Annotated in this window: 48 protein-coding genes, 6 tRNA genes and 1 riboswitch (1 of these 55 running past the window's edge); of the genes, 17 read left to right on the forward strand and 37 right to left on the reverse strand. The window is 59.4% G+C overall.

Annotated features, from left to right (window positions below):
- Positions 1-61: 61 nt before the first annotated feature.
- The 9 genes from CRD13_RS05710 to CRD13_RS05750 form a co-directional block, all read right to left on the reverse strand.
- Positions 62-147, reverse strand: a tRNA-Ser gene (locus tag CRD13_RS05710).
- Between the two features lie 167 nt (positions 148-314).
- A complete protein-coding gene (locus tag CRD13_RS05715; RefSeq protein WP_065421667.1) occupies positions 315-662 on the reverse strand; it encodes a metal-sensitive transcriptional regulator in 348 nt (115 codons plus the stop codon).
- Positions 655-2,865 (reverse strand): cation-translocating P-type ATPase, encoded by a 2,211-nt coding sequence (locus CRD13_RS05720; protein WP_187401403.1) that lies wholly within the window; start codon positions 2,863-2,865, stop codon positions 655-657. Before CRD13_RS05720 ends, CRD13_RS05715 begins: the two co-directional genes overlap by 8 nt.
- 24 nt (positions 2,866-2,889) lie before the next feature.
- Complete coding sequence (locus CRD13_RS05725; RefSeq protein ID WP_049172422.1) at positions 2,890-3,099, reverse strand: heavy-metal-associated domain-containing protein; 210 nt, start codon at positions 3,097-3,099, stop codon at positions 2,890-2,892.
- A 37-nt stretch (positions 3,100-3,136) separates the two neighbouring features.
- Complete coding sequence (locus tag CRD13_RS05730; RefSeq protein ID WP_147719245.1) at positions 3,137-4,315, reverse strand: HNH endonuclease signature motif containing protein; 1,179 nt, start codon at positions 4,313-4,315, stop codon at positions 3,137-3,139.
- A 120-nt stretch (positions 4,316-4,435) separates the two neighbouring features.
- A complete protein-coding gene (locus CRD13_RS05735) occupies positions 4,436-5,956 on the reverse strand; it encodes an AMP nucleosidase (protein WP_069359018.1) in 1,521 nt (506 codons plus the stop codon).
- A gap of 77 nt (positions 5,957-6,033) precedes the next feature.
- Positions 6,034-6,387, reverse strand: coding sequence for a hypothetical protein (locus CRD13_RS05740; protein ID WP_016421862.1), 354 nt, complete (start codon positions 6,385-6,387; stop codon positions 6,034-6,036).
- 10 nt (positions 6,388-6,397) lie between these two features.
- A riboswitch (SAM riboswitch) is annotated at positions 6,398-6,518 on the reverse strand.
- 90 nt (positions 6,519-6,608) lie between these two features.
- Positions 6,609-7,847: an Nramp family divalent metal transporter gene (locus tag CRD13_RS05745; RefSeq protein WP_187401404.1), complete on the reverse strand. Its 1,239-nt coding sequence runs from the start codon at positions 7,845-7,847 to the stop codon at positions 6,609-6,611.
- Positions 7,848-7,915: 68 nt separating this feature from the next.
- Positions 7,916-8,368 (reverse strand): flavodoxin family protein, encoded by a 453-nt coding sequence (locus CRD13_RS05750; protein WP_147766041.1) that lies wholly within the window; start codon positions 8,366-8,368, stop codon positions 7,916-7,918.
- 142 nt (positions 8,369-8,510) lie between these two features.
- Here CRD13_RS05750 and CRD13_RS05755 point away from each other — a divergent pair, with 142 nt between their 5' ends.
- Positions 8,511-8,858: a DUF4288 domain-containing protein gene (locus tag CRD13_RS05755; RefSeq protein ID WP_070851250.1), complete on the forward strand. Its 348-nt coding sequence runs from the start codon at positions 8,511-8,513 to the stop codon at positions 8,856-8,858.
- 264 nt (positions 8,859-9,122) lie between these two features.
- Here the strand turns inward: CRD13_RS05755 and gluQRS are convergent, their stop codons facing one another.
- Positions 9,123-10,082, reverse strand: a complete 960-nt coding sequence (gluQRS, locus tag CRD13_RS05760) for a tRNA glutamyl-Q(34) synthetase GluQRS (protein WP_370549641.1) — start codon at positions 10,080-10,082, stop codon at positions 9,123-9,125.
- A 1,182-nt stretch (positions 10,083-11,264) separates the two neighbouring features.
- Between gluQRS and CRD13_RS05765 the strand changes: the two genes are divergently transcribed.
- Positions 11,265-12,041 (forward strand): queuosine precursor transporter, encoded by a 777-nt coding sequence (locus CRD13_RS05765; protein ID WP_016421852.1) that lies wholly within the window; start codon positions 11,265-11,267, stop codon positions 12,039-12,041.
- Between the two features lie 59 nt (positions 12,042-12,100).
- Here the strand turns inward: CRD13_RS05765 and CRD13_RS05770 are convergent, their stop codons facing one another.
- The 5 genes from CRD13_RS05770 to CRD13_RS05790 all read right to left on the reverse strand — a co-directional run bounded on the left by CRD13_RS05770 (position 12,101) and on the right by CRD13_RS05790 (position 19,041).
- Positions 12,101-12,880 carry an ABc transport system integral membrane protein gene (locus CRD13_RS05770; RefSeq protein ID WP_049190211.1) on the reverse strand — a complete coding sequence of 260 codons (780 nt, stop codon included), beginning with the start codon at positions 12,878-12,880 and terminating at the stop codon, positions 12,101-12,103.
- A gap of 13 nt (positions 12,881-12,893) precedes the next feature.
- Complete coding sequence (locus CRD13_RS05775; RefSeq protein WP_049190213.1) at positions 12,894-13,847, reverse strand: ABC transporter ATP-binding protein; 954 nt, start codon at positions 13,845-13,847, stop codon at positions 12,894-12,896.
- A gap of 276 nt (positions 13,848-14,123) precedes the next feature.
- The gene (gene tgt, locus CRD13_RS05780; RefSeq protein ID WP_070604706.1) at positions 14,124-15,425 is read right to left on the reverse strand and encodes a tRNA guanosine(34) transglycosylase Tgt; all 1,302 of its coding nucleotides are present in this window, start codon (positions 15,423-15,425) and stop codon (positions 14,124-14,126) included.
- Between the two features lie 61 nt (positions 15,426-15,486).
- On the reverse strand, positions 15,487-18,525 hold the full coding sequence (locus tag CRD13_RS05785; protein WP_187401406.1) for an MMPL family transporter: 3,039 nt from the start codon (positions 18,523-18,525) through the stop codon (positions 15,487-15,489).
- A 425-nt stretch (positions 18,526-18,950) separates the two neighbouring features.
- A tRNA-Ser gene (locus tag CRD13_RS05790) sits at positions 18,951-19,041 on the reverse strand.
- 276 nt (positions 19,042-19,317) lie between these two features.
- On the opposite strand from CRD13_RS05790, the gene CRD13_RS05795 reads away from it, so the two are divergent.
- Entirely contained in the window at positions 19,318-20,298 is a 981-nt protein-coding gene (locus tag CRD13_RS05795; RefSeq protein WP_049193862.1) for a diaminopimelate dehydrogenase, read from the forward strand.
- Between the two features lie 108 nt (positions 20,299-20,406).
- Here the strand turns inward: CRD13_RS05795 and CRD13_RS05800 are convergent, their stop codons facing one another.
- From CRD13_RS05800 to CRD13_RS05810, 3 genes are all read right to left on the reverse strand, one after another.
- Positions 20,407-20,595 (reverse strand): CsbD family protein, encoded by a 189-nt coding sequence (locus CRD13_RS05800; protein ID WP_049193864.1) that lies wholly within the window; start codon positions 20,593-20,595, stop codon positions 20,407-20,409.
- A 137-nt stretch (positions 20,596-20,732) separates the two neighbouring features.
- Complete coding sequence (locus CRD13_RS05805; protein WP_049193866.1) at positions 20,733-21,176, reverse strand: nucleoside deaminase; 444 nt, start codon at positions 21,174-21,176, stop codon at positions 20,733-20,735.
- Between the two features lie 76 nt (positions 21,177-21,252).
- Positions 21,253-21,810: a tRNA adenosine deaminase-associated protein gene (locus CRD13_RS05810; RefSeq protein ID WP_005510946.1), complete on the reverse strand. Its 558-nt coding sequence runs from the start codon at positions 21,808-21,810 to the stop codon at positions 21,253-21,255.
- 38 nt (positions 21,811-21,848) lie between these two features.
- On the opposite strand from CRD13_RS05810, the gene CRD13_RS05815 reads away from it, so the two are divergent.
- The gene (locus CRD13_RS05815) at positions 21,849-22,874 is read left to right on the forward strand and encodes a prephenate dehydrogenase (RefSeq protein WP_049193868.1); all 1,026 of its coding nucleotides are present in this window, start codon (positions 21,849-21,851) and stop codon (positions 22,872-22,874) included.
- Positions 22,875-22,883: 9 nt separating this feature from the next.
- A complete protein-coding gene (locus tag CRD13_RS05820; protein WP_049172453.1) occupies positions 22,884-23,732 on the forward strand; it encodes a CoA transferase in 849 nt (282 codons plus the stop codon).
- A 49-nt stretch (positions 23,733-23,781) separates the two neighbouring features.
- Here the strand turns inward: CRD13_RS05820 and CRD13_RS05825 are convergent, their stop codons facing one another.
- The 5 genes from CRD13_RS05825 to CRD13_RS05845 all read right to left on the reverse strand — a co-directional run bounded on the left by CRD13_RS05825 (position 23,782) and on the right by CRD13_RS05845 (position 29,784).
- Complete coding sequence (locus CRD13_RS05825) at positions 23,782-24,771, reverse strand: LLM class flavin-dependent oxidoreductase (protein ID WP_049172455.1); 990 nt, start codon at positions 24,769-24,771, stop codon at positions 23,782-23,784.
- A 306-nt stretch (positions 24,772-25,077) separates the two neighbouring features.
- Positions 25,078-25,150, reverse strand: a tRNA-Arg gene (locus tag CRD13_RS05830).
- Positions 25,151-25,374: 224 nt separating this feature from the next.
- Positions 25,375-29,046, reverse strand: a complete 3,672-nt coding sequence (locus CRD13_RS05835) for a phosphoribosylformylglycinamidine synthase (protein ID WP_187401407.1) — start codon at positions 29,044-29,046, stop codon at positions 25,375-25,377.
- A gap of 567 nt (positions 29,047-29,613) precedes the next feature.
- Positions 29,614-29,689: transfer RNA gene (locus CRD13_RS05840), tRNA-Arg, on the reverse strand.
- A gap of 3 nt (positions 29,690-29,692) precedes the next feature.
- A tRNA-Ser gene (locus CRD13_RS05845) sits at positions 29,693-29,784 on the reverse strand.
- 211 nt (positions 29,785-29,995) lie between these two features.
- Between CRD13_RS05845 and CRD13_RS05850 the strand changes: the two genes are divergently transcribed.
- Positions 29,996-31,135 carry a histidinol-phosphate transaminase gene (locus CRD13_RS05850; RefSeq protein WP_088611833.1) on the forward strand — a complete coding sequence of 380 codons (1,140 nt, stop codon included), beginning with the start codon at positions 29,996-29,998 and terminating at the stop codon, positions 31,133-31,135.
- Positions 31,136-31,149: 14 nt separating this feature from the next.
- On the opposite strand, the gene CRD13_RS05855 is transcribed toward CRD13_RS05850, so the two are convergent.
- From CRD13_RS05855 to CRD13_RS05865, 3 genes are all read right to left on the reverse strand, one after another.
- Positions 31,150-32,043, reverse strand: coding sequence for a hypothetical protein (locus CRD13_RS05855; RefSeq protein ID WP_240593275.1), 894 nt, complete (start codon positions 32,041-32,043; stop codon positions 31,150-31,152).
- Positions 32,036-32,776 (reverse strand): hypothetical protein, encoded by a 741-nt coding sequence (locus CRD13_RS05860; RefSeq protein WP_088611831.1) that lies wholly within the window; start codon positions 32,774-32,776, stop codon positions 32,036-32,038. The genes CRD13_RS05855 and CRD13_RS05860 overlap by 8 nt, the downstream gene beginning before the upstream one ends.
- A gap of 437 nt (positions 32,777-33,213) precedes the next feature.
- Positions 33,214-33,298, reverse strand: a tRNA-Ser gene (locus tag CRD13_RS05865).
- Between the two features lie 197 nt (positions 33,299-33,495).
- Here CRD13_RS05865 and CRD13_RS05870 point away from each other — a divergent pair.
- Complete coding sequence (locus CRD13_RS05870) at positions 33,496-34,464, forward strand: NAD(P)H-quinone oxidoreductase (protein WP_048732059.1); 969 nt, start codon at positions 33,496-33,498, stop codon at positions 34,462-34,464.
- Between the two features lie 16 nt (positions 34,465-34,480).
- Here CRD13_RS05870 and CRD13_RS05875 read toward each other — a convergent pair whose 3' ends face one another.
- Positions 34,481-35,749, reverse strand: a complete 1,269-nt coding sequence (locus tag CRD13_RS05875; protein WP_126107804.1) for an aminotransferase class V-fold PLP-dependent enzyme — start codon at positions 35,747-35,749, stop codon at positions 34,481-34,483.
- Positions 35,750-36,220: 471 nt separating this feature from the next.
- Here CRD13_RS05875 and CRD13_RS05880 point away from each other — a divergent pair, with 471 nt between their 5' ends.
- The 3 genes from CRD13_RS05880 to CRD13_RS05890 all read left to right on the forward strand — a co-directional run bounded on the left by CRD13_RS05880 (position 36,221) and on the right by CRD13_RS05890 (position 39,291).
- Entirely contained in the window at positions 36,221-37,189 is a 969-nt protein-coding gene (locus CRD13_RS05880; RefSeq protein WP_370549646.1) for an ABC transporter permease, read from the forward strand.
- 46 nt (positions 37,190-37,235) lie between these two features.
- Positions 37,236-38,018, forward strand: a complete 783-nt coding sequence (locus CRD13_RS05885) for an ABC transporter ATP-binding protein (RefSeq protein WP_005510871.1) — start codon at positions 37,236-37,238, stop codon at positions 38,016-38,018.
- A gap of 166 nt (positions 38,019-38,184) precedes the next feature.
- Positions 38,185-39,291, forward strand: a complete 1,107-nt coding sequence (locus CRD13_RS05890) for a glycosyltransferase (RefSeq protein WP_049189777.1) — start codon at positions 38,185-38,187, stop codon at positions 39,289-39,291.
- A gap of 365 nt (positions 39,292-39,656) precedes the next feature.
- Here the strand turns inward: CRD13_RS05890 and CRD13_RS05895 are convergent, their stop codons facing one another.
- The 6 genes from CRD13_RS05895 to CRD13_RS05920 all read right to left on the reverse strand — a co-directional run bounded on the left by CRD13_RS05895 (position 39,657) and on the right by CRD13_RS05920 (position 46,384).
- Positions 39,657-40,787, reverse strand: a complete 1,131-nt coding sequence (locus tag CRD13_RS05895; RefSeq protein WP_187401408.1) for a hypothetical protein — start codon at positions 40,785-40,787, stop codon at positions 39,657-39,659.
- 166 nt (positions 40,788-40,953) lie between these two features.
- Entirely contained in the window at positions 40,954-42,165 is a 1,212-nt protein-coding gene (locus CRD13_RS05900; RefSeq protein ID WP_187401409.1) for a hypothetical protein, read from the reverse strand.
- 10 nt (positions 42,166-42,175) lie between these two features.
- Positions 42,176-44,098: a glycosyltransferase gene (locus CRD13_RS05905; protein ID WP_016421829.1), complete on the reverse strand. Its 1,923-nt coding sequence runs from the start codon at positions 44,096-44,098 to the stop codon at positions 42,176-42,178.
- 18 nt (positions 44,099-44,116) lie between these two features.
- On the reverse strand, positions 44,117-44,650 hold the full coding sequence (locus tag CRD13_RS05910; protein ID WP_053087276.1) for a GtrA family protein: 534 nt from the start codon (positions 44,648-44,650) through the stop codon (positions 44,117-44,119).
- A gap of 78 nt (positions 44,651-44,728) precedes the next feature.
- Positions 44,729-45,712 carry a hypothetical protein gene (locus CRD13_RS05915; protein WP_187401410.1) on the reverse strand — a complete coding sequence of 328 codons (984 nt, stop codon included), beginning with the start codon at positions 45,710-45,712 and terminating at the stop codon, positions 44,729-44,731.
- Positions 45,713-45,763: 51 nt separating this feature from the next.
- Entirely contained in the window at positions 45,764-46,384 is a 621-nt protein-coding gene (locus CRD13_RS05920; RefSeq protein WP_070566525.1) for a hypothetical protein, read from the reverse strand.
- Between the two features lie 52 nt (positions 46,385-46,436).
- Between CRD13_RS05920 and CRD13_RS05925 the strand changes: the two genes are divergently transcribed.
- The 3 genes from CRD13_RS05925 to CRD13_RS05935 all read left to right on the forward strand — a co-directional run bounded on the left by CRD13_RS05925 (position 46,437) and on the right by CRD13_RS05935 (position 49,034).
- Positions 46,437-46,664, forward strand: a complete 228-nt coding sequence (locus CRD13_RS05925; protein WP_070607249.1) for a hypothetical protein — start codon at positions 46,437-46,439, stop codon at positions 46,662-46,664.
- A 113-nt stretch (positions 46,665-46,777) separates the two neighbouring features.
- On the forward strand, positions 46,778-48,247 hold the full coding sequence (locus CRD13_RS05930; RefSeq protein WP_005510894.1) for an FAD-binding oxidoreductase: 1,470 nt from the start codon (positions 46,778-46,780) through the stop codon (positions 48,245-48,247).
- Between the two features lie 25 nt (positions 48,248-48,272).
- Positions 48,273-49,034 carry a decaprenylphospho-beta-D-erythro-pentofuranosid-2-ulose 2-reductase gene (locus tag CRD13_RS05935; protein ID WP_069359684.1) on the forward strand — a complete coding sequence of 254 codons (762 nt, stop codon included), beginning with the start codon at positions 48,273-48,275 and terminating at the stop codon, positions 49,032-49,034.
- A gap of 200 nt (positions 49,035-49,234) precedes the next feature.
- Here the strand turns inward: CRD13_RS05935 and CRD13_RS05940 are convergent, their stop codons facing one another.
- From CRD13_RS05940 to CRD13_RS05955, 4 genes are read right to left on the reverse strand one after another with little or no spacing between them, the layout of a single operon-like run.
- The gene (locus CRD13_RS05940) at positions 49,235-50,701 is read right to left on the reverse strand and encodes an ABC transporter ATP-binding protein (RefSeq protein ID WP_367158288.1); all 1,467 of its coding nucleotides are present in this window, start codon (positions 50,699-50,701) and stop codon (positions 49,235-49,237) included.
- On the reverse strand, positions 50,698-51,489 hold the full coding sequence (locus CRD13_RS05945; RefSeq protein ID WP_070429118.1) for an ABC transporter permease subunit: 792 nt from the start codon (positions 51,487-51,489) through the stop codon (positions 50,698-50,700). The genes CRD13_RS05940 and CRD13_RS05945 overlap by 4 nt, the downstream gene beginning before the upstream one ends.
- Positions 51,486-52,433: an ABC transporter permease gene (locus CRD13_RS05950; protein ID WP_069359686.1), complete on the reverse strand. Its 948-nt coding sequence runs from the start codon at positions 52,431-52,433 to the stop codon at positions 51,486-51,488. The genes CRD13_RS05945 and CRD13_RS05950 overlap by 4 nt, the downstream gene beginning before the upstream one ends.
- 1 nt (position 52,434) lies before the next feature.
- Complete coding sequence (locus CRD13_RS05955; RefSeq protein WP_187401411.1) at positions 52,435-53,967, reverse strand: ABC transporter substrate-binding protein; 1,533 nt, start codon at positions 53,965-53,967, stop codon at positions 52,435-52,437.
- A gap of 164 nt (positions 53,968-54,131) precedes the next feature.
- On the opposite strand from CRD13_RS05955, the gene CRD13_RS05960 reads away from it, so the two are divergent.
- The 4 genes in view from CRD13_RS05960 to CRD13_RS05975 are tightly spaced (at most 18 nt apart) and all read left to right on the forward strand, a layout consistent with a single transcriptional unit that may run on beyond the window.
- On the forward strand, positions 54,132-55,100 hold the full coding sequence (locus tag CRD13_RS05960; protein ID WP_070851609.1) for a TauD/TfdA family dioxygenase: 969 nt from the start codon (positions 54,132-54,134) through the stop codon (positions 55,098-55,100).
- Complete coding sequence (locus CRD13_RS05965; RefSeq protein WP_070429116.1) at positions 55,097-56,089, forward strand: ornithine cyclodeaminase; 993 nt, start codon at positions 55,097-55,099, stop codon at positions 56,087-56,089. Before CRD13_RS05960 ends, CRD13_RS05965 begins: the two co-directional genes overlap by 4 nt.
- Positions 56,083-57,471, forward strand: a complete 1,389-nt coding sequence (locus tag CRD13_RS05970) for an alanine racemase (RefSeq protein WP_076772194.1) — start codon at positions 56,083-56,085, stop codon at positions 57,469-57,471. The genes CRD13_RS05965 and CRD13_RS05970 overlap by 7 nt, the downstream gene beginning before the upstream one ends.
- A gap of 18 nt (positions 57,472-57,489) precedes the next feature.
- On the forward strand, positions 57,490-57,671 hold the start of the coding sequence (locus CRD13_RS05975) for a PLP-dependent cysteine synthase family protein (protein WP_076772192.1). Its footprint extends 880 nt past the window's final position; the window shows 182 of its 1,062 coding nt (coding positions 1-182); the start codon lies at positions 57,490-57,492; the stop codon falls past the right edge of the window.

Raw genomic sequence — 57,671 nt, forward strand, 5'->3', positions numbered from 1 at the left:
AATCCACTCACCTGCATAAATACAAGAAAACCCCCGGCGTAAACCGGGGGTCTTCACTCTGCGGAGGATGTGGGATTTGAACCCACGAGGGATGTGACTCCCGCACGCGTTCCAGGCGTGTGACATAGGCCGCTAGTCGAATCCTCCAACGTCGTTAAAGACTACCCAACAAACCCCATTTTCCCAAAACGCGCCCCCTACCTGGGAAAACGAGGCATTTAAGCGACACTCCCGCGCAACCGGTGCAACCAACAGCAACCAACTCCGGTTGCCGAATGCTGTTTCGCCCCCCACTCCCGGAATTTTTCCGGGAGTTACTTAGCCAGCCGAGCAATCGCCGCCGAGGCCTCCTCCAGCTTGGCGTCCAACTCCTCCGGGCCGCCCTCAGCCGCATGCACCACACAGTGATGAAGGTGAGCATCCAGAAGAGTTAACGCCAACGACTTCAACGCCGAATTCACCGCCGAAATCTGGGTCAAAACATCGATACAGTACTCTTCGTTCTCAATCATCCGACCAATGCCACGAACCTGCCCCTCAATGCGACGGATACGGGATTCATAACGCCGCTTCTCCACGAGATAACCGGGATCAGTGGTGTCATGGCAGCAAGAATCGTCGTCAAGCGAATGCGATTGCGACGAACAACAAGACTCACTCATGAGTTACTCCTTTTTGAATAGCTGGTTGACTCGGAGAAAAACCGCGCAGACGCAGACTGTTGCCGACCACAAAAACCGACGAAAACGCCATCGCAGCGCCAGCCAACATCGGATTCAACAACCCCAGCGCGGCGACAGGAATTGCCAAAACGTTGTAGAAAAACGCCCAAAAAAGATTCGAACGAATCGTGCGGAGCGTCCGGCGTGACAACCGCAGCGCATCCGCAGCCGCCAACAGATCACCACGCACCAGCGTGATATCCGCAGCCTCCATCGCCACATCGGTGCCCGTGCCCATCGCCATGCCCAAATCCGCCTGCGCAAGAGCCGCAGCATCATTGATGCCATCGCCGACCATCGCCACACACGCGCCGCCAGCCTGCAACTTCTCAATCGTCGCGACCTTATCCTCCGGCATCACTCCCGAAATCACATCCTCGCGAGCAATACCGACCTCATCTGCGACCCGAAACGCCGGGCCGGCGGCGTCGCCGGTCAGCAGAATCGGCCGCACCCCCCACTCCCGGAATTTCGCGACCGCAGCCGCCGACGTCGGCTTCACCGAATCCGACACCTCCAACGTGCCCAGGAGCTCGCCGTCGCGGCGCACCGCAACCACCGTCCCCCCACTCCCGGAATTTTCCCCGGAGCGGCCGACCTCGATGCGGTGGCCATCCACGGTGCCTTCAACCCCCACTCCCGGAATATCCCGGAAATCCGAAACCGGGAGTAGAGAATCCGGATCCGCCGCACGCACAATAGCCTGCGCAATCGGGTGGTGCGACGCCGCCTCCACCGAAGCGGCAAGCGGCAGCAGATTTTCGGGAGTGGGAGGGACCTCCGTCAACTCCATCACACCCGTAGTCACCGTGCCGGTCTTATCCAGCACAACCGTGGCGACCTTCCGCGCCGACTCCAGCACCTCCGGGCCACGCAGCAGCACACCAGCCTTGGCGCCTTCACTCGTGCCGACCAGGAGCGCTGTGGGCGTCGCTAAGCCAAGCGCACACGGGCACGCGATGATGAGCACGGCGACCGCGGCCGTGACCGCCTCACTCGCGCCGTGCCCCGTAAACAACCACGCGCCCAGCGTGACCGCGGCGATCACGATGACGGCGGGCACGAACACTCCCGAAACCCGATCCGCCAGCCGCTGCACCGGCGCCTTACCCGTCTGCGCCGCCTCGACCATCGCCGCCATCTGCGCCAACTGCGTCTCCGAGCCCACGCGCGTCGCCCGCACGAGCAGCCGCCCTGACGTATTGATTGTCGCTCCCGTCACCTCATCGCCAGGGCCGACCTCGACAGGCATCGGTTCGCCGGTCAGCATCGACGCATCCACCGCCGACGCGCCCTCCACGACAACGCCGTCCGTCGCGATCTTCTCACCAGGCCTAACGACGAACACCACTCCCGGACGGAGCTGTTCCACGGGCAGCCGCTTCTCCACTCCCGAACTTTCGAGAACGGAGACATCCTTGGCGCCAAGCTTCATCAACTCCCGGAGTGCCTGACCGGCGTTGCGCTTGGAGCGCTTCTCGAAGTAACGACCAATCAGCACAAACATGATGATGCCGGCCATCGCCTCGAGGTAGATGTTCATATCGGCATCACCAGGAGTGACCGTGAAGTGGAACTCGTGCTTGAGCCCCGGCAGCCCGGCACGCCCGAAGAACAACGCCCACACACTCCAGAGGAACGAAGCGGTCGTCCCCATAGTGATCAGCGTGTCCATGGTGACCTCGCCATGACGCAGATTCTTCAGTGTCGCGCGATGGAACGGCCAGCCGGCCCACACAAAGACCGGCGCCGAGAGCGTGAGGCACAGCCACTGCCAATTAGTGAATTGGAGGGCAGGAATCATCGACATCGCGATGACGGGAACCGTGAGGATGACAGCGCCGACGACGCGATTGCGCAGGTCCTGCAGCTCCCGGTCTTTTTCTTCGGGAGCAGCTCCCGGTTCCTCTGCGGTCTCTTCCCTCGGAAGCTCAGCGGTGTAACCCGCCGCCACGATCGTGTCGATGAGTTGCTGCGGGTTGATGTCCGCCGGCGCCTCCACATGCGCCTTCTCGGTCGCATAGTTCACGCTCGCGTTAACTCCATCAAGTTTGTTCAGCTTGCGTTGAATACGGTTTGCGCACGACGCACACGTCATCCCGCCGACGGGGATATTAAGAGTGAGAAGTTGCTGCTCGGACATCTACTTTCCTCTTTTTTTTGGGGGTTAGTTTGCGACCGCCTTGTAGCCAGCTTCATCCACTGCTGCGATTACGGCAGCAGTGTCAATGTCTGCATCCGAGGTCACGGAAAGGAAATTCCGGGAGCGGTCAACCTGGACATCGGTGATTCCCGGGAGTTCAGAGACTTCCTCCCGCACCGATGCCTCGCAGTGTCCGCATGTCATGCCAGTAACAGTAAAAGTTTGATTAGCCATACCCCAACATATACCCCCTACGGGTATATCTGTAAAGCTATTCGCGCTGACGGTAGCCCGAGTAGGCCCGCCCAGCGAGAGCCGTCGGGAAGGCAAGGTTGAATTCAGGCGGCGCGTGCGGAGACGGCGGGTGACGGTATACCGCACCGGAACCGTCGTCACGCTCGAGGTGCCCGTTGAGGCCTTGTCTGTCGTCGTCGTTGGCGGCGTTGTGTTCTTTGCAGGTCATGACCATGTTTTCCATGGTCGTGGCGCCGCCGTTTTTCCTGGCGACCAGGTGATGGGCCTGCCCGGCGTGGGCGGGGCGCGGGCACCCGGGCCACGCGCAGATGGGATTGTCGAGGATCATCGCGATGCGCTGTTCCTCCGTCGCCAGGCGCGGGTTGTGCATCGGGAGTAGGTCGGTCGGCGTGTTGTGCTCGTCGTAGACCAGCACCCAGCCGGTTTCCGCGAGCAATGCCTCGACGAATTGCCCGGGAGTGAGGACGGAGCCGTTGGAGGTCGCCGCAAACCGCGGGCTGTACTCCACGATGTCTTGCGCGGTTACGATGAGCGCGGGCTGGTAACGGAGCTTATCGACGTCGTCAAGCGGCCCCGCCGACCCGTGCGCCAGGCGTTCTGCCAGCGCCTGACCGACACACCGATCCCGGGTGTAATCCTCGTGCGCTTTGGCGATTTCGGCTGCGCGCACGGTCAGCGGCGCGACCAGGTCGTCAATCATGTTCGCCGGACCGGTGACCTGCAGATGCTTCATCCCACGGATGTCCGGATTCCGGGAGACGTGGGCGCGCAGGTGCTGCGGCGGCTCGTCGGTGCGGTTGAGATCCTTGACCTTGGTGCGCATGTAGGTGTCGAGGCCCTCGAAGTCGTAGGCCGCGGCGGCGCGGGTGAAGTCCAGGCGGTAGTACTCCCGGATTTCGACGTTGTTGAGCTGCCCGGAGCGCTTGTCGATCTGCATGACCGTGTCCAGCGACAGCTTCAGCTCCCGGGCGATCGCGACGGCCTTGTCGCGGGATTCGACGTCAACATCGCCCTCGACGGTGCCGAACAGCCGCTCGGCACAGCGCAGCAGGCGCTTGAGGCGGAAGGGGTCGAAGCCGATGCTGGCCGCCAACTCCCGGTGCCCGGTGGATTTTTCCGGGAGTGCGGCGCGCAGGTCGGCGAGCACGTCAATCCCCCGTGTCGCCAGCGCGCTGAGCAGTCCCAATGTCGTCATGGGGCTAAGGCTAGTTTCCGGGAGTGGGCGGCTTCAATCGCTTTTTGGCGTTGTCCACAGCCGTCGTAAAGCATGCACAATCTGCACAAACGGGCTTGACGACGCACTCCCGAAAGTGCCCTACCGGAACGCGACCTCTCCCACCGGCCGTCGCAACTTCCGGGAGTGGAGGGTGTCGGGAGCGGCGGCCATGTCCTCGCACGCGCGCACAGCGGCCATGAGGTGCTCTTCCTTGGAGGACTGGTAGAACTCGCGGGCGGATTTCGGGAGTTTGGGTTTGTCGTGCAGCGGCATGTCGGAGACGCTGAGCAACGCGCCGTAGGGCACGCGGAAGCGGTAGCCGTTGGCGGCGATGGTGGCGGATTCCATTTCGACGCCGATGGCGGTGGATTTCTGCAGCTCTCGGTAGAGGTCGGCCTGGGAGCGCCACTCCCAGTTGCGGTCGGAGGTCGACAGCACGGTGCCGGTGCGCAGACGCTTTTTCAGCTCATCGCCGGTGAGTCCGGAGACGCGGGCGAGCGCGTTAGTGACAGCGAGCTGAATTTCCGCAATTGGCGGGATGGGTTTTTCCAGGGGCACGTAGTTGTCGAGGACTCCGTCGGCGCGGTCGTAGCCGTTGGCGAGAATCATGTCGCCGATGCGCATGCGGCCGTCGAGGCCAGCACAGTGTCCGACCATCATCCAGCAGTGCGGACGCGTGACGGCGAGACAGTCGGTGATGGTTTTGGCGTTGGAGGGGCCGACACCGATGTCAATGATGGTGATGCCGCATTGGTCGTCGCGAAGCAGGTGGTACGCCGGCATCTGCGAGGCGTGCGCGTGCTGACGGCAAATTCCGGGAGTGGGGATGGCGCCGATGTCGTAGCGCTGCCCACCCGGGCACGCCAGCGCCGTGTACCCGTGCGGATTTCCGGGAGTGAGGGTGGCGGCGTATTCGAGGAACACGTCCGTGTGCAGCTGGTAGTTGGTAAATAGCACGAAGCGCTGGATGTTTGCGGCGTGCGACCCGGTGTAGTGCTCGAGGCGCTGGAGGGCGAGGTCGATGCGCTGGGCGGTAAAGAGGCTCAAGGGTTTGATGAGCAGGCCCAGGTAGTCGGCTTCGCCGTCGGCGATGGTGTCGTCGATGCTGGCGGAGTCGATGGGGGTAAACGTCTTCTCCACTGCCGCCAGCATGCTTGCCGACGCCCCTTCCCTCCCCGCCGCTTCCTCGGCGGCCGCGTCGAATCCGCGGCACATCCGGAGTGGGATGGGCTGGTCGGAGACGCGCACCTCGACTTCGCCGCCGTGGTTGGCGAGCAGGTCGGTAATTTGCTCGATGAGGTAGGTGCGGAACATCACCGGGCGGGTGATGGTGGTGGCATACACTCCCGGACGGTCGACGAAGCCGTGTGACAGGGAGGGGTCGACATCCTCGACGGCGCTGCCGGCCGGGACGGTGAAGCGTAGTTCGGGGTAGTAGGCGCGCACCGGCCCACTCCCGGAATTTCCTTCGGTGGCGGCGGTGTACTGCTCGACTAGGTAGGCCATCCCTGCCCGGTGGATTTCGGTGAGCCGGTCGACGGCTGCGGCGGCGTCGGTGTAGAAGTCGCCTTCGCCTTCGGTGGGCCAGAACGGGGGTGTTGCGGAGTCTCGTACCTGCATAGCCCAAGGCTAGGCGGAGAGGTTCCCGCTCGCATCCGCGCCGCGCTCATCACGCCAGGCACGCTCACGCAACCAGCTCAGTGCCGGCTCCACACTCCCTCGCGGCTGCGGCGGACCTCAAAGACCTGGTGCACATGGTAGCCGCCGATGGTGGGGATGGTGAGGAAGTGACGACCGTCGTCAAGCTCGTGCCAGAGTATGCGGCCGTAGCGTACGCCGTCGCGGACGTGGGCGCTGAGGTAGTCGGCGCGTTGCTGGCCGCGGAGGGTGGCGTAGAAGGCGGGGTCGACGGGTAGTTGGACGAGATTCCGGGAGTGGGGGTCGATGTCGGCTTCTTGCAGCCGGATGGCGACGGGTCGGCCGTCGACGAGAAGGTCAGCGGTGTGACGGCTGAGATGGATGATGTGGACGTCGCTTATTGTGGTGTGCATTTGGCGCTCCTATTCGCTCTTCCCCGCAGGCGGTCTGTGGGGCTGATCTTCCTTTGGGGCACCGGGTCCGCGAATCGGGCGGTTGCCTATCGACGCTGTCAAAGGCCATTTCTCGTCGATATCTTGTGATCGTGTCGCCCACCCTAACACCAACTAGACAGCTTTGTCTACCATCTCCCGCACGCTTTACGACGAGGCCCCCGCCCCGCCACTCCCGGAAGCTACCCCTTCCCCGTCAGCACCAGGACCACCAGCGCCACGTTGAGCGCGATGATGAGCCCGCAGATAACCCACGCGACCCGGCGCAGTAGTGGGGTGTTGGCCCAGATGCCCATCTCGGCACGCGAGGAGGTCATGCGCACCAGCGGGACCAGCGCAAACGGGATACCAATCGACAGCACCACCTGGCTGAGCACCAGCGCCCAGGTCGGCTCCACGCCGCTGGCGATAATGAGCAGCGCCGGAATGATGGTGACTATGCGGCGCACCAGCATCGGCACGTGCACTTTCAACAGGTCACGCATAATCAGGTCGCCGGCGTAGCAGCCGACAGAGGACGACGCCAGCCCGGAGGCCAACAGCCCAACGCCGAAAAGTATGCCCACCACGGGACCAAGTGCGCTGGTCACAGCGGCGTGGGCGCCTTCGATAGAGTCAGTCCCCTCCACTCCCGGAAGTGCTTCGGCCGCGAGACACAGCATGCCGATATTCACCGACCCAGCCAGCACGAGGGCGCCGAAGACATCGAGGCGCGTGGCCCGCAGGTGCTGGCGCAGCGAGGAGTCATCCTCCACCTTGTACTCGCGGTCGCGCACCAGCCCGGAGTGTAGGTAGACCGCATGCGGCATCACGGTCGCACCCAGCATGGATGCCGCCAGCACCACAGTGTGCGCGCCCTGGAAGCGCGGCAGAATTCCGCTGGCCATCTCCCCGAGACTCAAGCCCGTGACAAACAGCCCGGCCAGGAACCCCACCGTAATGACCAGCAGGAACGCCACAATCACGCCTTCAAAAGTGCGCTGCGAACGCCCGCCTTGCAGCAGCAACAGCCCCAGCGAGACCACACCGACAATGACGCCGCCGAGCAGCATCGGCGTCCCGAAGAGCAGGTACAGCGCGGTGGCACCACCAATAATTTCCGCCACATCCGTCGCTGCTGCCACAATCTCGGCCTGCACCCAGTACGCCAGTCGCCCCGGCCGGTTCGAACCAAAGCGGTCGGCAACACCTGCGGTCAGCGACCGCCCCGTCACCAGGCCGTACTTCGCCGACAGGTACTGCACAACCATCGCCATGAGGTTGGACACCACCAGCACCCACAGCAGCAGATACCCATAGCTCGCGCCCGCAGACAGGTTCGCAGCCACATTTCCGGGGTCCACGTAGGCAATCGCCGCCACAAACGCAGGCCCCAGCAGACTCATCATGGGCTTGCGGTTTTTCTCGCTTGACGACGTCACTTGCGCCCCTTGCACCCCTGAATCTTTCACCTGGCCATTATTTCACGGCCCCGACACTAAATCTTCAATCAGCCCAAAATTTGGGCAGCCATGGTGCCACCGAGATTTACTAGGCGGTCGGAGATGTCGTCGTCAAGCGGGCCGACGAACACGACGGGTTCGGCCGCAAGCTCCCACTTGTAGCCGGTCGTGATGGTTTTCATGGCGTTTTCCGCGCCGGTGGTGTCGAAACCGCCGCGAATCCAGTATGAAAATGGCAGCCCCTTAGTGACTTCCTGCGCCTCCCGGAAGGTGGTGTCGAAGAAGTGCTTGAGCGCGCCGGAGATGTAGCCGAAGTTGGCGGAGGTGCCGAGCAGGATGGCGTCGGCGCTGGTCAGGTCATCGATGGTGGCATCGAGAGCCTCGACGACCTTGACATTCACGCCCTCTAGCGCGGGATCGTTGGCACCCTCGAGCGCGTGGCTTAGGACTTCCTGCAGAAGCGGGGTCGGGGAATGGTGGACGACAAGAAGAGTAGGCATGCCCCGAGGGTAACGGCAGTGATAGGGTAAGCGCAGGTTTCAGCAACAATCCAATGTTTATCAATTCGAGTAAACGTGGCGTCCAGTAAGAAAGCCTCAAATTCGTACTGAACTAGGTGGCAATCTAAGAACGGAAAAATAGATGGAACCATACATCGGAATTGCAGTTTTTGAGTTAACAAAGCAAAGAGATTCAACCTCAGTGAATGAGAGCTTCTTCCGTGAGGACTTATACATTGTCTTTGCCGATTCTGATAGTGCCGCATACGCGCAGGTCGAAGCATTAGCCCACGAAAATGAATCAGCCCCAGAAGAGCCTTCCCACTCGGGAGGATCTGTCACGTTGCGCCACATCGTAGATGTCGCCCCCGCTCTTTACGGTCGCGTCGATACAGACATCGACATCTATTCTCGCCACTTCGCTTCCCTCGAGGATTACAAGCGCTTCGAAATGAAATTAGGTGGCAAAGATCCTCTAGCGGAGTCCTAGGCCTCGTACCATGAATCGCTTCCGCAATTTCGCAGCTGCCGCACTCCTCTTAGCCCTGACTTGCTACATTGGACTGTTTTTCGTCAGCACTGCACTCTCCGATGCCTGGACAATACCCCTCGCTGTCGGCGTCTTCGGATTCGGCCTAATCAGCTTCCTAACAGCGCTAAAAGCCCGGTCAAACGGTTTGACAATCGTAGCGGCACTAGTTGCATTCGCACTCTTGCCCCTAACGTATGCACTAGCCGTAGTTCTCGGCGGGCCCTAGAAAATCACCTGTCCGCGAGGAATTTCCAGACCCGCACGCAGGGCTTCAGGGAGGTCGGCAATGGAGCCGAGTTCTGCGCCACTATCGCCACCGTCGCTACCATCGCCACCATCGCTACCAACACCGCCACCGAGCGAATCCAGAATCCACCGCTGCGCTGCACCCACGGACACCTCGCCGAGAGTCACGTCGCCATCCCGCTTGGACAATCGGCGCCCCTTAGAGTTCACCACCAGAGGCACGTGCACGAAGGAAGGCGTCGCGTACCTCAAAAGACCAGCCAAGTACGCCTGACGCGGGGCGGAGGACATCAGGTCATCGCCACGCACGACCTCGGTCACCCCCTGCTCGGCATCGTCGACGACGACTGCGAGGTTGTAGGCCCACATGCCATCGGCACGCTGGAGGACAAAGTCATCGATCGGGGCGGTAATCTCGCCATACAGTTCATCGGTCGCGGTCCCCTCAGTCACCTGCGATTTCAGGCGTATCGACGGTCTTCTCCCCGCCGCCGCAAATTCGGCTTTCTTCGCGGCGAGGTGCTCGTCGTCAAGCGAACGGCACGTGCCGGGATACTGACCTGGCACGCCATGCGGCGCGGAGGAGGCGGCGAGGATTTCGCGGCGCGTGCAGAAGCAGGGATAGGTCAGGCCGCGTTGCGTGAGGTCGGCGAGCGCGGATTCATACAGGTCAGAGCGTTCTGACTGGCGGACCGGGGCGCCATCCCAGTCGATGCCGATGGCCTCGAGATCGGCGAGCTGCTGCACCTCATACTCGGGGCGGGAGCGCTGGCGGTCGATATCTTCGATACGCACGATGAAGCGGCCACCCTGCGCGCGGGCGTGCGCCCAGGCGAGAACTGCGGTGCGCAGGTTTCCTAGGTGCAGCCGACCGGTCGGCGAGGGAGCGTAGCGGCCGGTGGGAGGTAGGAGCGTTGAACAGTTGATGGTTATCACTTGCTTTAAATTGGCCACCATTACAGATTAGCGAGCCGACTAGAAGAAATGCGACAATCCCTTCATCCAATTAAAGTTCATACAATCTTACATATTGACTATCGGCTACCCCCAGATTAGACGGTTACCAAAATAACGTCATTAATCCCCATAGGACATTAATTATTTTGTTATAGTTTTCCCATGTCGGCCTATCAAACATATTTGAGGACACTCAATAATGACTAAAAAGGGACACATAACCCGTCGTAAATTCACATCATTAATCCTAGCTGTAAGCGCTACCGTCACATCTCTTTGCGCAATGCATCCAGGAACAGCCTCCGCAAGCCCACATAGCGCTGACACATTACTCGACCAGGGAACAACCGTCTTTGGAGGCAGCGCACAGAGCAACAACCCTGCATCATATGATTATGTTCCCAAAACATCGACAGCTACTTCCGCCGTGAGAAGTGCTTCAGGATATGCATGGATTCCAGCATTCCACTACCAATTTGGAGGGGTAAACATCCCAGTTCCCGGCGGACAAATCTTCCACCGCATTGATGGCCAGCGCACTCACATTAACGAAGAAACTGCCACATACAGCGCACCTGCGAATATTTGCAATTATCGTTTCGACTTCCAAAATCGCGATAATTTCGGCCGAATTGTATCTACTAGATCGACTGGCATACATAACGGTTGTCAATTCGGAATGGTGGGGCATGCGCCACTCAAAAACTTTGATATCCAACCTGGAATGATGTGCGCCCGCCTTTTCGTAAGTGGATCTTTCCGAGGTGAGCAATGTCACCACATCTACAGATAAAATCACTACAGTTCATTTCCGCTGCAGGAATAGCGGTAAGCATTCTTTGCATACTAGGTATCGCAAATGGCATGTATACGCTGGGACAGCTTGCTCAGCAAACTACTCACATGAGCACAACCGCTGTCACTGCAAAGGCCGACAGGGCATTGCTCTATTCTGAAATTTCTCTAGTGTCTCTCATCGTTAGCTGCATTGCACTATTTATTTGCAGCATTCGTATGAAAAATATTAGTTACGAGAAGAAATCCTAGCGGCTCACAGAGAGACTGGCCCCCGGAGATTTCGGCTCTCGCTAGAAAAATTCAACCTCGAAGACTTCATCGGCGCTCGCTTGGAGCCCTAAGCGGCAGGTAACATTCCCTCCCGTGACAAATAACGAAAACCTGCCCAAGTCTGGGCCGGGCAACGCCGAGGCTGCCGCTGTGAGCACCTCGCACGCGCCCGAGAACGCAACTAAGTCCGACTCCACAGCAACCACGCCACGCCACATCCCGGTACCGAAATCGCTGTACCCGATGTTCACGGCCATTTTCATTGGCGTGCTGATTGTCTCCAACATCACCGCCACCAAGGGCGTGGAAATCTTCGGCCTGGCCACCGACGGTGCCTTCTTCCTCTTCCCCTTGAGCTACGTCATCGGCGACGTGCTTTCCGAGTGCTATGGCTACAAAGCCACCCGCCGCACCGTGTGGACCGGTTTCGCCATCCTCGCCGGCGCAATGCTCTGCTTCTTTGCCGCCATCAAGCTCCCGGCGGCACCGTGGTACGAGAATCAGGAAGCCTTCGCCACTGTGCTGGGCACCGTCCCGCAGCTTGTTCTCGCAGGTCTGGCCGGTTATGTCGTCGGTCAGCTGCTCAACGCCTGGTCGCTCAACGCCATTAAGAAGCGCACTGGTGAAAAGGCTCTCTGGGCGCGACTGATGGGCTCGACTGTGGTTGGCGAGTTCGTCGATACGCTCATCTTCTGCTCCATCGCCGCCACCGCTATCGGCATCGATACCTGGGGTACCTTCGTCAACTACGTCATCGTCGGCTTCATCTGGAAGACCGCCGTCGAGATTGTAGTCATGCCAGTCACCTACGCCGTCATCGCGTGGGTCAAGCGCCGCGAAGGCTACTACGACACGCGCGTTCCCGCTTAACGACGAAAAAAGTGCCGCGACCTCGCCTGAGAAGCGAGTAGTCGCGGCACTTTTTGCTTTTACTTCACATCCCGTTTGGCATTGACCCAATGAGCAACGCCAACAGCCACAACAATCCAGGCCACCAGCACCACGATGTTGAACCACATCGGCTGCGTCATGCCGGCCTCAAACCCGATGCGTGGATTCTCCGGATTTGCCATCAGACCGCCCAATTGCGTCGACAACTGCTGAATGCGTGCACCCGGCGTGACCAGCCACAGTGGCCGGAAAATCGCATACGCCAGCGCCGCGAACTCCAGCATGCTTTCCACCACCAGAATCCACACCAGCGGAATAGCGACAGCGGCCACGCGCGAGCGCGTCAGCACTCCCAGCGACATCGCGATTAGTCCAAACACTACAAAGCCAAGCACTCCGGCGAGCATGTCCGTGGCAGCGTCGCCGCCCTTGAACTCCACGCGCGGGGAAACCGTCACCGATAGCCAAGCAAGCGCCACACCAATGACCCAACAGACAGCAATCAGCACAAGGGTCAGCGTCATCCGTGCCGAAAGCCACAGGCTCCTTCGGTCCTGCGTCAAGAACGCATGCGCATTCATCTGATCGTTGTACTCACCCGCCAGGGTGGAGCCACCAAAGGCAATCACGATCATGTTGAAGATCACGGTCCCCAACAGCAGCAATTCCCAATCAGCGGTTGCACCAGCGTCCGCCGCCATGCTGAAAGCCGCCATCGGCCCAGCTATCGAGCCCACCAACAACACCACATACACCCACGTGCCACGCAGGCTGGCTAGCTTCGTCCACTCCGACCGCAAAGCGTTTCCAAAACTCATCTCAGTCACTCCCCTACTGCCCAATCGCCTGCGCGCGGTATTCCTGCGATTCCTGGGTCGCAGCCAGGAACTTTTCCTCCAGGTTGTCGCGCTTCGTGTGCAACCGCGTCACCAACAGCCCCTCACGCAGAGCAGCGGCCGCAATGTCGCGGCGGAGTTGCTGCTCGCTGATGCCGTCGTAAAGCGGAATGCGCAATTGCTTATCGACGTCAACCCCACGCGCGACCGGCCCTAACGCCTGCAGCAGCCGAGCGGGGTCATCGACTTCAACTTCGATGACCGTGCCGTCGGAAAGGAATTCATCCATGCTGTACTCGCCGATCATGCGACCGCGGCCGATGACGACGATGCGGTCGGCGGTGAGCTGCATCTCGGAAAGGAGGTGCGACGACACGAGGACAGCGCAGCCCTGTGCGGCCAGCGCCTTGATGGTGTGGCGCATCCACGAGACGCCTTCGGGGTCCAGGCCGTTGACCGGCTCATCCAAAATCAGATGCTGCGGCTTGCCGAGCAGAGCCGCTGCCACTCCCAGACGCTGCTTCATGCCCAGCGAGTAGCCGCCGACCTTGTCCTTCGCCGCCTCGGTCATGCCGACCTGCTCAAGGCACTCTTCCACGCGGGTGTCGGGGATGCCGGCGCCGCGGGCGAGGGCCCGCAGATGAGCGCGGCCCGAACGAGCCTTGTTGTGCCAACCGGCATCCAGAATTGCACCGGCGATGCTGGGCTTATTCTTCAGCGTGGAAAAGGGCTGGTTGCTGTAGGTGTTGCCCTGGGAATCCGTCCCGGTGAACAAGGCCTGGCCCGTGGTCGGGGTATCGAGGCCCAGCATGCAGCGCATGGTGGTGGACTTGCCGGAGCCATTTGGGCCGAGAAAACCTGTCACTACACCGTCGGGAACGGTGAAGGACAGGTCATCGACGGCTAATTTCGAACCGTACTTCTTGCTGAGTCGTTCAACCGTGATCATGTCCTCCATGATGCCGGTTGAGACTGCCTCGCGCAGTAGAGCTAGGTCTAGTTTTGGGCTTCCCCCGGGCCCGCCCAGCCGCCACTTCACGCCACTGGACTGATTCGGGTGTTCCCTGCCACTTCACGCCACTGGTGTCACCTCATGCCACCTCCACAGATGGCACGAGGTGACATGGCTGTCGTGAAGTGCGAAAAGGCAGAAGCCTAGCCCCAGCCCAGCCACAGCCCAACCGACCCAAGCACTCCCCAGCACACCCCAGCCCCCAGCCGAGCCCTAATTCCCCACCGCACGGCCACCGTTGGCGTAGTAGCGGCCCATAAACTCATCGCGATACTCGAAGAACCGGTCCTCCAGGATCGCAGCGCGAATGTTCTCCACCAGCTGCACCATGAAAAACAGGTTGTGAATCGTGCACAGCGTGCCAGCCAGGTACTCCTTGGCCTTCAACAGATGATGCAGGTAGGCCCGGGAATAATTCAGCGAAGTGTAGGAGGGCACCTCCGCATCCACGGGGCGGAAGTCGTTCTTGAAGCGGGCATTCGTCAAGGTCATCCGGCCATCGAGCGTGTACACACCACCACGGCGGGCAAGCCTAGTCGGAGCGACGCAGTCAAAGGTGTCGGCACCGGCCTCGACAGCGGCGAAAATATCGTCCGGCTCGGAGATTCCCAGTAGGTGGCGGGCTCGGTCGTCGGGAAGCTCGTCATTAACCCAACCGCAGATCAAGCCCAGATTCTGCTTCTCAATCGCCCCACCAATGCCATAGCCGTGGAAACCGAGCTGGCCCGCGTCCTCGAACTCGCGGGAGAGCTCGACTAGCCCACGAGCGGCCTTGCGGCGCAGGTCTTCGTACTGCGCACCCTGCACGACGCCGAATAACTGCTGGATGGGCAACTGGCCGTCGTCAAGCGAATGGACGTGCCCGTCGACCTGACCGCGCGAAACTGTCAGCTCGTTGTGAGCCTCCAGGCAACGGCGCGCCCAGCGGTGCGTGCGCTCGACGGATGCCTCCTGGTAGCCGCGGGTGTTCATGAGCGTGGTGAGCTCGTCAAATGCCATCATGATGTCTGCGCCCAGCGCGTGCTGAATACGCATGGAAACTTCCGGCGTGAAGCGATGCTCGGAGCCATCGATGTGCGAGCGGAAAGTCACGCCGTCCTCATCGACGAACGCGTTGCGCTCTTTGCCCTCGGCGACGATGTCGTCTTTCTGCATGCCGGTGACGTCCATCGCGAGGGTCTTTTTAAAGCCCGCGCCGAGGCTGAGCACCTGGAATCCGCCGGAGTCAGTGTACGTCGGGCCATTCCAGTTGGAGAACTTTGCCAATCCGCCGGCCTGGTCGACGATTTCCTCGCCGGGCTGCAGGTACAGGTGGTACGCGTTCGACAGCATCGCCTGCGCGCCGGTGGATCGCACCTGCTCGGGCGTGAGTGTCTTCACGGTCGCCTTCGTGCCGACCGGAATGAACGCCGGCGTAGCAATATCGCCATGCGGGGTGTGGATAGTGCCAGCACGTCCGCGCGCGCCTTCGATTTGCTTTACGACGTCAAAGCCCGTCGTCCTCGACTGCGACATGAAGCTCCTTGGTTGTGGTCCAGTGCTAATGCATTGAGGTTACCTGGGTGCTATTCGCAAGTTACTCAGCGCTGTCATTTTCCTCGGGTTGGGCAGCGTTTTCCGGGTCCCACACGGCGCGGCTACGACGTGGCGCTTCCTCTTCGAGTCCTTCGCGCTTCATCAGTTCCGCAACCGTAATCTTCTTCCGCTTACGAGCCGGGCTGAAGTACGGGCGGACCTCGATGTCCTTAGCATTTTCCGGGTTCGGCTGGGCGTCAGTTGGTTCAGCTGGCGCGGACTGCATGAGCTGTTCTGTCGGCTCCGGCTGTGTCGGCTTCTCCGGCTGTTCGGCCTGCTCCGGCTCAGCTGGTGCCGTCGGGGCGGACGGTTCGGCTCGCTCAGCCTGGTCAGAGCGCTCCGGCTGTTCGGCCTGCTCCGCCTGGTCAGCGGGCTCAAGCTCTTCCAGCTTTGCCTTCTTCCGCTTCGGAATCCAGCGGTTACGCTTCTTGGTCGCAACCGCCACAGCGGTACCACCTGCTGCGCCCGCCGCGCCCGCCGCGCCCGCCGCAGCGGCTGCACCAGCACCAACTTCACCATCGGCACTGTCTGTTTCGTCCTCGTCAGCGTCCGTGTCGCCAAAGCCACGCCCAGCACCTTCGCTTTCGGGCAACAGGGACTCACCGCGAGCCATACGCTCGCGGCGGCCCTTCTCCACCAGCTCCTCGGAAACCTCTTCCAGGGCAGAGCCTTCGACATCCACAGAAGGCAACACCTTGTCCAGCCACTTCGGCATGTACCACGTAGCGCGGCCAAGCAGGAACATGGCTGCCGGGATGAAGGTCATGCGAATAACGAAGGCGTCGAAAAGCACTGCGGCACCCAGCGCGAAGCCGAATACCTTAATAATCGCCAGGGGCTGCCCGGCGAAAGCCGCGAAGACGGAGATCATAATAATCGCAGCGGCAGTGACCACACGAGCGCCGAGAGTAAAGCCCTCAACGACCGATTCTTCGACCGCGTTGTACTTCGACTCTGGTGAGGATTCACCCTTGTTGTGGGTGTAATGCTCGCGCATGCGGGAAACCAGGAAGACCTGATAGTCCATGGCCAAACCGAACGTCACGCCGATGAGGAAGATTGGCACAAAGCTGACCAGCGGACCCGGAGTGCTAATCACGCCCCAGAGGCCGTCCTGGAAAAATGCCACTGTGACACCGAATGCGGCTGCGACAGAGAGCAAGAAGCCCACACCCGCAGTCAACGGCACCATCAGGGAACGGAAAATCATCAGCAGCAGGATCACTGCCAGACCCACGACAACGCCCAAGTAGAGCGGCATTGCGCCCTGGAGGCGGTCGGTGATGTCAATTTCAATAGGAACCAGACCAGTGACACCGGTGAATAGGCCGGTGGTCTGCTCAATCTGCTTCTGCTGATCGCGCACCGCGTTCATCAGCTGCTTGGTCGCAGGATCGAGTGGACCCGACTTCGGGGTCATAATCATCTTGACCGCAGTGCCGTCATGATTCATGCCAATCATCTGGATGTGCTCGACACCGACGTTGGATTTGAACTGGTCGACAGCGTAACTATAGGAAGCCTTGCGGGCGGCCTCGATGTCAGAGAGTTCCGGGTTGGTCTGTCTCAGGGACTCGATAAGTGGTTTGAGCACCGGTGCATCGGGCTTCACATCGTCCGACTTGGCAATAATGATGAGCTGAGAGTTACGTCCCGCACCGAAGCCCTCTTCAATCATGGTGATGGCCTTGCGGTTCGTGCTGTCCTTAGCCGCAGTAGAGTCGGACGGCAGCGCCAGCTTCAAGTGCATGGCCGGGTAGGCCAATGCCAACAGCAAGACGATACAGCCGACCAGGAACAACCCTGGGGCCTTGTGCACGAAAGTGACCCAACGTCGCCCCATCGTCATCTCACCGAAGAAGGAAGAGCGACGTTCCTTGCGCGGGTTACGCGAGGGGTTGCCAGCAACACCGGGCACGCGACCAGCGAAGACCTTGTCGCCCAGCAGAGACATAACTGCCGGCAGCAGGGTCAGAGAGACCAGCACTGTGAAGGCCACCGTAATTGCCGCCGAAATACCCATCAGAGACATGAACGGCACCTTGGCGACCGTCAGCGCTGCCAAAGCGACAATCACGGTGAGGCCGGCGAAAACCACAGCGGAGCCAGCCGTACCGGTAGCCATGCCGATGGCGTCTTCGTTGGTCATCCCTCGGGCTCTTTCTGCCCTGTAGCGAGAGAGGATGAACAGTGCGTAGTCAATACCGACAGCCAGGCCGAACATGACGGCAAGTACCGGGGTAATCGAGTTGACGTCGGTGAATGCGGTCATCAATGTCACGCCGAAGACACCGATGATAATGCCCACTACCGCCGTCACAATAGGCAGGAACGAAGCGACCAGAGATCCGAAGGTGACAACCAGCACGATAAATGCCACGGTCACACCGATAATCTCCGAGGTCGGAGCTACCTCAATCGCGGGCTGCATGCCCGGGCCAGAGGCCTCGACCTTGATACCGGCGTCACGACCGGCCTGCATCGCGTCGAGAAGCGCCTGCATATTCTCCGGTTCGATGTCCTGCGGCATCTTGGCGTCGAAAACGAAGGTGGAAATACCGTAGCGACCGTCATCGGACACGGTACGCAGGGCATTGGCATCGGCCTCGGCAACATCCTTGGGCAGGCCGGCGGCCATGCCCTGTTCCTTGACCATCGCCTGCATCTTCGGATTGAGGTCTACCGGGTTGTGAAGTTGCAAATCATCGGAGATTTGGCCGACATTGTCGCGGATGCCGTTAATGACCTGGTCAACAGCTTCTTTATTCTGTGGGTCATCGAGCCTCTGCCCCTCCGGGGCCTCGAAGGCGACATAGATACGCTGCTCTCGAATTGGGTTCGGAACATCGGGGAACTTTTCCTCAATCACGTGCGAAGCCGTTGCCGACGGCATGCCGGGGATCGAGAACTGGTCGATGAATCCCTTCTGGAATGCGGCAACTGCACCGCCCAGCCCCGCCAAAATCAGGAACCACGCGATGATCACAGTCCATTTATGCAGGTAGGAGAACCTGCCGAGTTTGAACAAGGCCTTTGCCATGTCAAGTTTCCCTTACGTCTAATATTCGCCTGGACCGCCCCAACTGCAGCTTCCCCAAGTTCGCGCTAACCAAGCACTCCCTCGGACTCCACCTGCAGTTTGAAGCCTCTTCGCTACTCCGATGCTAGCGACCACCCCGGATTGGCCAACATCAACTCTGGCGCTGACATGGTCATTGAGGGCGGGCACGACATAAAAACCGGAAATACTTTTGCTAAGAGTAGCGGACTTCCCGGATAAACGTGAACAATGGGGTGTGTGTTACTGATGTTATTTTTGTGATTTAGGCACTCCAGGTCGGGTGCCTCACCATTCACCGCTTTACGACGGGCACCTCCCCCGCACACACCGCACTCAGGCAATCAGGGCCGATTAAATGCAAAACCCCCGAGGCTCCTACTTAAAGGAACCACCGGGGGTTTTATTGGCGGTGACGGAGGGATTTGAACCCTCGGTACGGGGTTACCGCACAAAGCATTTCGAGTGCTTCACCTTCGGCCGCTCGGACACGTCACCGCTAGAAAACGTTACAGGTAGCCCCTTTATCTACCAAATCCCCAGGTCAGAAGGCTCAGCCGTTCGCACAGTCGACACCGCCGGTCCTTCGCCAAGCCGTTCACACAGAACCACAACCCCCGCCATTCCAAATCACTCCATCTACTGCACCATCCACTTAAACCACCGCGCTCTTCGGGGTGGCCAACGCCCGCTGAGATATGAAGGAATAGTCTATAGCTTGAAATCTAGAAACTTAAACACAGAAGTGCAGCCACACAGAAAGGGTTCTCCCTCATGATTCGTTCCGCCATCATCGGCTACGGCAACTTGGGCCGCAGCGTCGAAAAAGTCATTGCCGACCAGCCGGATATGGAACTCGTCGGTGTTTTCTCCCGTCGCGATTCGCTGGACACTGAGGCCCGCGTGCTCCCGGCTGCGGATGTCGAAAAGTACAAGGACGAGGTAGACGTGCTGTTCGTGTGCCTCGGCTCGGCCACCGATGTCCCAGAGCAGGCCCCTGAGCTAGCAAAGAACTTTACGACGGTCGACACCTACGACAACCACCACGAGATTCCGAAGCACCGCGCGGCCATGGACGCCTCCGCTCGTGAGGGTGACAACATCGCCATGATCTCGACCGGTTGGGACCCGGGCCTGTTCTCCCTGAACCGCGTCCTGGGCGCTGCCATCCTGCCGGGCGCAGACCAGATGACCTTCTGGGGGCCGGGCCTGTCGCAGGGCCACTCCGATGCCGTGCGTCGTGTGCCGGGAGTGAAGAAGGGTGTCCAGTACACCAAGCCGAACCCGGAAGCTATCGAGGCCGTGAAGAAGGGCGAGGGCGCAGACCTGAAGGGTAACGAGTGCCACCTGCGCCACTGCTTCGTCGTCGCTGAAGAGACCGGCAACGCCGAGGAGGACGCCAAGCTCAAGGAGCAGATCCGCGAAACCATCGTGACCATGCCGGATTACTTTGCCCCATACGAGACCATCGTGGACTTCATCTCTGAAGAGGAGTTCGACCGCGACCACCAGGGCATGCCGCACGGCGGCCAGGTCATTACCCGTGGCCAGGCCGGTACCTCCGGCCACGTCATCGAGTTCGGTCTCGAACTGGAGCGCAACCCCGACTTCACCGCAGCCGTCCAGGTTGCCTACGGTCGCGCTGCCTACCGCCTGAAGCAGGCTGGCGAGACTGGTGCCCGTACCGTCTTCGAGATCGCCCCGTACCTACTGTCCGCCGAACCACTGGATGACCTAGTGGCTCAGAAGCTGTAGCCAGCCCCAACGCTGACAGCCGGCCATCGAAACACAAAGAACCCCAACCGTCTCCGCACATCAGAAGCGGAGAAGGTTGGGGTTATCTCTACCCGAAAGCTAAGCGCTTTACTTGTCAGTCAGCTTGCCCAAGGCCTCAGTAGCCTTGTCCTTCAGGTCCTCAGCACCCTGCTTGACCTTCGAAGCAGCCTGCTCGCCCTTGCCCTGGTTTGACAGGTCGTCATTGCCAACGGCGTCGCCGGCAGCTTCCTTAACCTTGCCGCCCAACTCGTCGGCCTTGTTCTGCAGCTCGCTCATTATGTAAGCCTCCCATGTAAACGACTTAATCTATTTCTATAGAGCCACCGTCTAGCAGCCCCACTAGTTCCGACGGTACGTGAAAATGGAGGCTCGTCACGGCCACAGCGGGAATTGTGACCTAACTGTGACCCCGCTCACGCTCCCGACTGCCGTTGCCGTTCGAAGAATTCGCGCAGGTAAACGGAGCATTCGTCGGCAAGCACACCCCCGCGCACCTGCGGCGTGAATGCATGGGCGGGATCGCGGATGACATCGGCGATGGAGCCGCACGCGCCGGTCTTGGGCGACCACGCGCCGAAGACCACGCGCCCCACGCGCCCCATGACGCACGCGCCGGCACACATCACGCACGGCTCAAGTGTCACGACCAACGTGCACTGCTCCAGCCGCCAGCCGTCACCAACAGCGCGGGTGGCCTCGCGCAACGCAATGACTTCGGCGTGGGCAAGTGGGTCACCATCCGCTTCCCGACGGTTCGAGCCCCGACCCACAACCCTGCCCTCGGCATCCACGACCACAGCTCCCACCGGCACATCCCCGGGGGCCGTGTGAGCAGCTTCGGCGATAGCCAGGCGCATCCACTCTTCGTCGAGAATGTCCTGTTTTCGACGGGGTAGCGCGCTTGGCCGCCCGGTCAGATGACCTTTGTCAGGGTTAGTCGTCATAGGGGTCGTAGTCGTCATCGTCACCGTCGTAATCCAGGTCGGCGACATCGGCGAGCTCCTCGGCGCACCCCAGCTCCTCGGCGATGGCCAGAAGCTGCTCGGACGCCCACAGCGACTGATCGTCACAGATGGACTCCAGGGCTTCCTCCGAACAGCCCAGGTCAGCGAGGATATCCATATCTCCTTCGGCCCAGGCGTCGACATCGTCGAGCTCGTCCTCGTCGAGGTCGGGGATATCCAGATCCAGCTCGTCGAACACATCTGCCGCAATGTCGTCGGTGACGGCGGCGGTGGCGTCGGAAAGCACAACGCGCAGCGACCCAACGCCCTGGCGCACGAGAATGAAGTAATCGTCGTCGATATTGAGCATTCCGACAGCGGCGCGTTCCGAACGCAGATTGCGCAGCGCCTGTGCAGCGTCAGCGAGGGAATCGGTGGCGTCGTCCCCAAGATCGACGACGCGCCAACCGCGCTCCCCCATAGTTACGGCAACCGCGAAGGAGCGGTCGTCATCGGAGGTGTACCCTCCGGAAAAGGTCGTGCTCATAACCCACAACGCTAGTCGCTGTATGTCATGCTTGTCAGGTGAGCAATTTCGAGTCCCCCTCCCCTGCTTCGTCCTCCCTGTCAGCTGCACAACTACCCGCGGTATGCATCCTCGGTTTGGGCCTCATCGGTGGCTCCATGATGCGCGATCTGCGGGCCCACAACGTCGAATGCTTCGGTTGGAATCGCTCGTCCACGACGGTCGAGGAAGCCACGAAGGAGGGATTCGACGCCAGTACAGATCTTCAAGCCACGCTCGAGCGCGCTGAGGCCAGTCGCGCGCTCATCGTAATTGGCACCCCCATGACAGTCGTCGGCACGATGCTCGACGCGATCAACGAGCACGCCCCCAGCTGTGGCATCACGGATGTGGTCTCCGTGAAGGCGGCCGTCGCCGCCGAGGTCTCCGCTCGCGGGATGGAGGAACGCTTCGTCGGCGCGCACCCAATGGCGGGTTCCGCGCAGGCGGGCTGGTCCGCCACGCTCGAAGGGCTTTTCGACGGCGCCCCCTGGGTCATCACCTACGACCTGGCAGCTGCTGCCGACGCTGCAGGCAAGCCCGTCCCGGAGCGGTGGATTGAAGTCTTTTCGCAGGTCGCCAACTTGGGAGCAGCTCTTGGCAGTCAACTCATTCCAGCGCTGAGCGATCACCACGATGCCAGTGTCGCCCGCATCTCCCACATGCCCCACCTAGCGGCCTACGCAATTGCCGCCGCCGGTGAAGCCGGTGGCCCCCTGGCCATTTCGCTTGCAGCCGGCTCTTTCCGCGACTGCACCCGCGTCGCCGCCGCTGCTCCTGACATGGTCATGTCCTGGTGTGAGAACAACACCGAACCCGTGCTCACCGCGCTTGACGACGTCATCGAGCGCCTCACCGCCGCGCGCACCCAGTTGGCCACCGAGGGAACCGCTATGGACCTGGCCAAAACCGGTCAGATTGCCCGTGTCCGCTACGAGGCCCGCCCTGCTCACCGCCCGATTTTCCGACTGCGCGTCGGCGAGGGCGGCTGGATCAACCAGTTGAAGTTGGCCGAAAGCGTCGGCGGACAGATAGATGTGTTCTAGTGTGGAACTATGTTTTCCCCCGAGCTGCACACCAGCCTCGCAGGCATCACTGTCGTCAACTTCGCCATTAACGTACCGGGACCACTGGCCGCTCAGCACTTGGGCCAGCTAGGCGCCCGGGTGATTAAGGTCGAGCCACCAACAGGCGATCCGCTCGGCGCCTTCGGCCGCTCCTGGTATGAAGCTATGTCCGCAGGTCACGAGATTATCCAGGCGGATCTGAAGAGCAATGAGGGTCGCGCACAGCTGAGCTCGCTGATCGATGAGGCCGATGTGGTCATCACCTCGGTTCGCCCCTCCGCGCTGGAACGCATGGGGCTGGCGGGCCTCCACGAGCGCCCGAATGGGCCGGTACATATCGACATTGTCGGTGATACCGAAGCTCCAGAAACCCCTGGCCATGACCTGACCTACCAGGCGGAGGCCGGAACCCTCACGCCTCCGGCGATGCCGCCGGTGCTGTTGGGCGACATTCTGGGCGCGCACTTTGCGGTCACCGCTGCCCTTGCCGGGTTGATTAAGCGGGCGGGTGCTGGGGCGGACGTCGTAAAGCAGCCTGGACTGCACTGCCGCATCGGCCTAAAGCAGGCGGGCGAGGCCGGTGCCGCGCCGCTGAAGTACGGCATGACGGCGCCCGGCGGACTACTCGGTGGCGGCCTGTGGACGTACGGCCTCTACCCCAGCGCCGACGGCTACGTGGCCGTGGCAGCGCTGGAGCCGCACTTTGCCGCCGCCCTGACCGAGGCCACTGGCGCGAGCAACCGCGAGGAACTTGCGGATTTCCTCCGCGAGCGCACCAACGCCGAAATCATGCAGCTTGCCAGCGAAAAGGCGCTGCCACTGGCTGCGGTGGAGTAAGAGGGCGACTTAAGGCCGCGTGCCTCGACGTACTCCTGGGCCTGGAGCCTTACGCGGTCAGCCCCGTGGCCTCCGCGGTGAGCTCCACCGAACGCAGTCGGTCAGGAACCTTCAACGACTGATGAGCCACGATCAGCTCATCCGCCGCCGAGTACTCACCGAACTGCGCAATCTGCTCACGCACCTGTGCCACCGTGCCGACTGCCGTATGACGGAACATATTCTGCACCTGGCGCCCCTGCGGGGTATCCATCAGAATCTCTGCCTCATCGTCGGTGAGGTGGTGACCACCGCGGCTGAGGAACCGCCTGACCATGTTCCTGCGGGTAGCGAAGTACTGCTGCTGCGCATCCTCTTCGCTTTCCGACGCAATCACGTTCATGGCCGCAAAAGCGTACGGCTTATCCAGCTGCTCAGAAGGCTGGAACTGCTCGCGGTAGACCGCGATGGCATCGCGAAGCGCGTCCGGCGCGAAGTGCGAAGCAAACGCGTACGGCAAGCCGAGCGCCGCCGCGAGCTGAGCACCAAAGAGCGAGGAGCCCAGGATGTACAGCGGCACGTGGGTGCCGCGGCCCGGAATCGCGTTGATGCCCTTAATCAGCGACTCGTCGGAGAGGTAACCGCGCAGCTCCTGCACATCCTGCGGGAAGGAATCAGAAGAGCGCGGGTCACGACGCAGCGCACGCATAGTGGCCTGGTCAGTGCCCGGAGCGCGGCCAAGCCCCAGCTCGATGCGATTCGGGTACAGGTTCGCGAGCGTGCCGAACTGCTCCGCGACCGTCAGCGGTGCATGATTTGGCAGCATGACGCCGCCGGAGCCGAGGGTGATGCTCTCGGTTTTTGCAGCCACGGCTGCGATAAGAACTGCCGGCGACGAGGACGCGATGGAGTTCATATTGTGGTGCTCAGCGTACCAAATACGCTTATAACCAGCCTTTTCCGCTGTCTGCGCCAAATCGATGGAGCCCTGTAGGGCGTCGGCGTGGGACTGCCCCGAGGCTACGGTAGCGAGGTCAAGAATGGACTCAGTACGAATCATGGTTCCACAGTCTAGACCGTTAGTCGGATATTGCGAGTTTGAGATGCTTCGAATACTGAGGCGCTGGGGGTTGGGGTTTTGGGGTTTGAGGTGGCTCGTGGATGGACGGGCTCATGGGTGGCTCGTGGGCGGTATTCACTTGTCGATGAGGTATTCACATATCGATGAGCTATAGCCTGGCCACAAGTGAATAGCTCATCGATATGAGCGCAGGCAGAGCCAATACCGCGCGCGTAAGTGCCGGAAAACCATCGATAAGTCGGGCAGACAAAAAGACCCGCACCTTATCGGTGCGGGTCTGCATTGTGCGCCCGAAGGGATTCGAACCCCTAACCTTCTGATCCGTAGTCAGATGCTCTATCCGTTGAGCTACGGGCGCATTTTGTTGTTATTCAGCGACTCTGGGGTAATTCCCTCGGCCCCTGCAACGAATAGATACTTTACTCATCCTGCGGAGTTTTACAAAATCCGCTGTTCAGAGGCATAATCCGGGCAACCCGGGAAGAGTCTTAGGCTGCAACTGCGCCACCCGCTATAGCTGCGGGTGGCAGCGTAAGCTGTACGCGCGGCGGAGACTATCCGCCGCACAGCACCAGACCAGTCCTACTCGCCGCGGACCCAGCGGACAGCGTTGCCAAAGATGTCCTGCTCACCAATGCCCGGAATGTTGCGCATCAGGCCTTCGCGGAAACGCTCCGGGTGGCCCATCTTGCCCAGAATCCTGCCGTCAGCACTGACAATGCCCTCAATGGCGTAGGAGGAACCGTTCGGGTTGGCTGGCGCTGTCATCGTCGGCACGCCCTCGGCATCGCCGTCGGCATCGACGTACTGGAAAGCGACCTGACCGGCCTCGAACAGGCGGCGGGCCTCGTCCTCGGAAACCACGAAACGGCCCTCACCGTGAGAAACCGGCATGAGGTGGGTCTGGCCTGGCTCGAAACCACGCAGCCACGGGGAATTCACGGTCGCGACGCGAGTAGTAGCGATGCGGGAAACGTGACGCAGCTGGCGGTTGTGGGCCAGGGTCGGCGAGTCCTCGCGGAGCTGCGCAGGGTCGCCGTACGGCAGGAAGCCGGACTTGACCAGCGCCTGGAAACCGTTACAAATACCGAGCACAAGACCGTTGTCGGCCACGAACTCCTTGACGGCGGCTGCGACATCGTCGGAACGCAGGAACGCGGCGATGAACTTGGCGGACCCGTCCGGCTCATCCCCCAGGGAGAAGCCACCGGAGAACGCCAGGATGTCGGCGTCCTGAAGCTTCTCGATGAACGCCTTCGTGTCCTCCGCCAGCATTGCCGGGGTCAGGTTGCGGATAACGTGGAACTCGTAGGTAGCGCCAGCTGCGACGAATGCTTCGGCCATGTCGTATTCGGAGTTGGTACCCGGGAAGACCGGCAGCAGCACGTGGACATCCTTCTTGCCCGGGCTCTGCAGGTCGGTCTCGGTTTCGTTTACCTGGTTGGCAAACTCCGGCAGGGCCTCGCCCTCGTACTCATTGAGTGGGAAGACGTCACGGTAACCGGACTCCATCGCTTCCAGAGCCTCAGCGACCGTGAAGGACTCCGCACCGAAGCGCAAGGTACCCGACTCGTCGGTGGCACCAATCTTCACGGCCCCCGCAATGGCCCCCTCAACAGCACCCTCAACAGCCTGACCAGCTGGAACAGCCACAACGATGGAACCCAGCGGAGCCTCCGGAAGGGATGCCTCCAGGCCCACGCCATTGCCCACAGCCATGTTGACCAGAGTCGCGGCCAGATCCGCGTTGGTCACAGCCGAAGCAGCAGCCGGACGCAGCTCGCGCACAGCAGCAAACAGTTCATTGAGCTGCTCGTAGTTCGGTTCCCCGGACTCGAGCGGCTTGTGCGCAAACAGGTAGAGGTCGAAGTTACCGGCCGGGATTGCAGCGGACACAGCGTCGGTTTCGTCCATTGCAGCGACCGCAAAGGTCACCAGTGTCGCCGGCACGTGCAGATCCTCGCCGTAGGTGCCGGACATGGAGTCCTTACCGCCAATGGCCGCAACCTGGAAGCCATCCTGAGCCTCCAGCAGGCCAAGCAGAGCCTGCGCAACCTCGCCCCAGCGCTGCGGATCCTGGTCCAGGCGCTGGAAGTACTCCTGCACACTCAGCCAGGCACCGCGCGGATCGCCACCGGCCGCTGCGAGCTTAGCCAGTGCCTCCACGACGGAGTAGGAGCCCATGAGGTACGGGGACTCGTCGGCAAGCGATGGCGAGTAACCCCAAGTCATGACGGACGCGGTGCTCGTGCCGCCATCGACCGGCAGCGTCTGGATCGACGCCTGCTCGTCGGTCTTCTGCGTCGCGCCACCGTACGGCATGAGCACGGTGGAGCGGCCGACGGTCGAGTCGAACTGCTCGATCATGCCCTCCTGGGAGCCCGCCGTCGCCGCACGCAGCGACTCCAGCACGCTCGCCGGTGCCTGCTTTACGACGCCGCCCTCCGCAGCAACCATCTCGACATTCTGGGCGCGGTCAGCGCCGTTGGTGTCGATGAACTCACGGGAGAGGTCGAAGACAACCTCGTCGCCCATGAACATGCGCAGACGGCCAGTGTCGGTGATGTCGGCCAGCGCGACGGCCTCAATGTTCTCCTCGGCAGCGGCGGCGATGATGAAGTCGGCATCCTCCGGGCGCACGACCAGCGCCATGCGCTCCTGGGACTCGGAAATCGCGATTTCGCGGGCATTCAGACCGGCGTACTTCAGCGGCACGCGCTCGAGGTGAATGTCAATGGAGTCAGCCAGCTCACCAACCGCAACGGACACGCCACCAGCGCCGAAGTCATTACAACGGACGATCTTGGTGGCGACATCCTCGCGGCGGAACAGGCGCTGAATCTTGCGCTCGTTGACCGGGTTACCCTTCTGCACCTCGGCGCCGGAGCGGCCCAGCGAGTCCTCATCGTGGGCCTTCGACGAGCCGGTCGCACCGCCGACGCCGTCACGGCCGGTGCGGCCACCGAGCATGATCACCACATCGCCCGGCGCAGGTTCGAGGCGCTTGACGTTGTCTGCCGGGGCAGCGGCGACGACGGCACCGAGTTCCATTCGCTTAGCGACGTATCCCGGGTGGACCAGCTCGCGCACACCAGTGGTGGCCAGACCGATCTGGTTTCCGTAGGAGGAGTAGCCGGCTGCGGCACGAGAGGAGATATCGCGCTGCGGCAGCTTGCCCTCGAGGGTCTGCTCGCGCGGAGTGTTGATGTCACCTGCGCCGGACAGACGCATGGCCTGGTAGACCCAGGAACGGCCTGACAGCGGGTCACGGATTGCGCCGCCGAGACAGGTGGAGGCGCCACCGAACGGCTCGATTTCGGTCGGGTGGTTGTGGGTCTCGTTCTTGAACATGAGCAGCCACTTGCGGTCATCGCCCTCGACGTCGACGTAGACGGAGCAGGCGTTGATTTCCTCGGAAACTTCCTGGTCATCCATCACGCCCGTGCGACGCAGTTCGCGGCCCATGATGGTGCCCATGTCCATCAGGGTGCGTGGCTTGTGAGTGCGGCCGTTGAGTTCACGCAGCTCGTCGTAGCGACGCAGCGCGCGATCCAACTGCGCGGCAAAGCGCGGCTCGTTGTTCTCGATGGAGGTCAGCTCGGTGTTGAAGGTGGTGTGGCGACAGTGGTCTGACCAGTAGGTATCCAGCGCGGACAGCTCCACCTCGGTCGGAGTGCGGCCCTCGGAGCGGAAGTAGTCCTGGATGGTCTTCAGATCGGCCAGCGACATGGCCATGCCGTCGGCTGCGAGCAGCTCGGCCAGGCCTTCGTCATCCAGCTCGGTGAAGCCCGGGTACTCCTTCAGCGGCTCAATCTCGCCCATGCTCGGACGGCGCAGGACGTTCAGGTTCTTCTCCCCCGACTCGACCGGGTTAATGAGGAAGGAGCGTACGGCGTCATTCACCGGAGCGTCGAAAACATACAGCGTTGCCGAGGTGATCTGCGCGCGGGTTTCCGGGCGGAGTAGCCGCAGGGCCTGCTCGGCGGCATCGGCACGCTGGTCGTACTGGCCAGGAAGAGGCTCGACAGCAAGGTAGTTCCCCAGCTCGGCGGGCGTCGGGAGCTCGGCCAGCTCGTCGACACGCGAATCAGCAACTACCGACTCACGCAGCGCGACGAGGTCCTCCTCCGTCGCATCGAAAGCATCGTAGAGATAGTAGATTGCCACCTCACCGTCCTGGCCGATCGAGGACAGCAGCGTAGCTTCCTCATTGCGGAACTCGGGCTTACGGCGAACGGCTAGACGGGCGTCCATCAAGGCTCCTATCGAAATACGGGGAGGGCAACCGGGGTCTAAGTCTATTGCAACTGTTCAGGATAGGAAAATGTCCCCCGGCGTGCGAGGCGGCGCGGGGCGGCGCGGGGCGGAAGCCCCGATTGACCAAGTACAAGGCCAGGCTAATCGGATTCGGCCAGGCAAAGGCTGCGCGGGGGTGTTGGAGGTACGGCCGTGGCGGCTCAGGGAGGTGGTGAGTCGGGCGGCAGGTCCGGGTTGGTGCCTGTTGCTGCGCTTTGCTACCTGTTGCTGCGCGTTGCTGGAGCAAGGGAGCTGGTTCGTTGTCTTATCGATGCATAGTTCACCCATCGATTCGCTATAGCCTGGCCACAAGTGAACAGCGCATCGACAAGTGCACACATAGCACCCACAGCGCGCGCATAAGTGGCGAAAAACCATCGACAGGTCACGAGAAACCATCGATAAGTGACCGAACCCTGGCCACAAGTGAAGGACCGCGCTGCCCCGCCCCGCAATGCCCCGGCTCGCGCTGCACTGCCAGGTAATAAAACAAAAAGACCCGCACCTACAAGGTGCGGGTCTACATGGTGCGCCCGAAGGGATTCGAACCCCTAACCTTCTGATCCGTAGTCAGATGCTCTATCCGTTGAGCTACGGGCGCGTGTGGCGGAGGCGAGAGGATTCGAACCTCCGGCCCGTCGCAAGACAGGCAACTCCTTAGCAGGGAGCCCCATTCGGCCGCTCTGGCACGCCTCCAAAACCACTGGCATCGGTCCCGCTTCAGCAAAGCTGTTCGCCATTGCGTGGACGAGACCAAATAACCGCAGCCAATCCTACAGAACACAAGAATTGAAAAGCAAAACACCCGCGGAGCCACCAAATACGGCGCCACAAATAGCGACCACACCTTGGGATTTTGCGGGGATTCTGTACTGCCCAATCCGGGCCATGTTCTACAGTTAGGCCTATGACCAACGATGCATCTTCAGTTCAGCCCAAAACCCGCGCCGACCTCGAGCAGGTTCCGGCCTATGTCCCGGGCAAGGCTGTGCCCGGCGCGCTGAAGATCGCGTCCAATGAAATGACCCAACCGCCACTGCCCTCGGTGGTGGAGGCCATCTCACAGACCATCGCTGACCCAACCACCAGCCCGAACCGCTACCCGGACATGGGCGCGGTTGACCTGCGCATTAAGCTCGGCGAGCACCTGGGTCTGCCCATGGAGCAGGTCGCGGTCGGCTGCGGCTCCTCTGCTCTGTGCCTGCAGCTCGTACAGGCCACCTGTGCGGATGGGGATGAGGTCGTGTTCCCGTGGCGCAGCTTCGAGGCCTACCCCATTCTCGCTCGCGTCGCCGGGGCTACTCCGGTGCCGGTGCCGCTGGATGCGCAGGGTCGCAATGATCTTTCGGCAATGGCTGCCGCTATCACCGGCCGCACACGCCTGGTTTTCGTCTGTAATCCCAATAACCCGACGGGCACGACCATCACTCGCGAGGCTTTCGCGGAGTTTATGGCGCAGGTTCCGGGCGATGTTGTGGTCGCTCTCGACGAGGCGTACATCGAGCTGGTGGACGAGGCCACTCATGCCGCTACCCCGTTGGCGCATGAGCTGCTGGATACCTACCCCAACCTGGTCGGTTTGCGCACATTCTCCAAGGTCTACGGTTTGGCCGGGCTCCGCGTGGGCTACATGTTCGGCCCGGAGAAGCTTGTGGAGGCCGTGAATAAGGTCGCTATCCCCTTCTCCGTAAACACTCTCGCGCAGATTGCCGCGCTCACCTCGCTCGACGCACAGGAAGAGCTCACCGCCCGCATTGCTGAGGTCCGCGCACAGCGCGTCGCCGTCACAGAGGCCATCAACGCCGCCACCGGCCGCGAGACGGTGCTGCCGAACTCGCAGGCCAACTTCATTTGGATTGACGAGGGGCGGATCGCGAATCTCTCTTTGCTTGACGACGTCTCGGTGGCCACCACCACGGATCTCGGTGACTTCCTGGCGCAGCGCAACATTCTCATCCGCTGCTTCGCCGGCGAAGGTGCTCGCATCACCATCACTACTGAGGAAGAGACCTCGCAGCTGCTGGCTGCGCTAGGAATTGAGCACTAGCAGCTATCGCTCAGCTAGCAGCTACCGGCGCGGCCGGTGGTCGCGCCACCGCTGCGCTCAATCGCCTTTGCGATGCGGTCAAGCATTTGCTGGCCGGTCTCATAGGTGCCGTCGTCAGGCTGGGCTGCGATAGCGACACCAACGAAGGTGCCCGGCTTCTTGCCCGGCAGATAGCCGAACTGTCGCACAAGGTAGACACCTTCATCATCTGGGCCCCACCCACCCTTGAAGTGGGCACCGCGGATGCGTCCGAGGCCGTAGGACTGCTCGTCGGCAATCTGTCCCATGAGGTCAGCGACCTTTGGGCCCGCCTCGATGCACTGCAAATTGGCGCCGAAAATAGCCTGGTCGCGCAAATCCCACTGCGTCTGCCCGAAGACGGTGTATTCCGCACGGATGCGGTCAGTGCCCATGACGGTGCGGGTGTCGTGGCCCTCTCGGAGAATCTCGTCGGTGGTCGCGCCCGCGGTCGCGTCATCGCCCAGGGAGTACCACATGGACTCAGCCGCATCGTTATCGGAAACCGTGATTGCGGATTCGACCAGGGAATCCACGCCCGATTCGCGCACATAAGCCACCGCAATCGGCACCTTGGAGGTAGACCAGGCCGGACCCGTTTTGAAGTCGCCCGTGGAAACCACTTCGGAATCTTTATCCGGCGTTGCCAGAGCGGCGCCGGCCAGACCACCGAGTTCCTTTTGCGCGGACTTCACTGCCTCGACAACTTCGCGAGGCATCTCACCGGGCACAACTTTCCTGTCGGAGGATGCTCCGCCGGGGCCGTCGTCAAGCGGATTGGACAGCGTCGGCGACGGCATGTCCGCCGAGTCGGTGCCGATGGTGCAGGCGCTAAGGCCGAGCGTGACGACGGCGGTTGCGGCCAGAGCTACTCGGAGACGTTTAGACAATGTGCACCGTCGCATTCGTACCGCCGGTGCAAGTGACAACCTCACCGTTATCGCGGCAGGTCATGCTGTATGTCTTGCCAGTTGTTGGGCTGCTAGCGGTGACTGTACCGTTGAGCTTCTTCGTAAGTTGGTACTGCTCAACGAAGGAATTGCGCACGTTGGTGGCAAACTGACAGGTCGTAGTGTTACCACCGACATCTTCTGCATATACCAAGTTCAAATCACCCGGATCGCCCGAGCCGGAGCAGTGACGCCAGTTCGATGGCGGCTGGAACCCTTCAGCGCGACGCTTCTGCTCAGCGGTCGACGACGTGGAGGAATCCTCAGTTCTAGCGGACTGAACCGACTGGGATGAATTGCTGCCGGCCGAATTCACTCCCTTCGAATCGGAGAAGTAGAAGAAGGCCATTGCGCCGACGAGGAGGGCAACCGCAACGAGCGCCAGGACAATAACCGCGATGGTCAGCCCCTTATTGTCATTGCTCGGTGCAGCAGCCGGCCCAGCTTGCGGGCCAGGGACGTAGGGGGCGGGGCGGTACGGTTCAGGCTGCTGGGACTGTTGATACTGCTGCAGATACTGCGTTTGCCCCTCAGTCTGCTCCCACTGTGCCCCATCCACAGCGCTCCACGCATTTGCCGGCGTATCTGCAGAGGGCTGATCATCTGACGCGTCCGGATTTATGCTCCACTCACCGAACGAGTCGTCCGAGTGGTTGCTCCGATTCGTTGCCATTGTTCGACCTTTTCCCTCAATACCGTCCGCCAGTATGACGCTGGGTTTGTATTACAGCAAGACCGAGCTTACCGGTTTTGGCAAATTGCCCGTATTGTTTCAGGCCACAACGGTTTCGGGTCCATGTCATGCAGCTTTTCCACCGAGTGCCCCGGGTTGAAGTGGATTTCAGTTCCTGTATTCAACGAACCGTCGGCAATCGCGTCGGCGCCCCTTGGCGATGGTGTCATTGACCACCAGTTCCTGAGCATGTGCGATACTGCCGAATCCCGCACATGTCCGCGCATGTCATACCTGCGGCCGGAGAGAATGCAGCAATGCGCGCAATACCGCGGTTACGTACGGTACGACTATCCGTCGCTGGCCCCACCACATACGCCAATTTTGAAGACAAATGAAGAAACCCCCGGTAGAAAATCTACCGAGGGTTTCATCTGCGGAAGTAGAGGGATTTGAACCCCCGGAGGTGTGACCCTCGCTGGTTTTCAAGACCAGTGCATTCGGCCGCTCTGCCATACTTCCAACGCCAACATCATAACCGCATACCGCCGTAAGGCAGCAAACGCCCTCATAACACCCCTTGCCAGCACCTTTCGCAAGCCCTTCATCGGAAACCACACCCCAAGCATCCACCTCTACAGACATAACTATTTTTGCTAATTGCAAAAGAGGTTGAAATACCGCGTGCATAACCAGTTTTTGCATTACCTTTGAAGACTATGAAGGCAATCATTCAGACTGATCTTTCCAACCCCCGCGCCCTGGAATGGGCCGATGCTCCGGAACCGACTCTCGAGGATGGGCAGGTGCTGGTCAAGGTCAAGGCCGCTGGCGTAAACCGCGCTGACCTACTGCAGGCCGCTGGACACTACCCGCCGCCGAAGGGCGTGACCGACACCCTCGGCCTGGAGTGCGCGGGTGTCATTGAAGAGGTCAAGGGGGACTCCCAGGGCTGGAAAGTCGGCGACGAGGTCTGCTGCCTTCTCTCCGGTGGCGCTTACGCCGAAAAGGTCGCAGTCCCGGCCGGCCAGATTCTCCCCCTGCCACATGGCTACTCCTTCACCGAGGCAGCATCCATCGTCGAGGTTGCCTGCACGGTGTTCTCGAATGTCGTGATGATTGCCGGCCTCAAGGAAGGCGACCTACTGCTGGTCCACGGTGGCGCGGGTGGCATCGGCACTTTCGCTATTCAGATGGCCAAGCGGCTCGGTGCTCGCGTCGCAGTCACCGCCGGTTCGGCGGAGAAGCTGGCTAAGTGCAAGGAGCTCGGCGCCGACATCCTCATCAATTACAAGGAAGAGGACTTCGAGGAGATCGTTGCAGCTGAGGGTGGCGCCAACGTCATTCTGGACATCATGGGCGCAAAGTACCTCGACCGAAACGTCAAGGCCCTGGCGAAGGACGGCCACCTGGTCATCATCGGCATGCAGGGAGGCGTTAAGGGCGAGCTCAACATCGGCCGCCTGCTGAGCAAGCGCGGCTCCATCACCGCCACCGGCCTGCGCTACCGCGATCTCGCTGACAAGGCTCGCATCGTCAACGCCACAGAGGACACCATCTGGCCAATGCTTGCCGACGGCACCGTCACCCCTCAAATTCATGAGGTCATGGATATGCGCGACGCAGCCAAGGCCCACGAACTGCTCGACAGCGGCGCGGTCAGCGGCAAGATTGTGCTGACCGTCTAGTTAGCTGACTACCTAGTTAACCGAGCGAGGCAACTGCGCGCACGAGCTGGTCAATGTCGTGCGGCGTATTGAACGGCTGGAGGCCAACTCCCACGGCGCCTCCAGCCTCATCGATGCCCATGGCCTCCAGCAGTGGCGATTCGTATGCATCAACAATGCTGGTCACGAGGCCATTATCCAGCAACCTATCCACGACCACCTTCGCCGACACCCCATCGACGAGGAAGCTAACGCGCGGAATGTGCTGTGCCCGCGACACACTCGCGAAAGAATCATCTTCGGTATCCATGCCGATGATGTACACCCGCGGCAGGGTCATCAACGCCGCAATTAGGCGTTCCGACAACGTCGTCAAGTAGCGAGAAACCTGCGGCATCGCCGTTTCAATGCGGTGCCTACGCGACCCCCTCGCCGTGCTATCCAGCGATGCCAGGTGCAGCACCGATTCCGACACTCCGCCGAGCAATGCCGGCGACACCGGGGAAACCTCGATCCGCTCGACGCCGCGCACATTCGGCACATAGCTTAACGACGTCATGCGCTCGAACATCTCGGGATCCTTGAACACCAATGCTGCGACCTCAGGCCCGCCCAGCACGGAGGCATCAACCAGCATGATGTCGGCGCCCAGCTTGCTCATCGACACATCGCGGTAGGCGACAATATCCGAGGCATCAACCAAAACCCAGGCGTTGGAGTACTCATGCACCCGCCGAGAAATGTCAGCTACCGGGGCAATGGTGCCAATGAACGGATCCGCGGCCGGGACGACAACGAGGCGAGTGTGCTCGTCTACGAGCTCGTCGAACTGCCAGGACGGCAACGTACCCGAGGACAAGTCAGCCTCAGCAATGCGGACTTGAGCTCCGTAGAGATTGGCTGCTCGGCGTAGTGGTGCGTGTACAACTTGCGAACCAATGCGAGAAATCACCAGGTTAGAGCCGAGCGTCAAGCGTCGACTCATTGCGGACGTGAACTGCTCCATGAGCACCTCACGCGAAGATCCCAACACCACACCGGCGACCGGGCCGCCAGTGAGGTCCGCAAAAGCCCGGCGCGCACTGGCGGTTAGTTCCGCTGCAGCGGGAACGCCCGAGCTGCGAGACTGGCCATGAGCCCCCGCCCCAGTCTCACCGGGAAGGGACTTCTGCGCATTGCGAAATGCAGAAATCATCGCAGCCTGGACACGCTCGGGCACCTGGGCGCGTTGACCCGCATTGAGGTATGTCCACCCGTCGGAAAGCGACGAGTAAGCACCCCTGGTTGTCGGCACATCGAAGGCCATGAAAACCCTTTCCCGGTTTCGAATTCAAGCTGCGATATCTATTTCAGAGTTAACTGTGCAATCACCCACGAATCGAGCATCCATGCCCCGAACCGTGTATCGCTTGCACATCTTAGTTGGAGCCAATTCTATCGAAGCAACCCCATATAGGATAATCTTTATCCCTTTTTAGCAGTTGCTTAAAATTGGCCGAACTTTTCCTGCCTGTATCCATGCGCAAGCACTCCCGATGCGTGAACCATATGCACCAGCTGCATGCCATAAAGCAGTTACAGCGGCGATTGTATGTAAGTTTTCCAGGGTCACATAACCAGTCACATAACCAACAGTGGAACCAGTCTCAGAAGCACCACGTCACCACCAATGACGACCGTCCCACGCGACCGTTGTTCGCTGTCACGACATGGAATAATGGCTCGCCCAGTGCCGTCGGTATTCAATCTAAACCGCCCTAGCTAGTAGTTTGGAGACGTGACTAACGCAGAAAATGATCGCCAATCCGCAGCTGCAGCCGACCAGCCGGCCAATACTGTGCGCAATGGCTCCGCTATCCGCACGGAGGAAACTCTCCGTCGCGACATTGCGCGCATAACTGACGCAACAGGCGAGGCACCGGCTTTCAAGTCGCGTTCCCGCACCATGGGCGCTGCCTGGCGGGATCTAGCTATCGGCTTCGGCCAGCGCGAGCTGTGGCTGCAGCTGGGCTGGCAGGACATCAAGCAGCGCTACCGCCGCTCCACGCTTGGCCCACTGTGGATCACCATTGCCACCGGCGCCATGGCCCTCGCTCTCGGCCTGCTGTACTCGCTGCTGTTCCAGCAGGAGCTGGCGTTCTTCCTGCCACACGTGACCGTTGGCCTGATCATCTGGGGATTCATCTCCGGCTGCGTGCGCGAGGGCGCAACCGTCTTCATTGAAAACGAAGGCCTGATCAAACAGTTGCCCAGTGCGCTGAGCGTTCACGTCTACAGGCTGGTGTGGCGTCAGTTGCTTTTCCTGGCCCACAACATGGTGATTTGGCTGATTCTCGTGCTGGTCTTCCGTCCGGATTTGGGCTGGAACTTCTTCCTGGTCATCCCCGCGATGGCGCTGCTGGTGGTCAACGGTGTGTGGGTGACGATGTTCTTCGGCATCATCGCTACGCGCTACCGCGACGTGGCACCACTGCTGGATTCCCTAATTCAGCTGGTGTTTTACATGACTCCGATTGTGTGGACCACCAAGACGCTGGAGGAACAGGGCGGTGCCGTCGCCGAACGCGCACGCATCGCAGAGATCAACCCGCTGTTCCACTACCTGGAAATCATCCGCGCCCCATTGACCGGCCAGCCGGTGGATACCTACCACTGGTGGATTGTCCTCGCCTGCACCACAGTCGGCCTGTTGCTGGCACTCGGAGCCATGCGCCTGTGGCGCTCCCGCGTGAGCTACTGGGTTTAGGCCGCAAAGGCCGTCGTTAAGCGAATAGAACTAGCAAGGGATAAGCATGGTCAGCATTGATACTTACAACGCGTGCGTTGACTTCCCCATTTTCGACGCCAAATCGCGGTCGATGAAGAAGGCGTTCCTCGGCGCCGCGGGTGGTGCGATTGGCCGCAATGACTCCAATGTCGTGGTCATTGAGGCGCTGAAGGACATCAACATCCATCTGCGCGAGGGCGACCGCGTCGGCTTGGTTGGCCACAACGGAGCGGGTAAGTCCACGCTGCTGCGACTGCTGTCGGGCATCTATGAGCCCACGCGCGGTGCCGCCGATGTGCGCGGCCGTGTGGCTCCGGTGTTCGACCTCGGTGTCGGCATGGACCCGGAGATCTCAGGCCTGGAAAACATCATCATCCGCGGTCTGTTCCTGGGGCAGACGCGCAAGCAGATGAAATCCAAGCTCGACGAAATCGCAGAGTTCACCGAACTCGGCGACTACCTGCACATGCCACTGCGCACCTACTCCACCGGTATGCGCGTGCGACTGGCGCTCGGCGTGGTCACGTCCATTGAGCCGGAGATTTTGCTTCTCGACGAAGGCATCGGAGCCGTCGACGCCGCATTCATGGCGAAGGCCCGGACGAAGTTGACCGAATTGGTCGATCGCTCCGGTCTGCTGGTGTTTGCGTCGCACTCAAATGAGTTCCTGGCGCAGCTGTGCGACACGGCGCTGTGGATTGATCACGGTACGGTTCGACAGGCAGGGCTTGTCGACGAAGTGGTCGAAGCCTACGAAGGTAAAGAGGCCGCCGACCAGGTGCGCCGCGTGCTCGCGCAGCGACGGTAGCAGCTTCGCCGGGAGTCCGGGCGCGGTTCCCCCATCGTGGCCGAGCGAGCGGCTCGCGGGCAGCCGGCCGGCGGCTGGCGGGCGGCACGGATGCTTGGAATTGCTCACCCGGAGCAACATGGCAAGATAGACAGCAATAAAAACAGTAATAAACGGTACGTCCCCGATGGAGAACGAAGTGAGCGAAAACTCGGCTGACCACCCAAATCACGATGAGGCAGCAACGGCCGCAATCGTGGTGACTCACAACCGCATCGAGGACCTGCGCCAATCGCTTCCCATCGTTGCCAGCCAGACCCACATGCCGAAGTGGCTCATCATCGTCGACAACGGCAACGACCCGAAGGTCAAGGAACTCGCCGAGCAGGTGGCGGCGCAGCAGTCGTCGGAAAGCGGATCGGCGCCGGAGATTCACTACGTCGGTTCCAAGACGAACCTGGGCGGCGCTGGTGGTTTCGCACTGGGTATGCTGACTGCGCTGTCGCTGGGCGCGGAGTGGATTTGGTGCGCCGATGATGACGGGCGCCCGGAGGACTCCTACGTGCTGAAGGCGCTGCACAGCTGCGCGCGACGTCACCAGCTCGACGCTGTCTCGCCGGTGGTCTGCGACATTAAGGCCCCGAACAAGCTGGCATTCCCCCTGCGCCGCGGGCTGGTGTGGCGCCGTCATCGCGAGGAGCTTTTCGAAAGCGGCATCAACCCCAAACTCCCGGAAGTACGCGACTCCGAGGGCACGAAGTGGTTCACCAATTTCGCAGATCAGAAGGCTGCTACCGGGCTCGAACTGCCTAGCGACCTCGAGACCATCGACGGCAACCACGATCTCCTGCCCGGCATCGCATCCCTGTTCAACGGCGCGCTGTTTAGCGCCCGCTCGCTGGAACAGCTCGGCGTTCCCGACTACCGCCTATTCATCCGCGGCGACGAGGTCGAATTCCACCGCCGCCTGGTCCGCTCCGGCCTCCGGTTCGGCACATGCTTGACGACGGCCTACCTGCACCCCTCCGGCTCGGGTGAATTTGTGCCCATTCTCGGCGGCAAGATGCACACGCAGTACCCGACCAACGACTTCAAGCGCTACTTCACCTACCGCAACCGCGGCTACCTGATGAGCCAGCCCGGCATGCGCAAGCTCATGCCACAGGAGTTCCTGCGCTTCGGCTGGTTCTTCCTGGTCCAGCGCCGCGATGTCCGCGGCTTCTACCGCTGGTTCAAGCTACTGAAGCAGGGGCGCGCGGAGAACTTCGAGCGCTTCGATCCAAAGTCGAAGTAGTTCGGGCTGGCGTTGCGGCTGGTGGGGCTGAGGCTGTGGCGCTGGCCTGGAGCGCAGACGTTGCGGCTGGTGGGGCTGAGGCTGAGGCGCTGGCCTGCATATTTGATCTCGCCCGGGTCGTGTAGTCCGCATTTCGAGTGCTCAGTGCGCAAAAGCGTTACCTAACCCCTGGTTCCCTTCTCCTCCACTGACATATCGATGAGGTATTCACTCATCGATGCGCTACAGCCTGCGCATAAGTGAATAGTCCTACGATAAGTGCGCGGGCCAGGCCAACAGCGTGGCCATAAGTCCTGAAAAGTCATCGACAAGTGGCGGAAAGTTGGCCATAAGTCAGCACAATTGCAATAGGTCAGAAGCCGAACTCAGCGGGAGTCGCGCGAGGCCGGTGCATTTTCCAGAAGCTGCAAACGCTGCTTACGCTCCTGGATTCTGGACTCACGGAGCTGCCGATCTTTATACGGGACAGTGGCTTGACGAAAACGCCCAACTTCGGACGAAAATACCAACCCACCTGCCTGAATGCGCTGCCTCTGCCGAATAGCAAACTGTCGCAAGACCTCCACGCAGTCCCCATTAATGACCTGCGCCCATTGGAAGCGGAGTACATCTAAGTGGAGGTTTCGCAGACGCTTCTCGCGAGCTTGCTCTTTCAGAAGCACAGTCTCCGTAGCTGCTACCCCGCCACCGGAATACTTAGTCAGCCCATCGAACTCAATGATCAAATTCAGATGAGGCACATAAAAATCGACGCGCCCAATGAATCCTTCACTGTCATAGAACTCGACTTGCTGCATGAGCACGCATTTTTCGTCGTAAAGCGTGGCAATTCCTGAGTCGATTATGCATTTCTTTGTGATTGACTCACCGATGGTTTCGCTGTGTGCGCTGGCAGTTCGAAGTAGCTCGCGGGCGCGGCGGGTACCCGGCGAACGTGGGTAATTTGTGAGGACGGTGTGCAGTTCTTCGAGGTCACACCACTGTCGCAGTGCGGTGTCAACGATGATTGGCCCGTTTTCGGACTCGGCGGTGCGGCAGATATCGATGACGGTTTTCGGCACATCGGTAACGCAGCGCCCACCAATGCGAACGATGTCTTGTTCGAGGATTCTGCCACTGACATGGCGCAATCCGCCGCCAGGTCGGCGCAGGCCGGAATTGGCAAGCGCGATTGTGGCATTTCGAACAAGCAACGGGATGCCATGCAACGCAGCGGCTGCTTCGCCCGTAATGATTGTCCCGGAACCTGGCTTGACCAGTGCCTTTATCTGTAGTTGAAAACGTTCGAATGCTGACAGCGCATTCCAGCGAGAGCACTCGATGTAGGTGCCGTACGCCAGTCTGAGCAGGGATCCATCTCGAATATTTGCGCTTCCGACGTGCCCGTGCAGATTATCCAGCTCTGACTTGGCACTGACATATTCACAAGGATGCTTGATTTGTTTCTGCGAAGCCGCGTGGATGAGGCCATCGGAATCGTAAGTCCAGTTAGGCATTGGTTTAGGCACGCTCCCCGAGGTGGGCTACAGGAATTCACGCATTGGAATTAGTGCCTTTAGTTATGGTCGACCCCGCGGAAATTGGCAGCAGAAAAGCCGCCGAATTGCCCGTTTCTGTGGACAATTTGGCGGCTGTGGATAACTGCGTAGAGACTAGTTCAGGCTAATTCCGCGGCGCATTCTCGAGAACGATTCCAGAAGGAACTCCCGGGTCAGATGGCCAGTAGTATTCGTCGTCGGCGAAGGTAATTGTTGTGTGCTCACCATCGTTGTGCAGAGCGGGATTGACTACGGCTTTTTCAATCACACGCGCATCCGGCCCGCCTTGCCCAGATAGCTTCGCCGTTACCTCGGTCGGCTGATCCAACACCAAGATGGCATAGGGACCTTTATCCTGCGCACCAGGATTTGGATCCTGTCGCTGCTCATAGGCAAGAACCTCCGCTCTGGTCTGGAACACTTTCACGGTTCCCGTGAGCGAATTGGCTCCAGACGTTGTCGCCGAAGAATCCGAGTCCGAAGGCCCAGACTGCGAACCCGAAGCCCCGGACTGCGAACCCGAACCAGACCCCGACCCCGAAGCCGACCGCCCCGCCGTCGGATTCGGGCCACCGTTGCCACCGTTGCCACCGTTACCACCATCAGCGCCAGCACCATTCGAGCCCGAGCCCGAGCCCGGCGCGCAGTCATTACCAGCAGCAATGGCCTCGACGACATCCAGGTTGTCAGCCGGAATCCAGTTAAACTGCTCGAACTCCCCGGCACCCGGATTCGCAGGCGTTTCCACCAGCTCATTGCCCTGGCGCGTCACCAGCAAATCTTCCTGATTACGTCCGCCTCTCTCTGCAGAAAACGAGAACATACCCGGCTGCCCAGTTGCTCGCTGAAGAGCGCGACGTACACCGCCCACAGAAGTCACGCCGTCATGGTAGGAATTCTGAAACTGAATTTCCTGACCATTTTCGTCAACGCCGTAGACACCAATCGCATCAATTTCGGCGCTCATCGCACTTGTGCCATAGTTCAGCACCAGCTCGGGCACGCACCCATCATCAAGATGCACGAGCGCATATTTCATCGCCCCACCAGGACTAACTTCACCGACAAAAGTCTGCAGTGGCGCCGGGTTCGCCAGCACCTGCTTGTACACAACGACGGCCTTCTCCGCCTGCGCCTGCGCATCGCCATTTTCGCTTGACGACGACGCACTGCCCTCGGCAGCCGCCGAATCGCCACCTCGATCCCCGGAAATCTTGGTTATTAGGAACACGACCATCGCAAGGATAATCAACACCAGCAGCACCAAGATGGTGATGAGCTGTTTGCGGGTTTTGTCACCTGAGCTAGTCGAAGGCGTGGGTGTGTGCGTGGTCATGATTGAAGAACTACTCGCCTTGGAAGAACTTTTCCCAGTTGTCTTCGCTGGTCAAAGATGGCACGGCGGCACGCCACTGCTTCGCAAGGTCGTCCCACTTGGAGGACAGTTCGCGCATGAGGCTGATGGTCTCGGCGCGCATGGACTTTTCCTTATCCAGGTCGCGGACCAGGTGACGCACTCCATTCTGGGAAGCATCGGTAACCCAGACATCGTCGAAGGTGGAAATGTGCCACCAGAAGGAGTCCTCGAAGGCCACAGCCACCGGTCCCGGGCGCTTCTTACCCATCTGCGTATAAGCCAAACGCTTTGCCATCGTCTTATTTTCGCTGGAGATCTCGTGTGACGGCGGGCGAACTGGGGTCAGACCACCCGGCATCTCGTGCATCGGCAGCAGCTCGGTCTCCGGGAAGTTCTTTCGACCAGCGGAAATGCGAGCGAAGTCGCCCTGCGATGCGTTCTTCAGCACCTCCGGGCCACGCAGCAGGTCACGAACAGCTTCCATCTGCGTCCAGGCCAGGCCGTAGCGCATGGAGACCAGGTTCGAGAGGATTCGTCGTGAAGCGACGTTGACCATGTCCTTTGCGGTGACATCGCCGTGCATGGTGGCGGCGATGAGGGAGTTGCGCAGGCCGAAGTACTGGGCGGCGTTTTCGATGTCCTTCCAGTAGAAATCGGCGTGCCAGACGGCGGCGCCCGGAATGGTGTCAGTCGGGTAACCGGCCTTGGCGGCGCGGAATCCGTAGTCGATGTCGTCGTACTGGAAGAACAGCGGCAGCGCCAGGCCAATCTTCTTAATGACCTCGGACGGCACCAGGCAGGTCCACCAGGCGTTGTAGTCAACGCCCAGGCGACGCAGCTGGTGGTACTTGCGCACGTCCACGTCGGCGTAACCGAACTTGGGGTCGTTCTCCTCGACCGTCAGCGCCTTCCAGTTGTACGTCTCGCCGGTGCGGAAGAGGCTGGTCGGGTTGAACAGGAAGAGCATCTGCGCGCCGAGCAGCATCGGCTTTTCCGCGCATACGGCCAGGGCGGATAGGCGCAGGGTGGTTTCGGGCTCGGGGCGGATGTCGTCGTCGGTAAGCAGCACCATGCAGTCGCCCGCAGCGGTGGCATCGCGCATGCCGCGGGAGAAACCGCCGGCGCCGCCGAGGTTCGGCTGGTGGACAACGTTCAGGCGCTCGCCGAGGATCTCCTTGGCCTGAATGAAGTCAGCTTCGTCGGCCGGGTGCTGTTCGCCCTGGTCAACGACGCGGATGGTGCGAACGCGCTCAAGGGCTGGCAGGTCCTCAGCCAGCGTGGCGACGGTTCGAGCACAGTCAACCGGTCGGTTGTAAGAACAAATGACCAGGTCAGTCGGAATATCGCGCTTGATAGCCGACTTGGGCACAACATAGCGGACATCGGAAATCTTTGCGCCTGCGTCCTCGGTGTCGAAGCGCAGGTGAATGGCACCGCCATCGGCGAAGCGGTCCAGCGGGACGGTCAGGCGAACCTCTTCATTGGCAGAACCCGACATCGGCGAGTGCTCACCGGTCCAGTTGCCGTCGGCATCCGAGCCACCCGCTGCCCAGGAGTCCTCCAATCGGAGGTGGCCCCCAATATCCTCGGTGTAGGCCAGCACACGCGCGGAACCGACCACGCGCGCACGGATTTCGACCTGCTTAATTGAGGTCCAGCGCTGCCAGTAAGAAGCTCGGAAGCGCCCGAAGTAGGTGTCAGTGCGCACTACGGTGTGGCGACCGAGCGTGATCGAGTTACGGGTGGCCTGCACCGAGCTGTCGTAGGCGCCAACGCCTTCGACTCGGTAGTACAAATCCGGCTCCACCCAGTCTGCGGGCGGAGCAAACAGCACGCGCTGAATAGTCAGCATGTCAACATCGGTTTCGGCGGTCAGCTGAGTGGATTCCTTATTAGAAGCAGTCGAAGTCACGTCCCCCAGCGTATCGCGCTATTTCACACGGAAGATGAATACACGCTGAATGATGAAGTTAATTACCGTCGCAACGCCCTGTGCGACGACGAATGCGCCGAACTGTGCCCACTGCGCGTTCCAGTCCCAGGATTCGACGAGCCAGGGCTGCAACACGTTGAAGATGCCGACCTGGGTGGCGTAGGTAATCAGGTACAGCACCGCAACTGCCAGCACCTTCTTCGCCGAGGACTTCGACTTGAAGGTCCAGCGGCTGTTAATGATGTACGCCGTAATCGTGCCGAAAACCCAGCCGACCGTCTTGCCCCAGAAGTTGGTCGCCCCGAAGGCGTTGAGCATGATGAACGTCAGGCCGAAGTCCACCACCGCCGCGATGACGCCGGAGATGATAAAGCGCATCATCTGCACTTTCAGTCCGTGCTCGTCCTTGGTCTCCGTCGCCATTGGCACTGCGGCCGAGTCCTCTACGACAAAACCGTTTTCGTGGGAGCCGTTTCCGAGCTTGCCGTTGTCGCGGTTCGGGTTTTCATTTGCTGTTTCATTCGCTGACACGCCTAGGAATTCTAGGCCACCGGCCAGCTAACAAACAGCCAGCGCGAACATAAACAGGCAATAAAGAGGAGAAAAGAACTAACGCCGCAGCGCCTCACGCAGCAGATCCAGCCGCTCCACCGGCGAGAGCGCAGCCTCCCCAGCTAGCCCCAACGCGCTCATCTCCGCCCAGCTAGCCGCCGCCAATTCCTCAACGTCCTCGCCGGATAGCGGGATGCCCTCGTCGCTCTCCCAGCCGAGGCGCTCCATGACATGCGCCGCCACATCATGCCGTAGCTCATCCGAGGTCAGCGCCGCCAAGCACAGCAGCTCCACCAATGCCGCATCGTGCCCGGCTGGGTCTTTCTCGGCGTCCTCTATAGGCAATGCGCGCAATCGCTTAACGACGCTCTCCCCCGCCTCCCCGGTCAATTCCAGCGCGGTTGCTTCCGACCTCTGCAGGTCCAGAGCCTGTAACAGGGGCACGAATTCAAACACCCCCGACCTCTCGATGATGTCCACGATATCGGCACGAGCGGTGGCCAGCGTATTTTGAATAGAGTCCCGTCCGGTCAATTCCCTATTGATTGCGGCAATATCTACCGGCTCCTCCGCGTCCACATCCCCCAGTGCGCGGATTGAACCCGAGCCACCGATGCACAGGGCATCCGGGGTGGCCTCATCGCGGGCAAAAGCTTCTCTGACCTGCAAGGTATGTTCCCACAGGCCCCACTGCCAGATAAGGGTATCGCCGGGACTTTGCAGCACCTCGGCAACTGTGGTGGACAGGGGAACATCGACGACTCCGACCGCTGCGGGTCTGCCGCCAGTCACCAGCTGCGCCGCAGACTCCACCGCAGAGCCGGGCAAATGGAACTTCGTCGGCACGCTTTCCTCGCCCCACCCAAAGATGACCGCTAACACGCGGGACAGGCTTCGCAAATCCATCTGGTCATTGACCCCGAAGACGCGGTGGGCACTGCACGGTTCTTCCTCTAAAGAGGCACCGATAATGAGCGTGGCCGGTTCCGTGGCCACGCGAACGCCTGGGAAGGCGACTACGTTATCGGTCTGTGCTGCCATACCTCACAGCGTACGCAGGAAAAACAATGTGGCCTGGATAGCAAAAACTCGCTACAATGCGCGCGTTTTTACCAGCGGAATCTGGCGCGGCTCCGCACCCCATGGCTCTACCAAGTACTTGCGACGCAGGCGCTGCGACTCCACCGCGGTCCACTGCGCCACCAGCTCTTCTACCCCGCGGGCAAGCCCCAGCACCGGCCCTGCGACCTTTTCGCCAACATGCGGAAAATCAATAACCTCCACGTCGTTGACCTTGGGAAACCGCGGCTCCGTCAGATTTCCCTTGCCGGGCTTGGCCTTCTCTTCCTTCGCGGCGGCGCGCAGCTGTCCGATGTGGTCACGAATGCCGGCCACGGATGCCGGCAGGTCAATCACCGTGGCCCCCGCCTGCTCAATCGCTTGCGATAGCAAGTCCGCACCCTCAGCACCCTCAGCGCTCTCTGCCGCAGCGTCACCGTCACCATCGCCCGCGGTCACAGTTGCAACAAAGCAACCGGTGAGCAGATTAGTGGCGGTCTCCAGGGCTCCGTCGTCAAGCGGATCCACCAGCCATGCACCCGACAACCTCTCCCCTGCAAAGGACGGCGAGAGCTCCACATGCCAAATGACAACGGGCGATGTGGAACTACATACGGCAAGGGTCTGCGGAGTAGCAGCAGGCGTGGACATCATGAGGTTGATGGTATCGCGAGTGACGGATTCGAAGCGGGGTAGCCTTTATCGCATGTTCGACTTTTTTAAGAAGAAGCCGCGCGAAACCATCAACATGGCCGCCGAGTACACCAATACCCCGCTGTCGAACCAGATGGTCATGCTGTTCGCCGAGGAACTGCCCATCCTCGACAGCACAGAGCGCGCACAGGTCTACCGCGTACTCGAGGCCTACGACGGCCCGCAGATCACCTCGCAGGAGATGCTGCCGGAAGAGATCCGAAAAATTATGGATCTATAGCCTCTCCGTACATTTCGTTCGCTTTCCGACGGCCCGTGCGCGGCCTCAAGCGTGACCAACACCTCGGAGCGTCACGGGCGACGGAGCCGGTGCAAGGGGGTAGCCTAGCCTTGATGTCCACTAACACTAACGGCAAGTCCAGCACCGATGCTTCGAACGGTGCCTACGGAGCCGTACACACAGAAGCCAGGACCCTGACCGGTTGGGGTCGTACTGCCCCCGCTAAGTCCCAGGTGCTGTCGACGCCGGACTTGGATGAAATTGTTAACGCCGTCAAGGCTGTCGCAGACCAGAACTCCGACAAGCCTGCCCACCTGCGCCGCGGTGTGATTGCCCGCGGTATGGGCCGCTCTTACGGCGACCCCGCCCAGAATTCGGGCGGTCTGGTCATCGACATGCAGAAGCTCAACAAGATCCACTCCATTGATCAGGAGTCGGCGATTGTTGATGTCGACGGCGGTGTCACACTGGATCAGCTGATGAAGGCCGCGCTGCCCTACGGCCTGTGGGTGCCGGTACTGCCGGGTACTCGCCAGGTCACCATCGGTGGTGCCATTGGTCCGGATATTCACGGTAAGAACCACCACTCCGCAGGTTCTTTCGGCAACCATGTGCTGTCGATGGAGCTGCTGGTCGCTGATGGCCGTATTCTGCACCTCGAGCCGGAGGGCTCCGCGGATGACCCGGACGGCAAGCTGTTCTGGGCAACTGTCGGTGGCATGGGCCTGACCGGCATTATTGTCCGCGCTCGGATCAAGATGACCAAGACCGAGACGGCCTACTTCATCGCCGATGGCGACATGACCCACACTCTGGACGAAACCATCGAGTTCCACTCCGATGGCTCCGAGGAGAACTTCACTTACTCCTCCGCGTGGTTCGATGCCATCTCGCCGGAGCCGAAGCTGGGACGCGCCGCAATCTCCCGCGGTTCGCTGGCAACCCTGGCTCAGCTGGAGGAATACGCCCCGAAGCTGGCCAAGGACCCGCTGAAGTTCAACGCTCCGCAGCTGGTGACCGTGCCGGATATCTTCCCGTCCTTCACCATGAACAAGCTGACCATGATCAGCATTGGTGAGCTGTGGTGGCTGAAGTCCGGTACCTACCGGAACCAGGTGCAGAACCTCACGCAGTTCTACCAGCCGCTGGATCTCATCGGTGAGTGGAACCGTGGCTATGGCTCCAAGGGCTTCCTGCAGTACCAGTTCGTTGTTCCGCGCGAGGCCGTCGAGCCGTTCAAGGAGATTGTCCGCGATATCCAGCGCTCCGGCCACTACTCGGCGCTGAATGTGTTCAAGCTGTTCGGCGAGGGTAATCGCGCTCCGCTGTCTTACCCGATGCCGGGTTGGAACGTCTGCGTGGACTTCCCGATTAAGCCGGGTCTCGGCCAGTTCCTGGACGACCTCGACCGTCGCGTCATGGAGTTCGGCGGCCGCCTCTACCTGGCCAAGGAGTCGCGCACTTCCGCCGCTAACTTCCACCAGATGTACCCCGAGATGCAGAGCTGGCTGGACACCCGCAACGAGATCGACCCGCACGGTGTCTTCGCCTCTGACATGTCGCGTCGACTGGAACTGCACTAAAAGAACCGAGAGGATTTAAGCCCCAATGATTAATGCTGTAGGCGCTGCCCAGTCCATCCTGCTGCTCGGCGGCACCAGTGAAATCGGCCTGGCTATTACCGCCGAGTTCCTGAAGAAGGGCCCGGCCAAGGTCATCCTGGCTTCCCTGCCGAACGATCCGCTGCGCGAGGCCTCCGCTGAGAAGATGAAGGCCGCCGGTGCTTCCGAGGTGGTCACCCTCGACTTCGACGCAACGGACTTCGACTCCCACCCGGAGGTCGTCGAGAAGGCATTTGCCGACGGCGACGTGGATATCTGCATCGTCGCGTTCGGCATGCTTGGCGACGCCGAGGAGCTCTGGCAGAACCAGCGCAAGGCCGTCCTGGCTGCGAACATCAACTACACCGGTGCGATGTCGATGGGTGTTCTGGTTGGTCAGAAGTTCAAGGCGCAGGGCCATGGTCAGTTCATTGCCATGTCCTCCGTTGCTGGTGAGCGCGTGCGTCGCTCCAACTTTGTCTACGGTTCCACCAAGGCCGGCCTGGATGGTTTCTACCTGAACCTGGGTGAGGCCCTGGAGGAGTACGGCGTCAAGACCCTGGTTATCCGCCCGGGTCAGGTCCGTACCCGTATGTCCGCTGACGTGGACGAGGCTCCGTTGACCGTGAACAAGGAAGATGTCGCCAAGCTCGCAGTGAAATCCGTCGAGGCCGGTAAGACCCTGGTCTGGGCTCCGCCGGCATTCCAGCTAGTGATGATGGTGCTGAAGCACATCCCGCGCCCGATCTTCAAGAAGCTGCCGATTTAAGACTCGAACAGCAGAGCTTTTACAGGGTATTTCCGCGCTGACTCTCAAGTTTCTTGCATCCGTTTCGATAAAACCCCAGGGCTGTTTTCTGAGGAGGGCGAGAAGTGCAAGAAACTTGAGAGTTTCTTGCACTTAGGCCCCTTTTCATCCTTGACCCCACTTTTAGCGCCTGGGCTCAGACAACCAAGCGTGTATTGGTCTCAACCCACAGCTGCAGTTCCAATTGGGATAACCGTGGAGCAATACGATTGCAGCAGCTCATCATCGTGACTGACTAGAACTATGCCCATTCCCTCGCTGTTGAGTTCTTGCAGAACGCTCATCACTTTGGTCGCTGCTTGATAATCAAGCGCAGAGGTAATTTCATCGCAGAGCAGGAGCTTTGGGCGCACGGCTAGAGCACGTGCGATTGCAACACGCTGCCTCTGCCCTCCAGAGAGTCCACTTGGCTTACGCTGTGCGAGCTGCTTATCGATACCGACTTTATCGAGCAAATCTATTGCCGCTCGGCGTGCGTCACGGCGTCCCCTTACCGACACCCGGGCTGCACGCGCTACGGCATCGAGCGCGGTCATTTTCGGGTTCAACGTAGAGGCAGGATCCTGCGGAACTATCTGCATCATCAAACGATTCTTCCGTGGCCATGTACGCTTAGCTTCACGAGTTACACCAGCACATTCAATCTCACCCGACTCTGCGTGGTTTAGCCCGATTAGGCACCGAAGTAGTGTCGACTTTCCGCTTCCCGACGGTCCCTTGACCCCAACCATAGTGCCACGCTGTACAGCGAAAGAGAGGCCCTGAAAAAGAGTCACGCGTTCATTATTCACGCAGCTCAAGTTGGAAACTCTTAAGACTGGAGACGCGCCCGCCCCTGCCCCCGCCCCCGGCATAGATTCACCGATCGAGGCTTTGGATAGTTCTGTGACCTGGGTATCTTTCGTTACCAAATGCAGGATTTGATCAGTCTTCGTCCCTGCACTCTGGCGTTCCGCAATCTGGCATTTCGAACCGTTTTCTTCGATTCCATTCCCGACAACCGCGACTTTGTCAATGCCAATCGCGAGCTTAGGAACCTGGTGAGCGGTGAAGATGACCGTAACACCGCTATCCGCAATGTCCCTGAGCAGATGAGCGATAACCGTCGATGTACCGGAATCGAGGCCAGCGAACGGCTCATCGAGAACAATTGCTTTAGACGAACGTGATAGCGCCCGAGCTAATGCCACCCGCCGCTGTTGCCCACCGGACAGCTGGTGAATCCGCCGGGAAGCAATGCTGGCTGGAAGATCTACACGCTGCAGCAACGCTGCAACGTCGGCCGCTGGAGCTAGCTCCCGGAGCATCCGGGCTACTGACATCAATGGTGGCAACTCGGCGCCCGGATCCTGTCCTACGAAAGCAATGTGCTCACGGCGAAAATGAGCTAATTCACATGATGGAAGCTCCAGCGGGTTTACATCTCGCCACTCACTGGACTCGACAGAAACCCCACCAATTACTTCCGATCTCTCCGGTACCGCACCAATCAATGCCTTTAAAAGTGAGGTCTTCCCGGAGCCGCTCACCCCAGTTAAAACCGTAATCTCACCCGCTCGGGCAGTGAGCACTGTGCGGGGTAGGATAACGTGCCCGCTTTGCATCACGGAAATATCTACATCAATCACGAGCTCGGCACATCCTTCGGTTCCTTCTGCCTCCCATTAATCAGGGCCACTACAGCAATCGATGTCGCTGCCAACGCGGCGGCTGGTGCAAGTACTGACCAGGGGTTCAGTGATATTCCACTCGCGTTATCCCGCACCATCGCTGACCATGCAAACTCACCGAGGCTTCTCCCGACCCCAAGGAAGCTCGCCGTAGCCAGCACATACAGCGCTTCGATAATGCGAAGACTCCATACCGAACGAAGTACTGCGGAAATATTGGGAATGATGTCCCGCAAGATTATCGAGACGGTCGATACGCCACTGCCCAGCGCAGCCTGAACATAACCAGCGTTAGCAACGGGATAGGTGGCGGCGGCGACCACACGGGCAGCATAAGGCGTACCCACCACAACCGAAACACCAATAAGCGCTGGTAGCCCACCATTGGGATACAAGACTGCAGTTAAAAGCAAAAGAATTACTGCGGGCACCAAGATGGTGACATCCGCCACTGCTTCAATAAAGAAGCCCAGTTTTGGCTTTAGCGACCCCAAGATACCGAATAGAGCGCCAAATGCCGTGGTCAAAGAACCGACGATAATTGCAGTTACGACCAAGGACCGGCCACCGACAAGCACTGCAGCGCCCACGCTTCTCCCCAGGTGTTCTGTTCCTAGGAAACCCTCCTCGTTACCGTTAGCGAAGGGCACGCCATGCGCCGACAGTTCAATGCCAAACAAACCAGCAGCGACCGGTCCGCCTAACACTAGGGCGATAAAGGCCCCCGCTAAAAACCTTCGAATCATAGTTGCACCTTCGGGGTGAATGCGACTTTTATTGCATCTGCCACAGTCAGCAACACCAATATGATCGCCCCTGTTACAGCAAGTACGGCAAGAATCACCGAGATATCCCGTTGCGCGACTGCATTAGACACCAAAAGCCCCACTCCAGGATGGTTAAATAACGCTTCGACTGTGACTGTCCCTGCTATCAAAACACCTGCTGTTGTAGCCATTGAAGTAGCAAATGTCGGTGCGGATAGCGGCAGGATATGTCGAAGTGCCAGCTGATTTCCCACGATTCCGTTTAGCTCAGCATTGCGGACCGCAGTGTTGTGAGAAGCATCCTCGAACGCTGCGAAAAGCATTCTCGAATTCCAGGCCGCCTGAGGAATTACCAGCGCCATAACCGGTAATGCGTACATACTTATCTGGGTTGGCAAGCCTTCCGCGGTAATAGTGACCGCGGGAAACCAACCAAGCCAGAGAGAGAATACCGCTACCAGAAACACACCAACGACAAACTCTGGTAGCGCAATTAATGCCACTGTCGATCGGTCAATAATGTGCGAAATCCAGGGTCTTTCAGCACGTGAAGCCCAAAAAATGGCGATTGCTACCGAAAGAACAGCAGTGACTAAAAATGCCATACCAGTTGTTGCCAGCGTCACAGGCAGCGCTGAACTCAGCAGATTAATAATCGGTACTCCGTTTACGGAAGTACCAAAGTCGCCCGCAAACGCACTTCCCAGCCAGCTCAGGAAGCGGGCCATAAGCGGCTTATCAAGATTCAGGTTTCTTTCTAGCGCTGCCAGAGCTTCCGGGGTCCGGTTTGCGCCCAAGATTGCGGAGGCAGCATTACCGGGCAGCCAATCAATCGCTACAAAAACAAGTCCGAGAACTGCGAAAAGTAAGCCTCCACGAATTATCAGCCGAGGAATAAGCCAACGCGCGATTTCCGCTGGCACACTAAGCCTTCTGGACGGTTTCAAGAAGGACACGACCATAGCCTGGAGCCTTAGGCAGACCACTCAAATTAGCTCTCGCAATATCGACTCCGTCAGATGCACCCCAGACCAGATACCCGGATCGCTCGAACTCAATCTTCTGCAGCTGGCGGCTTAGCTGGTTAATTCTCTCAGTATCGGTGCTTTCCAGTACCTGATCATAGATCTCGTTGAATTCAGCATCATCAAATGCGGTCTCATTAGAGGCCGCGTCACCGTCGAGAACCTTCCCAGCGAAGAAGAGCACAGAATCATTAGTTCCCCAATAGCCACAATATAGGTCTGCCTTGGTCCATGTCTCGTCGTAGAAAGTACCCGAATCCTGCTCCACTACATTGAGAGTCATGCCGATTTCTTTCACCTGATCAGCGATAACCTTCATCGCCTCTACTTGACCCGGAGCCTCAGGGGTAACGTACAAATCATACGTTTTCTCAAGGTCAAAATCTGCCTCTTGGAGGAGATTCTTCGCTTTCACAACGTCACGCTTACGCACTAACGAAGAATCCAGGTTCGAATCTGCCGTTCCAAGAATGTCGTTTGCAGGGGTTCCATAACCGGAGAGAGCTCGTTGGATGATTTGCTCCCGATCAACTGCAAGGCGCAGCGCCTGACGAACTTTCACATCTGAGAAAGGCCCATCTGAGGTACGCATGATTAGTGGAATAACCGAGTCATTCATCCGGCGCACAATCTTTATATCTTCATTTCCTTCGACGGATCGGGCCGCAATAGGACCCGCAGCTTGAGCTAAGTCAATTTGCCCGGACAACAGCGCATTAGTCATTGCGGTGGAGTCTTCAAATGGAATGACATGGACCTCAGCAACTCCTGCTACTGTTCCGTGATAGTTATCGAAACGCTTGAGCTTAGCAGAACCATTTTCCCAACTGACCAGCTGGAACGGCCCCGATCCAATGGGCTTTTCAGCAGAAGAACCCTTCTTCATCACGAAGGTCATCAATCGCGCAAGCATCGGAAGCTGTGAATTCGGTTCCGCAGTTTCCATCACAACGACGTTGGCTCCAGCAGCACGAATGCTATCAGGCATCACTGGAAGCCGGAATGAGTTTTCCTCATCCGAAAGCATCTTCTTCAACGACCACACGACATCTTCAGATGTGACCGAGGAACCATCATGGAAGGTAGCACCGTCGGCAATCATAAATTCCCACTCAGTCGGATTATTCTGTTTCCATTCCTGCATCAGGCGTGGCACTACAGTTTCTTTCTCGCCCGGCACCGTCAGAGCCTCCCAGATCAGGGAGCTAATAAGCATATCTGAATCATTAGGCAAAAGCTGGTAAGGGTCTCGTTGAGCGCTTGCCGCTTTCCCGAGAGCCCCAACACGCAGCACATTAACGTTTTCGACTTCATCCCCACTGGCAGCCCCATCCCCTGCCGTCGACTCTCGTGACGTACACGCCGTCAGAAAAGTGCCTGTCCCAATAACTGCCATTGCAGCGAGGAATTGGCGTCGAGAAAAACTGGTCATGATGGTTCCTTAATCTCTAAGAAAGACTGCCCACAGGAAAAAAGACATTGCTAACAACTACAGCAGCAGTAAAGCTTAGGCAAGCCTACTAACGAAATTCTTTTAAGAATAATTATCTAGGCCACCCTTTACAGCATAGGTTACCCTCACCTAATCTCTTTGTCATGCAGAATTTGCACCTGAGCCAAGAACTCTCACACAGGATCGTTAAAGCTGCCGACGAACTTGCTGCGACACAGAAGATTAGCTCTCCCGACTCGTACAATGCCATCAATCATCTTTTGACTGATGAGCTGGAGGAACTGAAAGAACTAATTCTGCTCTCCCCTACTGCCCATGCCACTTCCATCCATGGACTTCCCTTCCCTGCAGTTCACGGACCTACCCCAGCCACGTGGCAGGAATGCGTTGGCAAGGTCCGAACCTGGAGATTCGTTCTTGCGATTATCGCTAGCGCTGTCGGTCGCCCATTCGGATGGTTCGGACAGCAGAAAGGCCGTATCACCACAGACTTGGTGCCGACCCGCGGCCAGGAGAACCAGCAAGTTGGCGCCAGCAGCAACACCACATTGACTCTGCACACGGAAGATGCTTTTCATCCGCGGCGCGCGACGCACTTCGCTTTATTTGGTCTTCGTAACCCCAAAAATGTCGGCACTACGCTGGCCCCCATCGATGAAGCATGGCATCTACTCGATGTAGATTCGAAAAAAATTCTAACCGGGGACGGAGCCATCATTATTCCAGATGCATCTTACGGTGATTACGAATATGCAGCTCCTACTGCCATGACATCAATCTGGAAAACTGATGGCAATTTAGGCATGAGGTTTGACCCCGCCTACACAGACAAAAATTCTGGAACCTTACAGTGGTGGGAGGCATTTGAGAAGCTTCAACAGGCTCTTCACACTGTCACCTATACGGTGCCTATAAAGCCAGGTCAGATGGTCATCATCAACAATGACCGATGCGCCCACGGACGAGTACCTTTCGTAGCCAACTACGACGGGACCGACCGCTGGATGCTACGCATCAACATTATGGGAACCAAAAACACACGCCCCATCAATGAAATCAACGAACCCGGCTACGGCCAACACATCCGATTTATGGATGGTGAAATCCTATGAAACAGCGAACTAACCTGACCGTCCTCAGCAGATCAGAATTAGCTCAAATAAAAATTTCACCCGAGTCCGTACTCGAGTCGGTGAAATCCGCTCTCATCGAGCTCGACCAGCCAGGAACTCTGTGCCCAGGGAAAATCAAAGTTGAAGTACCTGAAAGCGTGAGTTACTCGATGGTCGGCAGAAGTCGTTCTTCAAATTCCGTCGGATTCAAGACTTCCTATACCCATTGGAGCAAAACTCACCAACAAAGCGCCAGGGATAGAAGCTATTACACGACCCTCACACTGTACGACGATTCCAGCGGATATCCTATTGCACTTCTCGACGGCGCTGCGGCGGGAACTCTCAGAACCCCGGCAGTCTCAGCGCTATTGGCACAGTATGCTGGTGCAATTCCTCAGAGCGCTCTCATCATCGGTTCGGGAACCCAAGGACAAAACGCAGCCCCTTTTCTCCTTGAAACCTTTGAAACATTAAACACGATTTATCTCGCCGGCAGCCACAGCGTGGGACTAGAGAAAGGCGCCAAGATTGCATCAACAGCAGCAGTGAAGCTTGGCCGAAAAATAAAAATCAAGATTGTAGACGATCCTACAACTGTGAGTTCAAACTGTGATCTCATTATCGGGGCCGCTGGACCTGAGACTCGTTGTACTGTCACAGCATCCGATATTCCCCGGCACGCAACCGTCGTTGTTGTGGGCTACGGAATCGCCCCTGATATCTGTCATCAAGCGAGCAGAGTCATCACGACGAGTATCGAACAGATGAATGTTACCGGTCGCGATTACGCTGACACCGATGGTCGGTTGCCGAATGTCCATGCCGAACTATCCGATTTGCTCCGCAAAGGGCGCAAACTTCCTCGTATTGACGAAACTACGTTTTGCTATAACAGCGGACTAGTTCTAACCGATATCGCTGTCGGCCAAATCCTCGCCAAGGAAGGTCTTAAGCAGGGATTCGGGACGGAGATATCCCTGTGGTAAGTGCCATATCATGCAAGATTGATGTTCCAAGCTGGCAAACGGCTCTGATTGGCTCAGGGAAACTTGACTTCATTGCTGAGCTTTCCGACACCCCTTTTCATGTCCTTTGCCCAAACCAATTTGCTCAAACACTTTCAGCCTGGCATACAACCGCTAAGGAAGTCGGCATTAAATTCGGTATCCGGTTTGGCAAAAAGGCAAATAAGTCCGCGCACTTCAGTCGCGAGATAGCACTGAGTGCTCTTCGTGGTTTCGACAGTGGAATCGATGTCGCCAGCGTCGAAGAGTTCCAATCATCTCTGGCCGCTGGTGTACCAGGAAATAAATTAATCATTACTGGTGCTACACCGAGTCGAGAACTTATCCATTTGGCAGTTTGCCACGATGCAACTCTAACTATTTCCAATGAAGTAGATTCAAGAATAATTTCCCAATTTGTCGACGAAATCGATACGCCTAATCAGCTCCGAGTTCTTCTCCGGATTGCGAACCAAACCCCCTCCACACGGTTTGGTATGAGCATCGATACCGCCTTGTCTCTAACCGCTCGTCTTAGCCAAGGCCGTGCCAACATCGAAATTACCGGCCTAAGTTTCCACTGCAACGGTTATGACCTCCACGAGAGGATAAACATGTCGCATCTGGCAATCGACACCCTACTCAAGGTGCGCTCCCTGTCTCCACGGGCCGACACTATTTCCATTGGAGGTGGATTTCCCACAAGCTCAGTCGAGTATGGAGTCTGGCGAAACCTGCAATCTCGACTAAAAAACGAAATGTTCATAGATTCGGATAAACCTAAAGACCAGTATCCGTTCGGATCACCTTTATCCGGACAATACTCACTACGGTTTATAGCTAATCAACATCGCCCACTGACACGTCGAGATATGGAGTCCACTCGACGCAGCTCGGACTCCATGGCTCAGCGCGCTCATCGTCACAACATAAAGATTTTGGCAGAGCCTGGACGGTCTTTATGCCAGTTCGCGGGTGCTAGTTTCTTTCCTGTTCTTTCGTGTCACGCATTGCCCAATGCTGCACGGACAGTAACTGTCGTACGTGGAACTAGTCTCAGCCTCTCAGAGCAATGGTTCAACTCGGAGTATTATCCGGACCCATACCTTGTGCGTAACGGAGTCATTATCGACTCGGGAGTAGCTACCGCAACAGCAGTTTCCGGATCAACGTGCTTAGACAGCGATTATCTCAGCAAAAGAATGATTCAACTCCCCGACAGGCCTCGACCTGGAGATTTCCTAGTCTATCCCGACACAGCCGGGTATCAAATGGACTCGAACGAGTCTGCTTTCCACGGATATCGGATTCCTCAGAAATACGCCTTTAATCCTGTCACCATGACCATCACGGAAGATCGCTAGAACAGAGGCCAAATAAAGATGCCAAAAAGAATTTATACGCAGATGTCTCAACTCATTGGCAATACTCCTCTGTTCGAGCTTGTCTGTACTCCCCAGAAAAGTCGCGTTTTGCTTAAGCTCGAGCAATTCAACCCAACTGGAAGTGCGAAAATCCGGATGGCCCAGTCGATGATTAAGGCGGCAGAGCAGGATAACCGACT

The organism is Corynebacterium sp. LK26, assembly GCF_014335085.1.
GTDB lineage: Bacteria > Actinomycetota > Actinomycetes > Mycobacteriales > Mycobacteriaceae > Corynebacterium > Corynebacterium jeikeium_D.

Coding starts and splice junctions, on each gene's coding strand:
- CRD13_RS05715 (WP_065421667.1), bottom strand. CDS start 662: ATGAGTGAGTCTTGTTGTTCGTCGCAATCGCATTCGCTTGACGACGAT.
- CRD13_RS05720 (WP_187401403.1), bottom strand. CDS start 2,865: ATGTCCGAGCAGCAACTTCTCACTCTTAATATCCCCGTCGGCGGGATG.
- CRD13_RS05725 (WP_049172422.1), bottom strand. CDS start 3,099: ATGGCTAATCAAACTTTTACTGTTACTGGCATGACATGCGGACACTGC.
- CRD13_RS05730 (WP_147719245.1), bottom strand. CDS start 4,315: ATGACGACATTGGGACTGCTCAGCGCGCTGGCGACACGGGGGATTGAC.
- CRD13_RS05735 (WP_069359018.1), bottom strand. CDS start 5,956: ATGCAGGTACGAGACTCCGCAACACCCCCGTTCTGGCCCACCGAAGGC.
- CRD13_RS05740 (WP_016421862.1), bottom strand. CDS start 6,387: ATGCACACCACAATAAGCGACGTCCACATCATCCATCTCAGCCGTCAC.
- CRD13_RS05750 (WP_147766041.1), bottom strand. CDS start 8,368: ATGCCTACTCTTCTTGTCGTCCACCATTCCCCGACCCCGCTTCTGCAG.
- CRD13_RS05755 (WP_070851250.1), top strand. CDS start 8,511: ATGGAACCATACATCGGAATTGCAGTTTTTGAGTTAACAAAGCAAAGA.
- CRD13_RS05770 (WP_049190211.1), bottom strand. CDS start 12,880: ATGAGTTTTGGAAACGCTTTGCGGTCGGAGTGGACGAAGCTAGCCAGC.
- CRD13_RS05775 (WP_049190213.1), bottom strand. CDS start 13,847: ATGATCACGGTTGAACGACTCAGCAAGAAGTACGGTTCGAAATTAGCC.
- tgt (WP_070604706.1), bottom strand. CDS start 15,425: ATGTCGCAGTCGAGGACGACGGGCTTTGACGTCGTAAAGCAAATCGAA.
- CRD13_RS05785 (WP_187401406.1), bottom strand. CDS start 18,525: ATGGCAAAGGCCTTGTTCAAACTCGGCAGGTTCTCCTACCTGCATAAA.
- CRD13_RS05795 (WP_049193862.1), top strand. CDS start 19,318: ATGATTCGTTCCGCCATCATCGGCTACGGCAACTTGGGCCGCAGCGTC.
- CRD13_RS05800 (WP_049193864.1), bottom strand. CDS start 20,595: ATGAGCGAGCTGCAGAACAAGGCCGACGAGTTGGGCGGCAAGGTTAAG.
- CRD13_RS05805 (WP_049193866.1), bottom strand. CDS start 21,176: ATGCGCCTGGCTATCGCCGAAGCTGCTCACACGGCCCCCGGGGATGTG.
- CRD13_RS05810 (WP_005510946.1), bottom strand. CDS start 21,810: ATGAGCACGACCTTTTCCGGAGGGTACACCTCCGATGACGACCGCTCC.
- CRD13_RS05820 (WP_049172453.1), top strand. CDS start 22,884: ATGTTTTCCCCCGAGCTGCACACCAGCCTCGCAGGCATCACTGTCGTC.
- CRD13_RS05825 (WP_049172455.1), bottom strand. CDS start 24,771: ATGATTCGTACTGAGTCCATTCTTGACCTCGCTACCGTAGCCTCGGGG.
- CRD13_RS05835 (WP_187401407.1), bottom strand. CDS start 29,046: ATGGACGCCCGTCTAGCCGTTCGCCGTAAGCCCGAGTTCCGCAATGAG.
- CRD13_RS05850 (WP_088611833.1), top strand. CDS start 29,996: ATGACCAACGATGCATCTTCAGTTCAGCCCAAAACCCGCGCCGACCTC.
- CRD13_RS05860 (WP_088611831.1), bottom strand. CDS start 32,776: ATGGCAACGAATCGGAGCAACCACTCGGACGACTCGTTCGGTGAGTGG.
- CRD13_RS05870 (WP_048732059.1), top strand. CDS start 33,496: ATGAAGGCAATCATTCAGACTGATCTTTCCAACCCCCGCGCCCTGGAA.
- CRD13_RS05875 (WP_126107804.1), bottom strand. CDS start 35,749: ATGGCCTTCGATGTGCCGACAACCAGGGGTGCTTACTCGTCGCTTTCC.
- CRD13_RS05885 (WP_005510871.1), top strand. CDS start 37,236: ATGGTCAGCATTGATACTTACAACGCGTGCGTTGACTTCCCCATTTTC.
- CRD13_RS05890 (WP_049189777.1), top strand. CDS start 38,185: ATGGAGAACGAAGTGAGCGAAAACTCGGCTGACCACCCAAATCACGAT.
- CRD13_RS05895 (WP_187401408.1), bottom strand. CDS start 40,787: ATGCCTAACTGGACTTACGATTCCGATGGCCTCATCCACGCGGCTTCG.
- CRD13_RS05900 (WP_187401409.1), bottom strand. CDS start 42,165: ATGACCACGCACACACCCACGCCTTCGACTAGCTCAGGTGACAAAACC.
- CRD13_RS05915 (WP_187401410.1), bottom strand. CDS start 45,712: ATGGCAGCACAGACCGATAACGTAGTCGCCTTCCCAGGCGTTCGCGTG.
- CRD13_RS05920 (WP_070566525.1), bottom strand. CDS start 46,384: ATGATGTCCACGCCTGCTGCTACTCCGCAGACCCTTGCCGTATGTAGT.
- CRD13_RS05925 (WP_070607249.1), top strand. CDS start 46,437: ATGTTCGACTTTTTTAAGAAGAAGCCGCGCGAAACCATCAACATGGCC.
- CRD13_RS05930 (WP_005510894.1), top strand. CDS start 46,778: ATGTCCACTAACACTAACGGCAAGTCCAGCACCGATGCTTCGAACGGT.
- CRD13_RS05935 (WP_069359684.1), top strand. CDS start 48,273: ATGATTAATGCTGTAGGCGCTGCCCAGTCCATCCTGCTGCTCGGCGGC.
- CRD13_RS05945 (WP_070429118.1), bottom strand. CDS start 51,489: ATGATTCGAAGGTTTTTAGCGGGGGCCTTTATCGCCCTAGTGTTAGGC.
- CRD13_RS05955 (WP_187401411.1), bottom strand. CDS start 53,967: ATGACCAGTTTTTCTCGACGCCAATTCCTCGCTGCAATGGCAGTTATT.
- CRD13_RS05960 (WP_070851609.1), top strand. CDS start 54,132: ATGCAGAATTTGCACCTGAGCCAAGAACTCTCACACAGGATCGTTAAA.
- CRD13_RS05965 (WP_070429116.1), top strand. CDS start 55,097: ATGAAACAGCGAACTAACCTGACCGTCCTCAGCAGATCAGAATTAGCT.